The organism is uncultured Alsobacter sp., from assembly GCF_945952055.1.
GTDB lineage: Bacteria > Pseudomonadota > Alphaproteobacteria > Rhizobiales > Beijerinckiaceae > Alsobacter.
The window spans coordinates 1-54,234 of sequence record NZ_CAMFHB010000042.1; the positions used below are offsets into that span (position 1 = coordinate 1).

Below are 54,234 nucleotides of genomic sequence, written 5' to 3' on the forward strand. Positions count from 1 at the left end.
GCTCGGGCCTGGCGGCGGCAGGCGCCGCCTTGACGGGCGCCGGCGCCGGCTCGCGTGGTCCAGCGTCCGCCGGCGCGTCCTCGGCGGGTTCGGGGGCGGGTTCGGCGACAGGCGGCGGCGCGGGCTTGGCGGCGACGGCGCCCTCCCCGGCCTCGAGGCGGACGAGGACCGACCCCACGGCGAGCGTCTGGCCCACCTCCCCGTTCGTGAACACGACGCGCCCCGAATGCGGCGCGGGGATCTCCACCGTCGCCTTGTCGGTCATCACGGCCGCGAGGATGTCGTCCTCGCGCACCACGTCGCCCGCCTTCACGCGCCACTCGACGAGCTCGGCCTCGGCGACGCCTTCCCCCACGTCCGGAAGCTTGACGGTGATCTCGGCCATCACACAGCCTCCACCGCGGCGCGCAGCGCTTCGCCGACGCGCTTGGGTCCCGGGAAATAGGTCCATTCGAGCGCATGCGGATAGGGCGTGTCATAGCCCGCAACACGCACGACCGGCGCCTCGAGATGATAGAAGCAGTGCTCCTGGACCAGCGAGACGAGCTCGGCCCCGAAGCCCGACGTCAGCGTCGCCTCGTGCACGACCACGCAACGCCCCGTCTTCGACACGGAGCGCACGATGGCGTCGAGGTCGAGCGGGACCAGCGTGCGCAGGTCGATGACCTCCGCGTCGATCCCCGTCTCCTGCGCCGCGGCCTCGGCGACGTGTACCATGGTGCCGTAGGCCAGCACGGTGACCGCCGTCCCGGCGCGCCGGATGGCGGCCTGCCCCAGGGGGATCGGCGCATGGCCGGTCGGAACCTCACCCAGCTCATGCTTCGACCACGGCACGATCGGGCGATCCGGGTGGCCGTCGAACGGGCCGTTGTAGAGCCGCTTCGGCTCCAGGAAGATCACCGGATCGGGATCCTCGATGGCGGCGATCAGCAGGCCCTTGGCGTCGCGCGGGTTGGACGGGACCACCGTCTTCAGGCCCGCGACATGCGTGAAGAGGGCTTCCGGGCTCTGGCTGTGGGTCTGCCCGCCGAAAATGCCGCCGCCGGTGGGCATGCGGATGACCAGGGGGCAGGTGAAGTCGCCGGCCGAGCGGTGGCGCAGGCGCGCCGCCTCCGAGACGATCTGGTCGTAGGCAGGGTAGACATAGTCGGCGAACTGGATCTCGACGCAGGGCCGGAGCCCGTAGGCCGCCATGCCGATCGCCGTGCCGACGATCCCGGCCTCGCTGATCGGCGCGTCGAAGCAGCGGTCCTTGCCGTACTTCTTCTGCAGGCCCTGCGTGCAGCGGAAGACGCCGCCGAAATAGCCGACGTCCTCGCCGAACACGACCACATTGTCGTCGCGTCCCATCATCACGTCGAGGGCGTCGCGGATCGCCTCGATCATCGTCATGCGGGCCATGGGCTCACACTCCCAGCTGCTGGCGCTGGCGGCGCAGGTGGGGCGGCAGCTCGGCGTAGACGTCCTCGAACATGTCCCGGGCCGACGGCTTGTCGCCGGCATGCAGCGTGCCGTGCGATTCCGCCTCCTTCTGGGCGGTGACGACCTCGTGCATCACCTCCGCCTCGGCCTGGGTGTGGCGCTCCTGCGACCACGCGCCGAGGGCGATGAGGTGGGTCTTGAGCCGGGCGATCGGATCGCCGAGCGGCCACACCGCGGACTCGGCCTTGGGCCGGTACGCGGAAGGATCGTCCGAGGTGGAATGCGCCCCGACCCGGTAGGTGACGTGCTCGATGAGGGTGGGGCCCAGATTGCGCCGCGCCCGCTCCACCGCCCAGCGCGCGACGGAGAGGACCGCGAGGTAGTCGTTGCCGTCCACCCGCAGCGCCGGGATGCCGAAGCCGAGCCCTCGCGCCGCGAAGGTGGCCGAGCCGCCCCGCGCGAAGCCCTGGAAGGTCGAGATGGCCCACTGGTTGTTGACGACGTTGAGCACCACGGGAGCCCGGTAGGTCGAGGCGAAGACGAGCGCGGCATGGAAGTCGCTCTCCGCCGTGGAACCGTCGCCGATCCACGCCGCCGCGATGCGGGTGTCGCGCTTGATGGCGGAGGCCATGGCCCAGCCCACCGCCTGGACGAACTGCGTGGCGAGATTGCCCGAGATCGAGAAGAAACCGTGGCTCTTGCTCGAATACATGATCGGCAGCTGACGCCCCTTCAGCGGATCCTCCGCGTTTGAGTAGATCTGGTTCATCATGGAGACCATCGGATAGCCTCCCGCGATCAGGAGGCCGGCCTGCCGGTAGGTCGGGAAATTCATGTCGCCCGGGCCGAGCGCCAGCCGGAAGGCGCAGCTCACGGCCTCCTCGCCGGTGTGCTGCATGTAGAACGAGGTCTTGCCCTGCCGTTGCGCCGTCTGCATGCGCGCGTCGAAGGCCCGCAGCGTCATCATGTGGCGCAGGCCCCGCAGAAGCTCCTCGCTCGACAGGTCGGGCTTCCACTCGCCCTTGGCCTCCCCGGCATCGTCCAGCACGCGGATGATCGAGAAGGCGAGGTCACGGATGTCGTCGGCCTTGCAATCGACCGGCGGGCGCCGCACCGAGCCCGCTTCCGGGATCGCGAAGTCGGAGAAATCCGGGGCGTCGCCGGGCCGGCTGTGCGGCTCGGGAACGTGGAGCCTCAACGCGTCGTCGCTCATGGCGGCCGGTCTCCGGGCTTGCTGTCGACGTCTGTGATCGGGAGCCCGCACTGCGGGTCCCGGAGCAAGGTTCCCCGTGTTTGCGCTTCGACGCAAGGACGCCGGCGGCGTCAGTCGACGAAGCGCACGGCGATAGACCCGAGCGGCCCATAGTCGGCCGACACCCCGTCGCCGGGAAGAACGTCGATCGGCACCAGGCACGTGCCGGTGGTGATCACCTGCCCGCGCGCGAGGGTGATGCCGAGGCCGGAGAGCTCGTTGGCGAGCCAGGTGAGCCCGATCCGCGGGTCGCCCAGCACGTTCGAGCCCCGCCCGGTGAGGGTCGTCGGCTTGCCGGCGCGCTCGTGGCGCACGGCCACCTCGAATGCCGCGAGGTCGAGGTCGCGCCACGGTGCGGTGGCCGCCGGCCCCAGCACGAACAGATGCGCGCAGGCGTTGTCGGCGATGATCTGCGCTTCCCCGGCATGGACGAAATCGGCGTAGCGGGAATCCGGCACCTCGATGGCCGGATGCAGCGTCGCGACGGCGGCGAGCACCTCCTCCTGCGTGTAGGGCGCCGGCCGCGGCGCGAGGTCGCGGGCCATGGCGAAGGCGAACTCCACCTCGGCGACCCGCATCAGGTTGCCGCGCAGCGGGAAGGGCTGGCCGGCGGGCAGCACGCGCTCGCGCAGCAGACGGCCCGCCAACGGGCCGCTGACGCCGATGTGCTTCTGCCCGGCCACGCTCGTGGCGGCGATCTTCCAGCCGAACACGGGATGGGCGGAGCGGCGCTCCAGCAGGGCCTGGATGGCATAGCCCTCGGCACGGGTGGACGGCCGCGAGGCCTCGGGCAGCCGGTCGAGGCGCCCGCTCTCCATCCACGTCGCATGGAGGAGATCGGAGGCGGCCTGCATCGTCGTCGGGGTCAGCATGGCGCGATCTCCGCGGCAGGACCGTGTGGGGGACGCGGCACCATGGTCAGACGCCGTGCTTGATGGCGATGGTCTTCAGCGCCGCAAAGCCATAGAGGGCCTCGAACCCCTTCTCGCGTCCATGGCCCGAGCGCTTGACGCCACCGAACGGCAGCTCGATGCCGCCGCCCGCGCCGAAATTGTTCACGAAGACCTGGCCGGACCGGATCTTGCGGGACAGGCGCAGGGCACGGCCGAGGTCGGCCGTCCACACGCCCGCCGCCAGCCCGTAGGGCGTGCCGTTGGCGACGCGAAGCGCTTCCGCCTCGTCGCGCACCTTGATGGCGACGAGGACGGGGCCGAAGATCTCCTCCTGGGCTAGCGCGTGGTCGGGCGGAACGTTCCCGATCAGCGTGGGCTTCACGTAGAAGCCGCCCGGCGGCAGGTTGGTCCCGAACGAGCCCTCGGCCAGGATCTGCAGCCCGTCCCGTCGGGCCATCGCCAGGAAGCCCTCGATCCGCTCCTTCTGCTGCGCGTTGACGACGGGGCCGAGATCGAGGTCCTGCGCGGCGGAGCCGACCCGCTGGGCGGCGAAGCGCTGGGCGAGGTCGGCGGTGAACCGGTCGTAGATGCTCTCCTCGATCAGCACGCGCGAGCCCGCGCTGCAGGTCTGGCCGGCGTTCTGCACGATGCTGCGGGTGATCACCGTGCCGGCGTCGGCAAGGTCCGCGTCGGCGAAGACGATCTGCGGCGACTTGCCGCCGAGTTCGAGGGTCACCGGGATCGTGTTGCGGGCGGCGGCAGCCTGGACCAGCGTGCCGACCTCCGGCGAACCGGTGAAGCTGATGTGGCCGATGCCCGGATGGCTGGTGAGCGCGGCGCCGGCCTCCTCCCCCAGACCCGTGACGACGTTGAAGGACCCGGCCGGGAACCCCGCCTCGAGCGTGAGCTCGGCGATGGCGAGCGAACTCATCGAGGTGTCCTCGGCCGGCTTGAGCACGACCGCGTTGCCCATGGCCAGCGCGCCGCCCACCGAGCGGCCCATGATCTGAAGCGGATAGTTCCAGGGGATGATGTGGCCGGTGACCCCGTGCGGCTCGTAGAACGTCATGACGCTGACGCCGTTCTGCGACGGGATCGTCTCGCCGTGCACCTTGTCGGCGGCGCCGCCGTAGTACTCGAAATAGCGCGCGCACATGGTGACGTCGGTGCGGGCCTGCGACACCGGCTTGCCGACGTCCTCGCTTTCGATCCGCGCCAGCCGTTCCGCGTCGCGCTGGATGAGCGCGGCCAGCCGCATCAGCATCCGTCCGCGCTGCAGGGCCTCCACCCGGCCCCATTCACCGTCCAGCGCCGCCTCGCCGGCCCGCACCGCCGCGTCGATCTCGGCGGCGCCGCCCCGGGCGATCTGGGCCACGACGGTCCCGTCGGAAGGATTGACGACCGCGATGGTCTCCTTGCCGGGCACCGTGCGTCCGTCGATGAAATGGCCGTAGGTCTTCATGGGGTCACCACGCCTCTGTCGCAACGCGCGCGGCCCGGGAGCGGAACCGCCGCGGCGCGATCTTACCGCCTTCGGCCGATGCCGGCACCGGGCAAGATGAGGCGTGCGTGGTGCGAACGTCGCGCTCAGCGCCCCGTGATCGAGGAGACGTCGATCTCGTAGATCTGGCGCTCGCCCGTATGGGCCGAATCGATGCTCACCTTACGACCGTCGCGGCTCCAGCGCGGATGCAGGTCGCAGCGCAGTTCGCCCGCCAGTTGGGGCGGCGAGAAGAACACGCCGATGTCGATGCGGCGGCCGGTCGCCATCTCGTAGAGCATCAGCGTGCGGTTGCTCTGCGCGTCGGGATAGGTGTCCGTCATCATGAAGCGGCGGTCCGGCGAGAAGCTGCAATGGCCGTCCGAGGAGAACACGTCGGCGCCGAAGGTCTCGAAGCCCGGCCCGTGCAGGTCGTAGAGGGCGTACTCGTCGCGCTGCGTCCCCGGCGTGCGCGCATAGGCGACGATCCGGCCGTCGTCATGGTAGCCGAAATGCGAGAAATACGTGTTGTCGTGCACGAGCCTGATCTGCCGGCCGTCGGCGCTGGAGCAGAAGAAGCGATCGTTGAACCTCACCTTCGGATCGAACTGGCACCGGTTCAGGAACACGAAGTTCGCGCCGCTCGGCGAGATCGTCAGGTGGTTCACCCAGTGCGGCCCGAGGTGCATCCGGGGGATGGTCTGGTGCTCGAACAGCCGCTGCAGGGAGATGATCAGTTCGCTCTCCCCGGTGGCCAGGTCGATGCGGAAGACACCGTCGTGCTCGGGATGCGGATCGGGCAATGTGTTCTCGACGCCGTCCGGATAGCCGTAGCCCGGGCGGGTGTGGTGCAGGCGCGCATAGTTCAGGCCCACCGCATAGGTGTCGCCGACCGCGTAGAAGGACCGCGACAACCGGCGGCGCTCGCCGGTCGCCACGTTGTGGATCACGCCGAAGAAGCGGTCCTGCTCACGAACGTTGTAGATGATCGTGTTCTCGGGCTCCGAGGGCAGCCACTGCAGCATCGTGCCCTGCTGCCAGCTCCACGCCGTGGTTTCGGCGACGGGAACGAAGCGGTTGCCCTCGTGCGTGTCGATGAGGCCGATCACCGCCGGGTCGTCACGGGTCGGCTGGCGGTCGATGAACCCGACGCGCAGCGCCAGGTGATAGCGCCCGGACGCGTTCCAGGGAAACTTGTCGTAGTAGCCGAAGAAATGATGCCCCCCTTGCGTGAGCGCGGTGGCGGGCAGCAGGTGGCTTTCGATCATGGGGAGGCTCCGTCGGCCTGGGTCCTGGGCTCCGAAAGGTCGAGGGAGAGAACCGTCTCGCCGACCCGGATGGTGAGGTCCTGCGCGTGCGCCGGCGCGCGGCAGAAGACGCTTTCGATGGCGTTGCCCGTCGGCCACGGGGCGTGCGCCTCGGGCCAGGGCCGGTTCAGCCGATCGCGGGCCGCGGCGGCGAGCCCGTCGGCGATCTCGCCGACGGCGCAGGCCACGCGCACCGGCCCTTCCGCGAAAAGCCGCGTCTCCGGCCGCTCGGGATCGCGCCGCAACGGGACCGTGCTCGCCAGGGCGAAGCCGACGTCAGCGTGGCGCCCGGTGAGGAGCCCCGGCTCCAGGCGGACGTCCTCGAGCCCCCAGAGCGGCACCGTCACCGCGGCGTCCCCGTCGTGAAGGGCCTCGACCAGCGCGCCGTCGCGCCGGGTCCGCAGCGCACCCGTGCCGAGGATGCGCAGGTCGGACCCGAGCGCCGCCATCCAGGCCCCGCCGCGGGAGGCCACGGCGAGGGATCCCCGGCGCCACAGCGTCAAGCCGGTCGCATGCGAAGGGGCCAGGAACACCTCCTGCGCCGTGCCGTCGCGCGCGATGTCGGCGAGCACCGGCGGCGGCACGTAGCCCGACAGCGCGAGCGCCCGGACGACGGCTGCCCCGACGTCCGCGACGCCGCGGCCCCAGAGGAACCACGAGAGGGCGGCGTCCCGGTCGACGGCGGCCGTCTCGGCGGGCGGCCAGGCGACGGGAACGCCCTCGACGCTGCCGAGCGCGAGCGCGAAGGCGTGGGCGTCGACCAGCGCCGCCGCCCAATCGGCGATGTCGCCGGCCTGGGTGGCGGCCAGGGCCAGGAGCGCCACCAGGCGCGCATGCAGGTCCGGCGCCGTGACGTCGATCCCGCCGACCGTCGCGATGCCGGGCCACGCCTCGGCCAGTACGGCCTGGTCGGGCCGCATGTCCGCCTGCACGACCCGTCGGACGAGATCGAGGATCGCGCAGCCGCCGGCGGGGCTCGCGTCGCCGATGATGCTCAGCCAGGCCTCGCGGGAGCCGCCCGTATCGCCGTGAGCGCGGAGGGTCGCGGCGAGAGCGGCCGGGTCATCCTCGTCACGGGCCAGCCGCGGCGCGACCGTGAGGGCCATGCGGTGTTCGACCGGTACCGCGCTCCAGAACTGCTGCAGCGGTGGCGTCGCGACGACGTGGTAGAGGCCCGGCGCGAGATTGACCGTCGTGCCCAGGCCGACGGGCTCGCTGTCGGGGCCGAGCGTCACGGAACGCTCCGCATGCGTCATGCCGGCCGCGTCCACCAGCCGGAGCGTCACGTCGCACAGCGTGTCGAAGGGCTCGGAGCAGGACAAGGTGACGGCCCCCCGCGTGTAGAGCGCGCGGCCGAGCACGAGGCGCGGCAGCAAGCGGCGATACCTGGCCAGCCGGTCCGTCGCTTCGGCGCTCATGGATGGGCCAGTGCCGGCGAGGGCTCGGGCATGCTCATGCCGGACAGCCCGAGTTCCTCGGCGCGGTGGCAGCGCACCATGCGACCCGGGGCGATTTCCCGCAGGGCCGGCACCTCGCTGCGGCAACGCCGCTTGTCGTCGAAGCGGCAGCGGGCGTGGAACGCGCAACCGCGGGGCACCGAGTAGGGATCGGGGATGCTCCCGGGGATGGCGGCGAGCCGCTCCCCTTTCTGCCGCAGGCCGAAGCGGGGAATCGAGTGCAGGAGGGCGTGCGTGTAGGGATGCAGCGGCGCGGCGAAGATGTCGCCCACCGGGCCGGCCTCCACGACCTTGCCCAGATACATGACGACGACGCGCTCGGTCATCTGGGCCACCACGCCGAGATCGTGGGTCACGAAGAGGATGGCCATGCCCGCCTCGCGCTGCAGCCGGCGCATGAGCGCGAGGATCTGCGCCTGGGTCGTCACGTCGAGCGCGGTGGTCGGCTCGTCGGCCATCAGCAGGCGCGGATCGCACGACAGCGCCATGGCGATCATGGCACGCTGGCGCATGCCGCCCGACAGCTCGTGCGGGTATTGCCTGGCGATCATCTCCGGCCGCGGCATGGCCACGCGGGCCAGCGTTTCCACGGCCCGCACCCAGGCCTGCTCCGGCGTGGTGTTGCCGCGCAGCATGATGGCCTCGACGATCTGGTCGCCGATGGTGTGCACCGGCGACAGCGACGACATCGGCTCCTGGAAGATCATCGCGATCTCACCGCCGCGGATCATGCGGATCTCCCGCCCGTCGCCGGGCAGCGTCGCGAGATCCACCACGGTGTCGTCCTTTCGCCGCCAGCGGATCGCGCCGTCGACGACCTTGCCGGGGCGCGGCACGATCCTGAGGATCGAGCGCAGGAGCACCGACTTGCCGCATCCGCTCTCGCCGACGATGCCGACGGTCTCGCCCTGGGCCACGGACAGGCTGGCACCGTCGACGGAGCGCACGGTCCCCTGGGGCAGCGAGAACTGCGTGCGGAGGTCCTCGACCTCCAGGATGGGCCCCTTGTCCGCGATCATGGCCGCGCCTCCCGGGCCACATAGTCGGACGGCCCTGCCAAGGTGAGCTCCTCGGCCCGGTGGCACCGCACGAAATGTCCCGGCACGACCTCGCGCAGCGCCGGCCGCGTCGTCTTGCAGGCCTCGGTGCGGTAGCGGCACCGGGGATGGAAGGTGCAGCCGCTCGGCGGATTGGCCGCGTTGGCCAGTTCGCCCTCGAGCACCGCGGCCTCCCGGCGCGCCGCCGGGTCGGGAACCGGCACCGCCGCCATCAACGCCTCGGTGTAGGGATGGAGCGGGCGCGAGAAGAGGGCTTCATTGCTGGCCAGTTCCACGACCTGGCCGACATACATCACCGCCACGCGGTCGCAGATGTACTCGATGACGCCGAGGTCGTGGGCGATGAACAGGTAGGTGAGCTGGCGCGACGCCTGCAGGTCCTGCAGGAGGTTGAGGATCTGCGCCTGCACGGACACGTCGAGCGCCGACACCGGCTCGTCGCAGACGATGAACCGGGGCGACAGGCCCAGCGCCCGCGCGATGCCGATGCGCTGGCGCTGTCCGCCCGAGAAGGCGTGGGGATAGCGCGTCATGTGGTCGGCGCGCAGGCCCACCTGCTCGAGCAGGTCGGCCACCATGTCGCGCACGGCGCGGCCCTTGGCGATCCCGTTGATGACGATCGGTTCGCCGATGATGTCGAGCAGCGACATGCGCGGATTGAGCGACGTGATCGGGTCCTGGAAGATCATCTGCAGGTCGCGCCTGTAGGGCCGCATGCCCGACGGCGAGAGCGTCGCGAGGTCGACCGGCTCCTCGCCGTCCGCGCCACCCGGCCGCTTGTACAGAATCCGGCCGGAGGTGGGGTCCAGCGCCCGGGCGATGCAGCGGCCCAGCGTCGTCTTCCCGCAGCCGCTTTCCCCCACGAGGCCGAAGGTCTCGCCCGGCTGGATGGCGAAGTCGACGCCGTCGACGGCGCGGATCGGCGCCGCCGCGGCCTGGAACATCGAGCGCCGGGCGCCGTAGTGCTTGCACAAGCCTTCGACCCGGAGGATCGGTTCGGCGGGGGTCGTGTTCACCCGGCGCTCCTGCTCAGCGTGAGAACGGATCGGCCGCATCGCGCGCGCCGTCTCCGAGGAAGTTGAAGGCCAGCACGATCGACACCACGCACGCGGCCGGGCCGATCCACAGCCACGGATAGAACGTGATGGTCTGGATCTTCTGCGCCTCCTGCAACAGCACGCCCCAGCTGACCGTCGGCGGCTTCAGCCCGACGCCGAGGAAGCTCAGCGCCGTCTCGCCGATGATGATCCCGGGGATCGCCAGCGTGAGCGTCACGATCACGTAGCTCATCAGGTTGGGCACGAGATGGCGCGCGATGATGCGGAACCACCCGGCCCCGTAGACCCGCGCGGCCGTGACGAAGTCCTGCTCGCGCAGGGCCAGGAAGCGCCCGCGCGCCACCCGGGCCGTGCTCGTCCAAGACACGAGCGACAGCACGAGGAGGATCGCGAAGTACTGGTACACGGGCGGCCAGTCGCGCGGCACCGCCGCCGCCAGCCCGAGCCAGAGCGGGATCGTCGGGATGGCGATGATCGCCTCGATGATGCGCTGGATGACCGTGTCGATCCGGCCGCCGAACAGTCCGGACACCCCGCCGATGAGGAGGCCGAGCACGAGGCTGAGCAGCACGGAGATCATGCCGACCGACAGGGAGATCTGGGCGCCGTGCAGCAGCCTCGACAGCATGTCGCGGCCGAAGGCGTCGGTGCCGGCGAGGAACACGTAGCCGCCGGGCGCGCCGAAGAGGTGCAGGTCGGTCTCGAACAGCCCCAGGACCTCGTGCGTCTCGCCGCGAACGAAGAGCGCGAGCGGGAAGATCCGCGACGGATCGTCGGCGTAGACGAGGCGCATCGTCTTCGGGTCGCGGCTCATGCGGTAGCCGTAGACGAAGGGTCCGCGGAAGGTGCCGTCCTTGTCGAACAGGTGCACGGACTGCGGCGGAGCATAGAGGTAGCGCGAGCGCGTGGAGGGCGAGCTCGGTGACACGAAGCTGGCGAACAGCGTGACGAGATAGGCCGCGATCAGGAACACGAGGGATGCCACCGCGAGCCGGTGACGCCGGAATTTCCACCAGGTCAGCCGCGCGGGCGACACCACCTTGCCGACGGCGGCCGGGACGGCCACGGCGCCCTCGTCTCCGATCTCGGAGGTCGTCGCTTCGGCGGTCATAGCCGGATCCTCGGGTCGGCCCACACGAGCAGCAGGTCGGACAGGAAGGTGCCGATCACGGTCAGGACGCTCAGGATGAAGATGATCGAGGCGGCCAGGAACATGTCCTGGGATCGCACCGCGTTGAGCAGCAGCGGGCCCGTCGTCGGCAGGTTGAGCACCGTCGCGGTGATCTCCGTGCCCGAGACGAGGTGCGGCAGCGTGAAGCCGATCGTCGACAGCACCGGGGAGATCGCCACCCGCACCGGATATTTGAGGATCAGCTTCCACTCGGGAAGGCCCTTGGCCCGCGCGGTCTCGACATAGGCCTGGCTGAGTTCGTCCAGCAGCATTCCGCGCATCACGCGCATGGTCGCGGCCGTGCCGCCGAGCCCGATGATCAGGATCGCCAGCGACAGGTTCGACAGCATGTCGAGCACCCGCCCCACGGACCACGGCGCCAGCTCGTACTCCGGCGAAAACAGCCCGGCCACGTTGCCGCCGAAATAGGTCGAGTTCACGTAGATCAGCAGGATCGCCATCAGGAAGTTGGGGATGGCCAGGCCGATGAACCCGACGAAGGTGAAGGTGTAGTCGAGGACGGAATACTGCCGGACGGCGGAATAGATCCCGATCGGCACGGCCAGCGCATAGACGAAGAGCGCGGTGGGGATGGTGATCGCCAGGGTCAGCGGCAACCGTTCCTCCAGGAGGTCGAGAACGGTGCGCTGGTACTGGAAGGAGATGCCGAAATTCCCCATCAGGAGGTTGCTGATCCAGCGCCAGTACTGCACGAGGAGATTGTCATCCAGCCCGAACTGGGCACGAAGCGCCTCCACCGCGTCCTGGGTGATCTGGTCGCCCCCGGACAGGGTCGCCAGGTACGAGTTCACGAAGTCGCCCGGCGGCAGCTGGATGACCAGGAACGCGATGACGCTGATGATGAACACCGTTGCGACCATCTGGAGGGAGCGGTGCATCAGGTAGGCGAGCATGGGCGGACGTGGCCTCCTGGGCTGGCGAACGGGGCGGGCCGGCATGGCCCGCCCCCGCTGACTGCGGCTACTTGCGCTCGCCGGACCAGGCCCCGCCGGTGAAGTAGGTCTGCTCGACGTTGTAGTGGTGGTTGCCCAACCAGTCGAAGCTCGTGACGCCGTCCTCGGGATAGTTCACGTAGTTGGCGCCGAGGATGACGGGGATCGGCACTTCGCCGACATCGCCGATGTTCCACAGGTTGCGCGCGTTGAGCTGCATGATCTCCTTGCCGATGGCCAGACGCCTGGCTTCGTCCACGGTGATCTGCATCTCGTCGAACAGGTCCTGCACGCGCTTGACGTCTCCCGTCGGCGCCTCGCCGCGCTTGCCGCCGCTTTCGTACCACTGCGCGTAGGACATCCCCCACACGTTCCATCCGGTGGTGAGGTAGGGAACGTGCCACTCGGGCGAGTGCGGGAACATAGTGTCCGAGCACTTGTCGCCGATCCAGACGCCGAACTCCATGTCGTTGTTGTCGATCAGCGCCCGAACCTGCTCGCGTGCCACGGAGCGCACGTTCATGGTGATCCCGACCTCCCGCAAGAACTCGATCAGCAGTTCGCCGACGGCGACGCTGCCGGGATCGTCGACCGGGACGTCCAGGTTGAGCCGCAGCGGCTTGCCGTCCGGCCGCAGCCTGATCTTCTGGCTGTCGCGCTTGGTCAGGCCGATCTGGTCGAGCAACGCGTTGGCGCCCTTGGGATCGTACTGCGTATCCTGCTTCGCCAGCGTGTCGTCGCGCCAGCGCGACCCCGGGATCATCTGCAGCTGCGCGGGCTTTCCGTAGCCCAGGTAGATCGTGTCGATGATCATCTGCCGGTCGATGGCGATCGACAGCGCCTTCTTGAAGCGGATGTCGTTGAACAGCTTGCGCAGCTCGGGGTCCTTGGCCGTGTGGTTGAGCATGAAGGTGTGCTCGGCCGCGCGGCTGGTCTTCCACAACCTCGTCACGTAGTGACCCTTCGTCGCGTTCTCCTTGTAGAGCGGGAGGTTGGTGAAGGTCGTGTCGGTGTTGACCCAGTTCAATTCGCCCGCCGCGATCGCCGCATCGCGGATCTCGGCGCTTTCGAAGTTGGTCAGGATGATGTCGTCGATGTAGGGCAGCTGGCGCCCGTCCGGATCGACCTTCCAGTAGTAGGGGTTCCGGTCGGCGACCAGCAGGTTCTGCCGCATCGGCTGCGCGAGGCGGAACGGCAGCAGCGTCGGCATGTCGGTGTTGAGGAAGGGCATCAGCCACTGCACGTTCGTGCGGTTGTTGATGAGGTCCACCCACGACGTGAAGCCGGCATCCGCCACGCGCTTCTTCAGCGCCGCCTCGTCCGTGAACGCCGGATGGAACTGCTCGAGGTAATGGCGCGGCAGCCAGCGCGGGATCGTGGCGCCCACGCCGTGGGCGAGCAGCGCCGGCAGGTTGGCGTGCGGCTCGGGAAAGGTCCACTCGACGGTGTGGTCGTCCACCAGCCGGAACGTCGGCACCGTGCCCTTGATGATGAACTGCGCCATGGGCGCCGGGCTGATCTGCTTGTTCAGGTTGATGTGGTTCCACCAGAACTCGAAGCCGCGGGCATCGAAGGGCGCGCCGTCCGACCAGCGGATGCCCTTGCGCAGCACCAGCGTGAAGGTGCGTCCGTTGTTCGAATAGGACCAGCTTTCCGCGAGGTTGGGCTGGATGGTGCCGCCATCGCGCGCGATGCGCAGGATGGGCTCCGGTCCCCAGGCGGAGCGCGCCTGGAAGCCTCGGTTCTGGATGATGCCGGTCCGGATGTGGCCGCCATAGGTGCCCGTCGACGTCATCGGTTCGACGACCACCGGCGTCGGCGGCAGGCGCTTCTCGACCGGCGGCAGCTTGCCGTCGGCGACCAGCTTGGCGAGCGCCGGCGCTTCCTTGTACTTCGACTGTGCGGCGGCCTGGCGCACGGGCAGTCCCAGGGCCGCGACGGCGGCGCCGGCGCCCCCGAGTTGCAGGAACCGGCGGCGGGTCGACGTGGTGTGATCGATCATGGCGTTTCCCTCCTTGCAGCGTGTTGCGCGTTCGACGTCACCGGGGTCCTGTCCCTTGTCGGGATCTGCCGTGGCCCCGTCCTGCTTCCCTGCCCCGCCGCTCGCTGCGGCGAGGCCCGAACCCGAGCCCTCAGGCGCCTGCCCGCACCGAGCCGACGTTTCCGTGCCAATGCTGCGGAACCGCCTCGCGCTCGGCCTCGAGCAGTTCCTCGATCAGCGCCTCCGTGTCGGCGATCGAGTTGGTCAGCGGATCGACCAGCAAAGCGCGCCGCAGGAGGTCCTTGTCGCCGGTGACGACGGCCTCGGCGGTCAGCTCGTGCGTATCGAGGACGATGTCCTGAAGCGCCCGGAGGCCGCGCGGCATGTCGCCGACCGGACGGGGCCTCGGCCCATCCATGTCGATGTCGCAAAGCAGCTCGAGAAACGCGTCGGCCGGAAGGTTGGGGACGGCCGTGCCGTTCGTCGTGTTGACGTAGAAGGGCTTGCCCAAGCCTCCCACCATGTTCTCAATGATGTCGGTGGCGTGGTCGGGCCCGAAGTCCGTCATGTACCTTGTGATCGGCCACTCACCGGAGATGTACCGGTCGATGCCGTCCCACATCTCGCGATGACGCTCGTACCGCGCTTCCGTCTCCCACAGCGACAGTTCCGGAATGGCGTCCGGGACCACGCCATGGCCCTGCCAGAAGCGGAGATACTCCTTGGTGTGCGCCACGCAGGCCGGCACCTTGCCGAACAGGCGGTAGAGTTCGTAGCCGATCGCGTCGTTGTGGATGGCCTTGGCGCCCGTGTCGCCGCCGTCGGTTTCGGTCGCCGCCTTGCGGCGGATGGCCTCGGCGATGTCCGGCAGGACGTCGCGGCCGTCATAGGTGGCCGAGAGGACCCAGGTGAAGTGGTTGACGCCGGCGATGCGCAGGTCGAAGCGCGCGTCCCGCTCCCGATCGAGCGGCTCGTCGATGCCGACGATGCCGGCGCGCTCGGCATAGAGACGCTTCACGTGGGGCATGTGCAGGCTGTCGCACAACGCGAAGCTCTTCAGCTCCGGCGCGTAGCGACGCAGCGCCATGCCGTTCACGGTCGACGGGTTGATGTAGTTGATGACCCAGGCGTCCGGGCACAGCTCCTGGATGTCGCGGGCGCAATCGAGAATCACCGGCAGTTCGCGCAGGGCCCTGAACACGCCGCCCGGGCCGATGGTGTCCCCCGAGCACATGCGGATGCCGTACTTGGCCGAGATCTGCGTGTCGAGGCCGCGATAGCGGACGGTGTCCTTGGCGAAACTCAGCACGACGAAGTCGCTGGACGCCAGGACGTCGCGGCGCTCGAGGCTGGCCTCCACCCGCAGCTTGACGCCGTTGGCCTCGACGACCATCCGCGCCAGCTTCTCCAGCCGGGCGAGCCGCTTGGGGTCGGTGTCGACAAGCGCCAGCGTGCCGTTGTTGAGATGGGGTGAATGGACCATCTGCCAGATCGCCTGCCTGCCGAAGAACAGGCTGCCGGCACCGATGATGGTGACCTTGGGACCGACCATGGCCATCGTGCGTCCTCCCTTGGTGCGGCTGTCCACCCTTGACCGGGGCGCCGCTTGAAATCGAACGTGCCGTCAAAATAATCGCATTCCACACGGCTGGCGTTTCGTTTCGGGAGGTGAGAAAGTCGAACATGGAGATCTTCGAGCTGCACCGCCAGCCCGACGTCGTGCTGCCCGAACTGCAGAGCCTGGGCTGGTGCCACACGCTGCGGCCGCTGTTCGGCGGGCCGCGGACCGACGGCCGAATCGCCTTCGAGGTGGGCTATCTGGCCAGCGGCAGCATCGAGTGGCTGACGCCCGCCGGGCTGGAGGAAGCCGGCCCGGGCTCCGTGCTCATCGACAAGCCCGGCGACTGGCAGGGCGGCGTCAGCGCCATCGTCCATCCCTGCGAGCGCTACTGGATCCGCTTCAACTTTCCGCCCGTGGCCGCGCTGCCGGGATTGAAGGAGACCACGGTGACGCGGCTGGCGGCCATGTTCGCGGACATGACGGTCCGGCACTTCCCAGCCTCGCAGGAGTTGCGGAGCCACTTCGACCGCCTGCTGCACGAGCAGCGCACCCCGGGCCAGTTCGCCGAGGAGATTGCCAGGGCCTGTTTCCACCAGATCCTGTACTGCGTGGCGCTCGACTACGAGCGCGGCCGCTCCGTGCAGTACAGCGATCCGGTGCAGCGCTCGATCCGCTTCATGGGGCGCCGGTTGGACCGCGACTGCGCGGTCGACGAGGCGGCGCGCGCCGTCGGCCTCAGCGTTGGCTATTTCCACGACCTGTTTCTCAAGGAAGTCGGCGTGACGCCGGCGCGATTTCACACGCGGGCCCGCGTCGCGCTCGCCAAGCGCAAGCTCATCGACAGCGACGAGACCGTGACCGACATCGCGATCGGCCTGGGCTATTCGTCCAGCCAGTACTTCGCCACCACGTTCAAGCGAATAGTCGGCCTCACGCCCAGCGACTACCGCCGCCTGCGCGACGAGCATCTGGGGCCACGCCCGGCGCGATGAGGGGGACAGGCCGACGAACCCTCGGCCCCACCGCGTCGCCGCCTCCCGCGACACGTCAACCGAGGGTGGCGAGTTTGCGCAGCGTGTCGGGCGATGCGACCGGGAGCCCGAAGAATTCCAGGTAGGCCGGGATCTGCTCGAAGAGCATGTCGGTGCCGACCTGATATTGGCAGCCGCGGGCGCGGGCTGCAGCCAGGAAGGGCGTGATCTGCGCCTTGAGCACCACCTCTCCCACGAAGCTGGAGGCGGCGATGCGGGTCACGTCGAGGGGAAGCGGGTCGCCGTCGTTCATGCCCAGCGGGCTGGCGTTGACGACGATGTCGCGACCAGCCGGATCGCGGTCGCCGACGACGACGGCGAGCGTCGGATAGTGGCGCGTCAGCCGGGCGGCCAGGACGTCCATGGCCGACTGGTCCGGATCGTAGAGGGCGATGGATCCGACGCCCGCCGCGGCCAGGGAGGCGGCGATCGCCGACCCGACGCCGCCCGCGCCGACCACGAGCGCATGCGCTCCCCGGATCGTCCGGTTCTTGGACGTCACGCCGCGCACGAAGCCCTCGCCGTCGAACTGCTCACCCGTGGTGGTGCCGTCGGCCTCGAAGCGGATGGCGTTGCAGGCGCCCGCGATCTGGGCCGCGACCGAGACATGGTCGACGAGGTCCACCGCGGCGCGCTTGTGCGGCATCGTGATCAGGGCGCCGCGAATGTTGCGCAGCCGCTTCAGCGCCGCCAGCACCGGCTCGAAATCGTCCTGCTGCACCGCCATCGGGACCACGACCGCGTTGCATCCGACGCTGGCGAACCAGGGATTGTAGATCCCCGGCGATTTGAAGGTCGTCGTCGGATAGCCGACATGGGCGATCAGGAGCGTGTTGCCGTCGATCATTGGGTACGCCTTGTCGGGCGCGGAGCGTCGCGCCGCGCTCGGGGGGCGAGCCGCACCCCGGGGATGTCTCACACGTCCGTCATCGCCGCTTTCCGCGATGCGCGCCGCCGGGGCACGTCGGCCGCCGGCTGGCCGGCGGCCTTCGCCGCGCCAACACGCCCCTGACCCGCGGCCCAGCTCGGCACGGTGCCATCCAGCGCCATGTCCAGGCAGCTGTTGATGTGCACCTCGAGGATGGCGGAAGCCCGCGCCGCGTCGCGCGACAGCGCGCAGTCGAGAAGCTTGGCGTGCTCCTTCACCGACACGTCACCCCTGAACGTCACGGCGATGGTCAGGTAGCGCAGGTAGCGATCGTGCACCTGGCCATAGGTCTCCATCAGCACGCGGGAGCCGCAGGCCGAGATCATGGCCCGGTGGAAGTCGCTGTCGCATTGCCGCAGCAGCGCGAGATCGACGTCCGTGCCTTTCAGCATACGGTGCTCGAGCACCGAGAGCTTGTGGTGGGCGGCCACGACGCGGGCCTCCCAGTCGAGGTCGCCGGCGGAGAAAGACAGGGACATGGCATGGCTCTCGAGCAGGAGCCGCAACGCCGCCACCTCCCGAAACTCAGTGGGCGAGGCCGGCGCCACCTCGAAGCCGCGCTGGCCCTCGGCGACGACCAGTCCCTCGGACGACAGCCGGTTCAGGAGCTCACGGATCGTCCCGACGCTGGCGCCGTAGCGCCGGCTCGCGTTGTCGAGGCGCAAGCGCTCACCCGGCGCGAGCTCGCCGAACAGGATGTCGTTCCGAATGCGGTTGTAGACGACCTCGCCGACGGTCTCTCCCGGACCGCGGTCGTGATCGTTGTGATGATCCGTCATGATTCCATTTCACCATCATCCAGCGCACAAGGCAATGCACGCCATATTGCAAAACGTTGGATGATCGCCTATTCGTCCAATGGTCGACGCTAAGTACGACACTCTCCGACAAGTCGGCTCCCGAGGAAACGCTTGAACTACACGCTCGATTTCGGACCGGTGATCAGCGGGCTGCCCGACCTCCTGAAGGGGTGCGCGGGAACGCTGTTCCTCGCGGTCACGGGCATGACGCTCGCGCTGGCGATCGGAATCGGCGGGGTCGTCCTGCGCGACTCCAATGTCAAGGCGCTGCGGATCCTCGTGATCTCGTTCGTCGAGCTGATCCGGAACACGCCCTTCCTGGTTCAGATCTACTTCGTGTTCTTCGCCCTGCCGCTGGTAGGGATCCGCCTCAGCCCGACGCCCACCGCCATCGTCGCCCTTGGCCTGAACGGCGGCGCCTACGCGATCGAGATCATCCGCGGCGGCGTCCAGTCGATCCACAAGGGCCAGATAGAGGCGGGGCTGGCGCTCGGCCTGCACAAGACGGACGTGTTCAGATTCATCGTGCTGCGGCCGGCACTGCGCGCGGTGTACCCCTCGCTGACCGGCCAGTTCATCATGCTGACGCTCACGACGAGCATCGCGTCCGCGATCGCGGCCTACGAACTCACCTCCGTGGCCAAGCTGATCGAGAACGAGTCGTTTCGCAGCTTCGAGGTCTACGGAACGATCACGCTGCTCTACCTGGCGATGTCGTGGATCATCATGAAGGCCTTCGCCGTCCTCTCCATGCGCTACTTCAGCTACCCGGTGAAGTAGGAGCGGACGAATGGGAGCCCCCGAATTCCTCTTCCTTCTCCAGGGCCTCAAGTGGACGGTCCTGCTCTCCGCCATCGGCTTCGTCGGCGGCGGGATCGTCGGCCTGCTGGTGGCGCTGGCCCGCACGTCCGGCCAGCCCCTGCTGGAGCGCGGCACGGCGGCCTACATCGCGCTCTTCCAGGGCACGCCGCTGCTGATGCAGCTTTTCGTGGTGTATTACGGCCTGGCTCTGGTGGGCCTGGAACTGGAGTCCTGGCAGGCCGTCGCCATCGGCTTCACGGCCAACTCCAGCGCCTTCCTCGGCGACATCTGGCGCGGGTCGATCGAGGCCGTGCCGAAGGGCCAGACGGAAGCGGCCAAGGCGCTGAGCCTGAGCTACGTCTCCCGCATGCGTGACGTGATCCTGCCGCAGGCGATCCAGATTTCGCTGCCGGCCACCGTCGGCTTCCTCGTGCAGCTGATCAAGGGCACGTCGCTGGCGTCCATCGTCGGCTTCACCGAGCTCGCGCGCGCCGGCAACATCGTCTCCAACCAGACCTTCAAGCCCCTTCTCGTCTACGCCGTGATCGGGGTGATGTACTTCGCACTGTGTTGGCCGTTGTCCCTTCTGGGCTCCTGGCTCGAACGTCGGATTGCCGCGCCGACCCGTTGAACCGCGGCATGAAAAGACCGAACTGGAGGATGCGTCGATGAAGAAGACACTGGACTTGAGCCGCCGCGCCGTCATGGCCGGAGCCGCAGCGACCCTCGCCCTGCCGGCGCTGATGACGTCCCGGGCGTTCGCCATCACGCCGGACGAGATCAAGAAGCGCGGCAAGGTGATCATCGGCATCCAGGGCGACAATCCGCCGTGGGGCTTCGTCAACAGCTCGGGCAAGCAGGAAGGCATCGACGCCGACATCGGCGAACTGTTCGCCAAGGAGCTGGGCGTGCAGGTCCAGTTCGTGCCGCTCGAGGTCGCCAACCGGATCCCCGCCCTGACGTCGGGCCGCGTCGACATCCTCTTCGCGACGATGGCCATGTTCCCCGACCGCGCCAAGGCGGTGCAGTTCAGCAAGCCTTATGTGGCCAACCAGATCGTGCTGCTGGCGCCCAAGACCGTCGAGATCAAGACCAACGCCGACATGGGCAAGGTGTCGATCTCCGTCGCGCGCGGCGCGGCGCAGGACACCGAGGTGACCAAGAACGCGCCGGCGGGCACGAACATCCTGCGCTTCGACGGCGATGCCGCCTCGATCCAGGCCGCCGTCTCCGGCCAGGCTCAGGCGCTGGGCGGCAACATCTTCTACATCCGCCGGCTCGAGGAAGCGAAGCCGGGCGTGTTCGAGCAGAAGCTGGTGTTCTCCAACATCTACAATGGAGCCTGCACCCGCCTCGGCGAGAAGGAGATGAACGCCCTCGCCAATACCTTCATCGACAAGATCAAGGCCAGCGGCGAGCTCAAGGCCATCACCGACAAGTGGATGAAGGCCGAGCAGCCTCCGATGCCGACGAGCATGGAAGGCGTTCCCTTCACCGCCAGCTGATCGCAGCCAGACGAGGGCTTCACCGTGCCAGCACAACCCGAACGCGCCGACCCGCTCATCACAATGGAGGGCGTGGACAAGTGGTACGGTGAATTCCATGCCCTGCGCGGCGTCAACATCGAGGTCCGCCGGGGCGAGAAGATCGTCCTGTGCGGGCCTTCGGGATCGGGCAAGTCGACCCTGATCCGGTGCATCAACCACCTCGAGGCCGTCCAGAAGGGCCGCATCGTGGTGGACGGCATCTCGCTCGACGACAGCGCCCGGGCCGTGGATGCGGTCAGGCGCGAAGTCGGCATGGTGTTCCAGAGTTTCAATCTCTTCCCGCACATGACGGTGCTGCAGAACTGCACGCTGGCGCCGATGCGCGTGCGCGGGCTCAACCAGGCCGAAGCCGAGGCGACGGCCCGCAAGTATCTCGAACGGGTGCGCATCGGCGAGCAGGCCGCCAAGTATCCCGCCCAGCTCTCCGGTGGTCAGCAGCAGCGCGTCGCGATCGCGCGGGCGCTGTGCATGGAGCCCAAGGTCATGCTCTTCGACGAGCCGACCTCGGCCCTCGATCCCGAGATGGTCAAGGAGGTCCTGGACACCATGATCGGGCTCGCGCGCGACGGCATGACCATGGTCTGCGTCACTCACGAGATGGGTTTCGCCCGCCAGGTGGCGGACCGGGTCATCTTCATGGCCGACGGGGAGATCCTGGAAGAGGCCGCCCCCGAGACGTTCTTCAAGAACCCGCAGCATCCGCGCGCGCGGACGTTCCTGGGCGAAATTCTCGCCCATCATTGAGCGATGGAGCCTCCGATGGCGCACCCGAAACTCATGGTCCTCAACGGACCCAACCTGAACCTGCTGGGAGAACGGGAGCCTCAGATCTACGGCACCACGACGCTCGCCCAGATCGAAGATCTTTGCAGGGCGCAGTGCGAAAACTGCGGCTTCGAGCTCGACTTCCGCCAGACCAACTTCGAGGGCGTGCTGATCGAGAGCATCCACGAGGCGAGAAAGACGGCCGCCGGCATCATCATCAACCCGGCGGGGCTGTCCTTCACCTCGGTGGCCTTGCTCGACGCCCTCAAGATGTTCGACAACCCGAAGATCGAGCTGCACATTTCCAACATCCACCGGCGGGAAGAGATCTATCACCGCTCGCTGGTGTCGAAGACGGCCACGGCGGTCATCGCCGGCCTGGGCCCGGCCGGCTACGGCCTGGCCGTGCAGGCCATGCGCCTCCTCGTCGACGAAGGCCGGGTCTGACCAGGTCGCGGCCGCAAAGGGCCGCGCCGGATCTGCCTTTTCGCGGAGAGGCTGCGCGCTGTCCGTTCAGCCGGCCGCGAACCGATCGTACTGCGCCGCGTAGTCCGCCTGCTCGGCGGGGGTGCAGGTGACCATGGGCGGGAGAGGCACGGCGTAGGCAGGGTCCTTGTGGATGTGGGCCAGCGTGGCCTTCACGCCCGAGATCAGCACCTTGCCGTCGAACATCTTGCGGATGGACACCGCCGTGGCGAGCGCGGCGTCGTCCCCCTGGTGGAAGCCCCTGGCGCACCAGGCCGAATTGAGGTTGGCGGTGGCCGAGATGCAGCCCGCGAAGAGGCCCGACCGCGCCTCGGCCAGCGTCGCCTCGTTGGACGGGAACACGGCGAAGCCCGGATGGGCCCGCGCCACGGTGCGCGCATACTCCATGTCGCCCGAGGAATCCTTGAGCCCGGCGATGATCGGGCCGAAGGCGCCGATCAGCTCGGCCACCAGCGAGGGCGCGTAGGGCACGCCCGACAAGGCCGGGAAGTGGTAGAGGTAGAGCGGAATGGGCTGGGCGGCCGTGGCGCTCACGAGGCGCTCGAAGAAGCGCATCATGCCGGCATTGGAGATGCCCTTGTAGTAGAAGGGCGGGATGATCAGGGCCCCGGCGAAGCCGAGCTTGGCCGCGTGCCGGGTGAGGTCCTCGGCGTCCGAGATCGAGGCCGCGCCCGTGCCGACCATCAGGCGGCCCATCGGCAGGCCGGCCTCCTTGAGGGCGGTCATCACGCGCTGGCGCTGGGCCAGGCTGAAGGAGGTCGCCTCCCCGGTCGTGCCCAGGATGTTGAGCGCATCGCAGCCATTGTCCAGGAGATGCCGCGCCAGCTTGAGATAGCGCGGCAGATCCGGTTCGCCCGCGGCATCCACGGGAGTGGCGATTGCAGCAATGACGCCCTTGAGCGGTGTGGCCACCTTGATCTCCGACATTCGACGTTCAACGGACGCGGCAGGTCCGGGCGGCCAAGTCTGTCCCGCCGCCCGGACCGACGCAAGATGGCACGCGGCGACCGCCTTCACCGCATGGGGCTACTCGCGGACCGGCGCGCGGAGCCGCTCGACGAAAACGGCATACTGCACGGCGGCGGTGGTCCGGCTCCGGGTCCGCAGCTTGCGCAGGATGTGCGTCACGTGGCTCTTGATCGTCGACTGCGCCGCTCCGCAGCGATAGGCGATCTGCTTGTTCATCAGGCCATGCGCCATCAGGGACAGGATCACGAGCTCGGTCTGGGTGAGGCAGGCCAGACGCTGCTCGAACTCGCCCGGGGCGACCATGAGATCGTCGCGCTCGGCGATCTCCCGCCAGATCGGCAGCCGGTGCGCGGCGGCTTGCGCGGCCGCCGTCGAGGCGTGGTCGAGCCGTTGCACTGCGGGATCGTCCATCCGTCTCGTCCCCGGCCGCTACTCGGCCTTCTCCACGCGACCGGTGATCGGGCTGTAGATCCACACCATCCGCTCGGGGGAGAGCGCGGGCGACAGGGGCATGGCCGGCGTGCCGCTGGCGGCCTTCAGCGCCGTCAGGGTGGTCTGGACGTCGTCGATGTCGATCTCGTAGACCGCGAGATACTTCCAGTCGAACGGGGGCGCACGGTGCTGCTTGTCGCTCAGCACGAAGCGCTGCGCCGCCACGACGCCCGGAAGCTTGAGCACGTCGGCCAGATGGACGTTCGTGTACCAGTCGTTGAACGCGTCCTCCTGGCCCTCGATCGGATTGGTCAGTGCGAGCAGATTGTACTTCGGCATGAGGCAGGCGCTCCTTCCCGAGGTGCCCGGGCGCGCGCTGGGAGGCGGCCCGGGTTTCGAGAAATCTAACCACCGTTCAAAAACACCACAAGCCCCATCGCGCGGCTTTCCCGTTGCCGCTTGCCAGCCCGCCCCGTTTCCTGTGTCATCGGTTTCGAACGACCGTTCGGTTATCTTGTCGAACGCCACCTGGGGACGGGAGACGCCCGATGACGCAAGCAGCCGGATCGATCGCAGGACGCGCCTATCTCGTGACGGGCGGCGCATCGGGAATCGGCGAGGCCTGCGCCAAGGCGCTGGCCGCGGCCGGCGCCTCGGTGGGCATCGGTGACCTCGACCCGGAGGCGGCCGCCAGGGTCGCGCGCGAGATTGCGGCGGCGAACGGCCGGGCGGTCCCCCTGCCCTTCGACGTGCGCGACGCGGCGGCGACGGCCGCGGCCGTCGAGACGCTAGAGCAGGCCTTCGGCAGGATCGACGGTCTCGTGACCGCCGCCGGCCTGTCCCGCCCGCGCCCCGCCGAAAGCATGGATGAGGCGACGTGGGATCTCGTCGTCGACACCAACCTCAAGGGAATGTTCCTGTCCTGCCAGGCGGTCGGCCGGCGCCTGCTCGCCGGCCAGGGCGGCGCCATCGTCAACATCGGATCGGTCAACTCCCTGGGCGGCTTCGCCGGACGGGCGAACTACTGCTCCGCTAAATACGGCGTGGACGGGCTGACCAGCGTGCTCGCCATCGAATGGGGCCGGCGGGGCATCCGCGTCAACGCGGTGGCGCCCAACGGCGTGGACACGCCGCTGGTGCGCAAGGGCATCCCGCCCGGCTTCGTCTCGAATGTGCTGGAGAACCGGACGCCGCTCGGCCGCATGGGGCGCCCGGAGGAGATCGCCGCGGTGGTGTTCTTCCTGCTGTCGGACGCCGCATCCTACGTGACCGGCGCCACCATTCCGGTCGACGGCGGCCTCACGGCAGGCTTCTACACCAACGCGCAGGGCGCCGACCTCGCCTCGTCGTCCCTGCTGGCCTCGGGCGTCTACGCCGAACCCACCTGAATCGAGGCCCCGAACGCACGCGGGCGATTGACGCCCCCCAAAATCGAACGTACGTTCAAAAACAACAAAAAAGACCACCAGCCATAGACAGGGAGGACACCATGTCCACGACCTTCACGAGACGGCACTTCACCGGTCTTCTTGCTGCGAGCGGCGCGGGTGCGCTGTCCCTCTCCTCCAAAGGCGCGCGAGCCCAGAGCGGTCCCATCCGCCTCGGCCTGATCTCGCCCCTCAGCGGGTCGCAGGAGATCATCGGCCGCTACCAGCTGGCCGGCGCGACCATCGCCGTGAACCAGATCAACCAGGCCGGCGGCGTCCTCGGGCGCAAGCTCGAACTCGTGCCGCGCGACGACAAGGCCGCTCCGGCGGCGGGCGTCGCCGCCTCCAAGGACCTCGTCGGCGCCGGCGTGAACCTCATGTTCGGCGTCCTGTCCAGCGGCGTGGCGCTCGCCATCGCGCCGACGCTGCAGGGCGACAACGCCGTCCTCGTGCTGTCGGCGGCCTCGGCCAACGAACTCACCCACGACCAGTTCAGCCCCAACCTCTTCCGGATCTCGGACCAGGCCTTCATGCGCCAGAGGGCGCTGGCCAGGCTCGTGGCCGCGGACTACCCGGCGATCACCACCTGGACCGCCATCAACCCGCAGACCGCCATCGGGACGTCCAACTGGGATTCCTTCGTGGACGGCCTCATGCAGTTCTATCCGGAACTGACGAAGAAGCAGGTCGAGGTCGCGGAGGCGATCTGGGCCAAGTTCGGCGCGACCGACTACAAGAACGACCTCACGCAGCTGATGCGCCGTTCGTCCGAAGGGCTGTATTGCGGCGTGTACGGCGGCGACGCCGTGACCATGTTCGGCCAGGCCGCGTCCTATGGCCTGACGAAGAAGTTCAAGGTCATCGTCGATCCGGGCAGCGAGTTCATCATCGCCCAGGCGATGGGCAAGAACACCCCGCCCGGCCTGTGGTCTGGCTTCCACTGGTATTTCGGCGCGTACAAGGGCCGCAAGATCAACGACGAGCTCTACGACGCCTACGTCAAGCAGACCGGCGACAAGTTCCCGGCCGGCTACGTGGGCGAGGCTCATGCGGCCGTCCTGGCCTACGCCGCCGCCATCCAGAAGGCGGGCGGCACCGAGACGGCGCAGGTCATCCGCGCGCTCGAGGGCCTGACCTTCGATACCTGCAAGGGCGAGCGCACGATCCGCAAGGAAGACCACCAGGCCATCTGCGACCTGAACTTCGTGCAGTTCGGCCCCGACTCGAGCGACCAGGGCTGGACGGTGACGGGACACAAGGTGATCAAGGGCGCCGACGCCATCGAGCCCCCGACCCCGGGGCAGCCGCTGAAGTTCCAGTACAACAAGAAATGACGCCGTTCCGCCGGGGTCCATGACCCCGGCGGATTCCGTTCGCCCTGATCCCTCGAGGCTGCCGTGTTGTCGAGCATCGCCGGCCCGCTGTTCAACGGGCTCTTCGCGGCCATGGTGGTCTTCCTGTTCGCCAGCGGGCTGACCCTGGTGTTCGGGATCCTGCGCGTCCTCAATTTCGCGCATGGCGGCCTGTTCATGATCGGCGCCTACCTCGCCTTCACGCTGAGCGGCGTGACGGGCGGGTCGGAGATGGGCGTCCTGCGCTACGTGCTCCTGTGCGCGCTGGCGGGCGTCGGCCTGGGCATCCTCGGCTGGCTGGTCGAGCGCAGCATCTTCCGGCCGCTGCAGAAGGTGGACGAGGCCTATTCGCTCATCGCCACCTACGCCCTGCTGCTGATCTGCGAAGGCGCTGTGAAGGCGATCTGGGGCGTGAACTTCCGCAGTGTTCCCACGCCGCCCCTGCTGGCGGACGCATGGATCGCAGGCGACGTGGTGATGCCGGTCTACGCGGTCTTCGTCATCGCCGTCGGCGTGGCGTTCTACGCCGCGCTGGAATGGATGCTGCACCACACCCAGACGGGCAAGCTGATGAAGTCGGTCGCGTCCGACCCCTGGATGGCCGGCAAGCTCGGCGTCAACGTTCCGCGCCTCTACGCCTGGATCGTCATCGCGGGCTTCTTCCTGGCCGGCGTGGTCGGGGGCCTGCTGCTGCCCAACCAGACCCTTTCGCCCAATCTCGCCAACGCCTTCGTCGTGCAGGCCTTCGGGGCGCTGATCGTTGGGGGAATGGGCAACGTGCGCGGCACCTTCCTCGCCGCCATTCTCCTCAGCGTCATCGACAGCTTCGGATCCCTCTACTTCCCCGAAATCCCCGGCCTGTTCTTCTACGTGGCGATGGCCATCATGCTCGTGGTGCGCCCGCAGGGCCTCATGGCCGGAGGCAGCCTGTGATGGAGCCCTCGCCCGCCCAGGCCTCCCCGCTCATGCGCTTCGGCCTCGCGATGCTGTGCATGGCGGCCTTCCTCGCCCTGCCCGGCATCGCCGACAAGGGAATCGTGTTCCTGGCAGGCACGGTGGCGCTGCAGATGGTGTTCGGCCTGACCTGGAACCTGATGTTCGGCCAGACCGGGCTCGTCAGCTTCGGGCACGCGTCCTTCTTCGCCGTCGGCGGCTATGCCTATGCCTATGCGGCGCGAGCGTTGCCCCAGGTTCATCCCCTCCTCACCTTCGCCGGCGCCGGCCTCCTGTGCGCGGCGATCGCCGCCCTGGTGGGGCTCATCGCGCTACGCCGCTCGCAGGGGGTCTATTTCGCCATCCTGACACTGGCGCTGAGCCAGATCGTCTACCTGGTGATCTCGTCGTCGGCGGCACTCGGCCGCGAGGACGGCTTCACCGGCATCCGGCGCCCCAAGTTGCCGCTCGGCTGGACGACGATCGATCTGGCCGCGGGCAATGCCTATTACTACTTCATCGTGGTGGTCTCCGCGCTGCTGGCCGGGATCGTCTGGTGGGTGACGCACAGTCGCGTCGGCCGCGTCTTCCGGGCCATCCAGCAGGACCCCGAGCGCGCCGCCTTCCTCGGCATCCCCGTGCAGCGCTACCGGCTCATGTCCTATGCCATCGCCTCGGGCGTGGCCGGCGTCACCGGAGCCCTGTTCGGTCCCTGGTTGCAGATCCTGACGCCCGAGGTGGCCCACTGGACGGCGTCGGCCAGGCCCATCCTCTACACGCTGCTGGGCGGCGTTCACTTTTTCTGGGGTCCCGCCGTCGGGGCGCTGGGCTTCGCGGTTCTCGAATACGGCACCCGCACCCTGCACGGTATTTCCGAGATCGTGACGGGAGCCATCCTGCTGGCGGTCGTCCTCGCCGCGCCGGGCGGCATCCTCGGGGCCGTGGCGCGGCTGCGCCAGCGCATAACCGGCAAGGAGCGGCGGCCATGAGCACCCCGTTGCTGGAGGCGACCGGCCTCTTCAAGTCCTACCCCGCCGTCAAGGTGCTCAAGAACGTCAACCTGACCGTGGCGGGCGGGGACACCTTCGCCATCATCGGCCCCAACGGCGCCGGCAAGACGACCCTGTTCAAGGTGCTGAGCGGGGAGTTGTTTCCCGACAGCGGACAGGTGGCCCACGAGGGGCGCGACGTCACCACCGTGCCCGCGTGGCAACGCGTGCGGCTGGGCTTCGGGCGTTCGTTCCAGGTGGCCCGGGTGTTTTCCGACCTGACCACCGAGGACAACGTCGTCGTCTCGGTGGAGGCCCACCGGCGCAATGCCGGGCTGGGGCAGCGCCGGCCCCTGGCCTGGGCTCCCACGGCCGAGGTCCGCGAGGGCGTGATGGAGACGCTGCGGGAGGTGGGGCTCGTCGACAAGCGCCGGGTCGTGGCGCGCCTCCTGTCCCACGGCGACAAGAAGCGCCTCGAACTCGCGATGTGCCTGGCCCTGCAGCCGAAGATCCTCATGCTCGACGAGCCCACCGCGGGCATGTCCCCCGCCGACCGGAAGTCGGCGACAGAGCTCCTCGCGATGGTCAAGGAGCGCCACGGGATGACGATCGTCCTGACGGAACACGACATGGACGTGGTCTTCGGGCTGGCGACCAAGGTGGCGGTCCTCCATTACGGGGAGATCGTGGCCCAGGGTGCGCCGGACGCCGTGCGCAAGGATCCCCTGGTGCGCGACATCTATCTGGGCCACGGCGGCGCGGGAGCCGGTCATGCTTGAGGTCGGGCCGCTCGACGCCTTCTACGGCGACAGCTACGTCGTGCAGGGCGTGCGCCTGACGGTCGGAGAAGGCGAAGGCGTCGCCATCCTCGGACGCAACGGCGCCGGCAAGAGCACGACCATGAAGGCGATCATGGCCGGCGGGCCCCGCGCCGTGGGCCCTGTGCTCCACCGCGGCACGTCGATCGCCGACCTCGCGGACCATGAGCGCGCCCGCCGCGGGCTCGCCCTGGTGCCGGAGGACCGGCGGATCTATCCGCACCTGACCGTGGCGGAGAACATCGCCATGGGCCGGCATGCGGCGCGCCCCGGCGCGACGCCGTACACCGTCGAGGAGATCTTCGCCTTCTTCCCGGTCCTGCGCGACCTGGCGCAGAGGCTCGGCTTCGAGCTGAGTGGAGGCCAGCAGCAATTGCTCGCCGTGGCCCGGGCCGTCGTGGCGCGTCCCGATTGCCTGTTGCTGGACGAGCCGACCGAGGGGCTCGCGCCCGTCCTCGTCGAGGCGCTGGCGCGCCAGATCGAGCACATCCGATCCGCCGACGGCATGGCGCTCCTCCTCACCGAGCAGAACGTCTGGTTCGCGCGCAAGAGCACGACGAGGCTCTACCTTCTCGATAGCGGCCGCGTGGTTTTCGAGGGATCCTGGGATGCGTTCGACGCGAGGCCCGATCTGCAATCGCGCTATCTCGCCCTGTGAGCGCGCGACCCGGGACGCCGACCAAGGAGAGACCGCAAGACCATGCCGAACCGTTCACAGGACTTCGCCGACCAGGTGGTCGTGGTCACCGGCGCGGCCCGCGGCATCGGCCGCGCCGTAGCCAACGCCTTCGCGCGTGATGGCGCCATCGTGCACGCCTCCGACATCGGCCCCATCGACGACGCCTCCGCCTTCGCCCACGTCCATCAGTGCGACGTCACCGACCGCGCCAGCGTCGCGCGGATGGCGGATGCCATCCTGAGGACGTCCGGCCGGGTGGACGTGCTTGTCAACAATGCCGCCGCCGTGACGCCGGCCGCTCCCATCACCGAGCTCGATCCGCAGCAGTGGGACCACGCGATGGCGGTCAACGTGACCGGCGTCTTCAACGTCACCCGCGCGGTCCTGCCGGCCATGAGCCGCGGCGCGCGCATCATCAACATCGCATCCACCTTCGCCCATGTCGGGGCGCCGGCGCGGGTCGCCTACTCCGCGACCAAGGGCGCCGTGCTGGCCTTCACCCGCAGCCTGGCGCTCGATCTGGCTCAGCAGGGCATCCGCGTGGCCTCGGTCTCGCCGGGCGCGATCGCCACCGACCGCATGGTGACCCAGTTCGGCTCGGTCGAGCAGGCCACCGCGACGATGGGGCCGCTCCATCCGGTCGGGCGACTGGGCCAGCCGGACGAGGTCGCCGACGCGATCTCGTTCCTGGCCTCGCCGCGCGCGTCGTTCATCACCGGCGCGGACCTGCTCGTGGACGGCGGGTACACGGCGCGCTGACCGCCCGCGCGGCGGGCAACGGCATGGGCTCGAGCGGACACGCCCGGGCGGACGGGACGGGGTTTTCGAGATGGACGGCATGACGACGGGTGCCCTGGCGGGCGTGAAGGTGCTGGACCTCACCCAGATGCTGGCGGGTCCCTACTGCACCATGTTGCTGGCCGACCAGGGCGCCGACGTCGTCAAGATCGAGCCGGTCGGCGGCGATCCGACCCGCCTGTTCGGACCGTTCCGGGCCGACGACACCGCCCGGCACTTCGGCGGCTACTTCCAGAGCACCAACCGCAACAAGCGCAGCCTGGCCCTCGACCTGAAGGCGCCCGAAGGCGTCGCGCTGTTCCGCCGCCTCGCCGCGGACGCCGACATCGTCGTGGAGAACTTCCGGGCCGGGGTGATGGACAAGCTGGGGCTCGGCTACGAAACCCTGGCCGCCGCCAATCCGCGCCTCGTCTACGCCGCGATCCGCGGCTTCGGCGACCCGCGCACGGGCCGCAGCCCCTACGCCGACAGACCCGCCTTCGACGTGGTGGCCCAGGCGATGGGCGGAGCGATGGGCATCACGGGTCCCGACGCGCGGACGCCCCTGAAGATCGGACCGGGCATCGGCGACATCTTCCCCGCCGTGCTCGCGGCCTTCGGCATTCTCGCCGCCTTGACCCACGCCCGCAGTTCCGGCCGTGGCCAGTTCCTCGACGTGGCGATGTACGACGGCATCGTCGCGCTCTGCGAACGGCTCGTCTACCAGTTCTCCTACACGAACAAGGCGCCGGTGCCCGAGGGCAACCACCACCCGATTCTCTGCCCCTTCGGCGTGTTTTCCGCCCGTGACGGCGCGGTCACCATCGGCTGCCCGCGCGACACGTTCTGGCTCGAGCTGGTGGACGCGATGGGCCGGCCGGAGTTGCGCGGCGATCCCCGCTTCGCCAGCAACAACGACCGGCTGGCGCACGCCGCCGAGACCAACCGCATCGTCGAGGAGTGGACGAGCCGGCGGACGAAGGCCGAGATCGCGCAGGCCCTCGACGGCCGCGTGCCGTTCGGCCCCGTGAACACGGCGGAGGACATCTTCGCCGACCCGCACATGCAGGCGCGCCAGATGCTGGTGGAGGTCGAGCACCCGGGGTCGGCCACGCCGGTGACGATCGCCTCGACGCCCATCCGCATGACCCGGACGCCGGGCGGGGTGCGCCAACGCGCGCCGCTGGTGGGCGAGCACTCCGCGCAGGTGCTGGCCGACGCCGGCATCGACCCGCGCGAGGTCGCCGACCTGATGGCCCGCGGGATCGTCGCCGGCGCTTAGCCCGCGGGCCGGCGACGGCTCACGGCATCGGGGAGAAATGCGTGGGCTTGAGGATGACGTTTTCCATCGTCTGGATGAGCGGCAGCGTCTTGGGTCCGAAGGCGATCCATTCGGGATCCGCGTAGAGCCTGGCGCGCAGCTCCTCGCGCTCCGCCATGCTCTCGTAGGCCCACATCGTGACGATCTGGTTCTGCGGCCCGATGTCGGAGGTGAAGTAGCCCAGCATGCGAAGATACTTGCGATGCAGGGCCAGCCCTTCCGCCTCGTAGAGCCGGAGGAACTCGGCCGTCTTGCCGGGGTGCAACGTGTAAGTGCGCTTCTCGACGATCATGGACTTCCTCCCTGGGATGGCGCCAATCTGGGCGCTTGGAGCGAAGCCTAGTCCGACTTGCCGAACGTTTCAAACAGATGTTAGAAAACGCGGGCACAGGCGGGCTTGAGTGCCGTGCCGCCCGGACCGCGTTCCGGGCCGTCAGACAATCCAGGGAGAACGCCATGGTCGAGCGCACGCTGTTCGGAGAGGAACACGAGATCTTCCGCCAGGCGGTGCGCCGGTTCATGGAGCGCGACCTGGCGCCGCACCACGAGGCGTGGGAGGAGGCCGGCGAGGTGCCGCGCTGGGCCTGGAAGCGGGCCGGCGAGCAGGGCTATCTGTGCGCCGCGATCCCGGCCGAATACGGCGGCGCCGGCGCCGACAGGCGCTACTCGATCATCCTGATGGAGGAGCAGGCCCGGCTCAATCTCACCGGTCTCGGCTTCGCGCTGCATTCCGACATCGTGGCGCCCTACATCCACCACTACGGGTCGGAGGCCCAGAAGCAGGCCTGGCTGCCGGGCATGGGCAGCGGCGACCTGATCGCGGCCATCGCCATGACGGAGCCCGGTGGCGGCTCCGACCTGCAGGCCATCCGCACCAGCGCGGTGCGGGACGGCGACCACTACGTCATCTCCGGCCAGAAGACGTTCATCACCAACGGCCAGACGGCCGACCTGATCCTGGTGGCCTGCAAGACGGACCGCAGCGAAGGGGCCCGAGGCATCAGCCTGATCATGGTGGAAGCCAGCCGGGCGGGCTTCGAGCGGGGCCGGCGCCTGAAGAAGATGGGCACCAAGGCGCAGGACACCTCGGAGCTGTTCTTCAACGAGGTCAGGGTTCCCGTGTCCAACCTCATCGGCGAGGAGGGCAAGGGCTTCGTCTACATGATGCAGGAACTGCCCTGGGAGCGCATGCACGTGGGCATCCAGGCGGTCAGCTGCTGCGAGGCGGCCCTGGAGTGGACCATCGACTACACCCGGAACCGGAAGGCCTTCGGCAAGCCGGTGCTCGATTTCCAGAACACGCGCTTCACGCTGGCCGACTGCAAGACGCAGGTGCAGGTGGGTCGCATCTTCCTCGACCGCTGCCTGGAGCTCGTCCTCGAGGGCAAGCTCGACACCACCACCGCCGCGATGGTGAAGCTCTGGACCAGCGACATGCAGGGCAAGGTGCTCGACGAGCTGCTGCAGCTGCACGGCGGCTACGGGTTCATGTGGGAATACCCCATCACCCGCGCCTTCGCCGACGCCCGCGTCCAGCGCATCTACGCCGGCACGAACGAGATCATGAAGGAGCTGATCGGCCGCACGCTATGACGCGCGCGGCAGTTCGGAAAGCCGCGCCGCGGCGAACGCCCGCCAGGTCGTCGCCGGGCGACCGGTGACCTCCTCGACGGTGGGAAACACGGCGTCGGCCAGCGGCAGGTCCCCGGTCTCGGCCAGAACGAGGCCTTCGGCGAGGCTCTTGGCGTAGACCGGCTCCATGCCCTGCCGCTGCAGGATGGCGAAGAGCTCGGCCGCGGGCCGCGGGCGATACTCCACCGCCCGGCCGGTCACCTCGGACAGGACGGAGGCGACCTGCGCGAAGGTCGCGCGCTCGCTGGCGAGCGGATAGGCCTTGCCGGCGTGGGCCGCGGGATCGGCGAGGGCCACGGCCGCCACGGCGGCGATGTCGTCGCTGGCGATCCAGCTCACCGGGCGATCCGCCACGAAGTGGACGATGCGATCGGGCCTCGCCCGCACGCCGGCCCACGCGGTGTCGATGAAGAAGTTCGGCCGCAGGTGCGTCCACGAAAACCCCATGGCCTCGATGGCGCGCTCGATGAGCTGATGCCAGGCGAAATGCGCCAGCGGCGTGTCGTCGGCCGCCAGCGCGCCCAGGTGCACCACGTGCCTCACGCCCGCCGCCTTGGCGGCGTCCAGGGCGCGCTTGGACTGCACCAGCATGTCGACCGTGTAGCCGGTCGCCAGGAACAGGGCATCGACCCCGTCCATCGCGGGTCGCAGCGTCGCGGGAGCATCGTAGTCGAGGCGCACGGCGGCGTGTCCCGCCGCGGCGATCGCCGCATCACCCGCTGCACTGCGCGAGGCGCCCAGCACCTGCACGTCGTCGTCCGCCGTGGCGGCCAGGGCCTTCAGCACGGCGCCGCCGACGGTGCCCGTCGCCCCGGTGACGAGGATGCGTCGCATGGTGACCTCCCACGATGCCGGCCGCTTGACCGGGCCAAATTTCTAACATCTGTTTGTTTTTGTAGCGGGGAACGAATGCCCATGTCCAGCGGCCGGAGCCAGGCGGGCCAGACCAGACCGGGCCAACTCAGCCCGGGGTCCGCGAGGCCGGGTCTCGTCGAGTTCGCCCTGCTGGGCGGCATCAGCCTCGCCTGGGGCTCGTCCTACATGTTCACGAAGATCGCCGTGACCGCCCTGCCGCCGGTGAGCCTCGTGGCCGGGCGAACGGTGCTCGCCGCGGCGGTGATGGCGGCCGTGGCGCTCGCCAAGGGCGGGGTCCGCCTGCCCTGGCGCGAGCTGCCGGTCTTCGCGGTGGTCGGGATCGCCAGCGGCGCCCTGCCCCTGATCCTGATCGCCACCTCCGTGAGCTACGTCAATTCCTCCGTCACCGCGACGGCCATGGCGCTGGTGCCGCTGTGGGCCGGCGTGCTCGCCGCGGCACTCGGGCAGCGACCGACCCCGCGCAGCCTCGTCGGCCTCGCCCTCGGTTTCGCGGGGATCCTGGTCCTCTTCGGTCCCCAGGCGCTGGCCGCCCTGGGCGACTCGGCCCGCGGCGCATTGGCCGCGCTCGCCGCGTCCCTGGTGTTTTCCAGCTCGCTGTTCCTCTCCAGGCGCGTGCGCCATCGCGACATCCTCACCGTGGCGACGGTGACGCAGGTCATGTCCGCCCTCTTTGCCGTCGCCGTCGCGCTCGTCGTCGACGGCCTGCCGACCGTGATTCCCTCCGCGTCGGTCCTGGGCGCCGTCGCCGTGCTGGGCATCGCCAACACGGCCCTGGCCAACCTGCTGCTGTTCATTCTGCTGGCGCGGGCCGGTGCGGGCTTCACGTCGCTCAACAACTATCTCGTGCCCACGGTGGCGGTGGCCTGCGGCGCGCTGTTCCTCGGCGAACGGCTCACCGCGGCCTCCGTGTCGGGCGCGGGCCTGATCCTGCTCGGCGTCGCCGTGGCGACGCTTCCCGCTCTGCCGTGGCTCGGCGCCCGCAAGGACGGAGCGTCCTGAGCGCTCGCGCGCGATCGGGGCACGAGGCGCTTGTCATGGTTTCGAACGAGTGTTAGGTTTTGATCGTCCCGGCGGTTTGGAACGGCCGGAACCAATCGATGAAGCCGCCCGCGTCCGCGCCGCCGGACAGGCCGGGTGGCCAGGGAAGGATCGCGCCGATGCAACGGTTGCAGGGCAGGCTCGCCGTCGTCACGGGAGCCGCGAACGGAATCGGGCGGGCCTCGGCTCTCCGCTTCGCCTCGGAAGGCGCCAACCTCGCCTTGATCGACCTGGAGAAGGACGGTCTCGACCGCGTCGCCGGGGAAGCCCGCCGCCACGGCGCGAAGGTGCACACCATCGCCGGCGACTGCACCGACGAGGCCACCATCGTGAAGGCCTTCGACGAGATCCGGCAGACCTGCGGCTTCGTCGACGTGCTGATGAACAATGTCGGCCAGAGCGCCCGCGAGAGGGCGTCCGAGTTCTACAAGTCCGAGCCGGAGGTGTGGCGCTTCGTTCTCGACGTCTGCCTCATGGCGACGCTGCTGGCCTCGCGCCAGGTCGTGCCGGCCATGCGCGAGGCGCGCAAGGGCAAGATCGTCAACGTCGCGTCGAACGCGGGCATGGCCGGCGAGGTCGGGATCAGCGAATACGCGGCCGCCAAGATGGGCGTGATCGGGTTCACCCGGTCGCTGGCACGTGAGCTCGCTCCCTTCCACGTCAACGTCAACGCGGTGTGCCCGGGCGTCACCAAGACCCGGGTCATCGAGCGGATCTCGCCCGAGATCGTGGCCAAGATCGAAGCCTCGATTCCGCTCGGCTTCTTCGCGGAACCGGAGGACATCGCCGCCGTGGCCGCGTTCCTGGCCAGCGACGACGCCCGCTACATGACCGGCCAGTCCGTCGTCGTCGACGGCGGGCGCTGGATGGTCTGAGGACAACCCGCCGGGCCCACGGGCCCGCCCCCACACTCACGCACGGGAAAGGCCCGATCGATGGCTGGACTTCTCGAAGGAAAGGTGGCGCTCGTCACGGGCGCCGGCAGAGGCATCGGCCGCGAGATCGCGATGATGATGGCGGCCCACGGCGCCAGCGTCGTCGTCAACGATCCGGGCGTGTCCCTCGACGGTCAGGACGACGAGACGGACGGGCCGGCGAAGGCCGTCGTCCGCGAGATCACGGCGGCCGGCGGCAAGGCCGTCGCCGATTTCGGCTCGGTGGCCGAAGCCCCGCAGGCCCGCGCCATGGTGAGCCGCGCCGTCGACGAGTTCGGCAAGATCGACATCGTCGTGAACAACGCCGGCATCCTGCGCGACGTCATCTTCCACAAGATGACGGACGAAGACTGGGACGCGGTGATCAAGGTCCATCTCTACGGCAGCTTCAACGTCAGCCGGGCCGCCGCGGATTTCTTCCGGGCCCAGGCGTCCGGCACCTTCGTCCACATGACGTCCACGTCCGGACTCGTCGGCAATCCCGGCCAGGCGAACTACTCCGCCGCCAAGATGGGCATCGTCGGCCTGTCGAAGTCGCTGGCGCTGGACATGAGCCGCTTCAACGTGCGCTCGAACTGCATCTCGCCCTTCGCCTGGAGCCGCATGGTGGGGTCGATCCCCAACACTCCCGACCAGGAAGAGCGCCTCGCCGGCCTGCGCAAGCTCACCCCGGACAAGATCGCGCCCGTGGCGGTGTTCCTCGCCAGCGATGCCGCGGCCCAGGTCAACGGCCAGATCTTCGCCGTGCGCGGCAACGAGATCTTCCTCATGAGCCAGCCGCGGCCGCTGCGCTCCGCCCATCGCTCCGAGGGCTGGACGCCCGAGACGCTGCGCGACCACATGCTGCCGGCGTTGCGCACCAGCTTCGTCCCGGTGGAGATGTCGCGCGAGGTCTTCTCCTGGACGCCGGTGTGACGATGCAGCGGTACCGGCGCTTCGACGAGGTGGAGGTCGGCGAGGTCTTCCCGGCCGCGCCCCTGACCTTCACCGCCGACGGCGAGAAGGTCGCAGCCTTCCTGGCGGCGACCGGAAACGACGGTCGCCTCTACCGGGACGGCGAAGCGCTGGCACGGGTGCCGTCCATGATCGCCTGCGTCTATCTCATCGACCTGCTGACGGCGCGCCGCAGCCCTCCCGGCGGCATCCACGCCAAGCAGACGCTCGCCTTCCACCGCCCCCTGCGACTGGGAGAGACGCTCTCCATCCAGGGCCGCGTGACCGAGAAATACGTGCGCAAGGAGCGGCCCTACGTGGTGTCGACGTTCGAGGCGCATGGCGAGGACGGGAGCCTGGTGTCGAGCGGACAGGTCACGTCCATCTGGGGGCGCGACCCATGAGCGTGGCACCCCTGTCGACGACCGCTCCGGTGCCGCGCGCCGGCGAGACGCTGCCGCAGGTGGCGCGCACGGTGGACCAGGCGACGATCGACGCCTACGCCCGCGCCTCGGGCGACTTCAACCCCATCCATGTCGATCCCGCCTTCGCCGCGACCGGCCCCTTCGGCCGCACGATCGCGCACGGGCTGATGACCCTGGCCTACGTCGCCGAGATGCTGAACGGCTGGAGCCGGGGCGCCTTCGACGCGGCCGGCACGCTGGACATCGCCTTCGTGGGGCCCGTCTTCGCCGGAGACCGGGTCGAGGTGAACGGCACCGTCGACGACGTCGGCGAGCAGGACGGCCGGGCCGTCGCGAGCATCACGCTGGAAGCCAAGGCCGGCGAACGGACGATCCTGGCCGGACGGGCGAGGATCCCGCTGGCGACACAATCGGGGACGATGGCATGAGCCGGGAAGCTGTAATCGTGGGGGTGGGCGACATCCCCCTGAAGGACGGACGCGCGGTCGGCGGCGGCTCGGTGCTGCAGGTCCAGGCCCGCGCCGCCAAGGCGGCCATCGACGATGCCGGCCTCGCCATGAAGGACGTCGACGGCCTGCTGGTCGCCGGCCTGTGGGGGCAGCCGGGTCCCGGCATGCTCGCGTCCGTGACGCTGGGCGAATATCTCGGCGTGTTCCCGCGCTTCGCCGACACCACCAACATCGGCGGGTCGGCCTTCGAGGCCCACGTGGCCCACGCCGCGATGGCCATCGAGCGCGGCTACTGCGACGTGGCGCTGATCGTCTACGGCTCGGTCCAGAAGAGCGAGCGCAGCCGCACGCTGGGGGGCCGCCCTCCGGTCCTGACCATGCAGTTCGAGAACGTCTGGGGCATCCCCCAGCCCGTCGGCGGCTACGCGCTGGCGGCCCGCCGCCACATGCACGAGTTCGGCACCCGCGAGGAGCAGCTCGCCGAGATCGCGGTGGCGACCCGGGCCTGGGCGGCGCTCAACCCCGCCGCCACCATGCGCGATCCGCTCACCATCGACGACGTGATGCGCAGCACCCCGATCAGCGACCCGCTCAAGCTGCTCGACTGCTGCCTGGTGACCGACGGTGCCGGCGCGATCGTCATGACCACGGCCGAGAACGCGCGGGCCCACGGCAGCCGCATGATCCACGTCCGGGGCTACGGCGAGGCGCACACGCACTGGTCCATCGGCGCCATGCCGGACCTCGCGCGCCTCACCGCGGCGGAAATGTCGGGCCGCCGCGCCTTCGAGATGGCGGGGATCCGCCACGACGCCATCGACATCGTCGAGTGCTACGACAGCTTCACCATCACCGTGCTGATGACGCTGGAGGCGCTGGGCTTCTGCAAGCCCGGCGAAGGCGGCGCCTTCGTCTCCGGCCAGCGGACCGCGCCCGGAGGAGCCTTCCCGCTCAACACCAATGGCGGGGGCCTCTCCTACTGCCATCCGGGCATGTACGGCATCTTCCTGCTGATCGAGGCCGTTCGGCAGCTCAGGGGAGAGGCCGACGCACGGCAGGTCCCGGGCGTCCGCACCGCCCTCGTCCACGGCACCGGCGGGACGCTGTCCTCCGGCGGCACCGTGATCCTCGCCAACCATTGAGGCCGAGATGTCGACGCCAGCCGAGAGCACCTACGACAAGCCGCAGCCCGTCATCGATCCCGGCACGAAGCCGTTCTGGGACGCGGCACGGGCTCACCGCCTGTCCATTCCCCGCTGCCGGGCCTGCGGCCAGCACCACTTCTACCCGCGCGAGCTCTGCCCGCACTGCCACTCGGACCAGCTCGACTGGACCGACGTGTCGGGCAAGGGCGAGATCTACAGCTACACCATCGCTCGCAAGCCGGCCGGACCGGTGTTCGCCGCCGACGTGCCCTACGTGATCGCCATGGTCACCCTGGACGAAGGCCCGCGGATGCTCACCAACATCGTGACGCCCGACGTCGAGCAGGTCCGGATCGGCGACCGCGTGACGGTCCGCTTCGAGGACGTGACGCCCGAGCTCACCTTGCCGAAGTTCACCCTCGACAAGGACCCGTCGTGATCCCCGCCCAGGTTCCGCAGGACATCGTCCAGGTCGGTGAGAGCCTCATCCGCTTCGTCGAGCGCGAGGTGGTGCCGCTGGAACAGGAGAACCGGGCGCTGCTGGCCAGCGACCGCACGATCTTCGACGAGCACGGCCGCTTCACGGACGCGGTGCAGGCGCTGCGCAAGACGGTGCGCGAACGCTCGGCCCGCGAGGGCTTCTATACGATGTTCGGCCCCGAGGAGCTGGGCGGCGGCGGGCTGGGCCCGATGGCGGCGGTGTACCTTAACGGCCTCCTGTCGTCGCATTGCGGCCCGGGCCGCGTGCTGATCCACCCCGTGGTGATCCCCTCCCCGTTCACGAACGGTCTCTCGCCCCTGCTCACGAGCCTTCGGGCGGACGTGCGGGCGCGCTACCTGCCTGCCCTGGCCAGCGGCGAGAAGACCCTGTGCTTCGGCCTCAGCGAGCCCAACGCCGGATCCGACGTGTTCGGCATGGCGACGCGCGCGGTCCGCGACGGCGACCACTGGATCCTCAACGGCTCCAAGCAGTGGATCACCAACGGCCCCTACGCCGACTACGCGATGATCTTCGCCGTCACCGACACGGAGAAGGCCGCGAAGCGCTCCGGCGGTGTCACCGGCTTCTTCGTCGACACCCGCAGCCCGGGCTTCTCGGTGGTCTCCACCATCCCGATCATGGGGCAGCTCGGCGCGGAGATCGGCATCCTCTCCTTCGACGGGCTGCGCGTGCCCGACGACCACCGCCTCGGCGAGGTCGACAAGGGCCTCGCGGTGGCGATGCACGGCGTCAACATCGGGCGCCTGGGGCTTTCGGCGACCTGCATCGGCATGGCCCGCTGGGCGCTGGCCCAGGCCGTCGACTACGCCAAGATCCGCAAGACCTTCGGCCAGCCCATCGGCGACCATCAGGCCGTGCAGATCCTGCTGGCCGACAGCGCGGCCGACATCTACGGCGCCGAGACGATGCTGCTCGACTGCGCGGCGAAGCTGGAGCGCGGCGAGCGCGCCCTCGCCGAGCTCTCGATGGTCAAGCTGCGCTGCACCGAGGCCGCCAACACCGTGTTCGACCGCTGCATGCAGGTCCACGGCGGCATGGGCCTCACCAACGAGCTCCGGCTCGAGGCGGGCTACCGCTTCACCCGGTCCATGCGCATTCCCGACGGCACCAGCGAAATCCAGCGGCGCACCATCGCGCGCGAAATGCTGAGCCGCGGCATCACCTTTTGAGGACACCCATGGCCCACGCCGATCCTGCCCGGCTCGACGCCCTCTTCCGCCCGCGGTCGGTCGCCATCCTCGGTGCCTCCGACGATGCGACCCGCATCTCCGGGCGGCCGGTGCGCTATCTCATCGAGGGCGGGTTCAAGGGCGGCATCTATCCGGTCAACCCGAACCGCGAGACGGTGCAGGGACTGAAGGCCTACAAGTCGCTCGCCGACTGCCCCGAGGCCCCGGACGTGGCGATCATCGCCGTGCCGCTGGCGCTGACCGAGGGCGCCGTGCGCGACTGCGTGGCGCGCGGCGTGCGCGGGGCCGTGATCTTCTCGGCGGGCTATGCGGAGGCGGGCGAGGAAGGCCTGGCGATCCAGAGCCGCATCACGGACATCGCCCGGGCCGGCGGCCTGCGGCTGTTGGGCCCCAACTGCCTCGGCATCTTCAATCCGCGCATCGGCTTCTTCGGCACCTTCACCCAGTCGCTCGACCGCGAGATGCCCAAGCCCGGCGAACTCGGCATCGTCAGCCAGAGCGGCGCCTACGGCTCGCACATCGCCTACCTGGCGCGGCGCCGCGGCATCGGCATCGGCTACTGGATCACCACCGGCAACGAAGCCGACGTGGACGTGTCGGAAGCCATCGAGTGGATGGCCGGGCAGGACGACGTCAAGGTCATCATGGCCTATGTCGAGGGAGTGCGGAACGGTCCGCGCTTCCGCGCCGCCCTGGAGCGCGCGAGGGCCAACCGCAAGCCCGTCGTCATGATCAAGGTCGGCAGGTCCGAGACCGGCGCCAAGGCCGCCTCGTCCCACACCGCCTCCCTCGCCGGCTCCGACGCGGTCTACGACGCGCTGTTCCAGCAGACCGGCGTCTACCGGGCGACCACCACCGAGGAGCAGATCGACGTCGCCTATGCCTGCATGCGCGGCATCTTCCCGGCGAGCAACCGGCTGGGCGTGGTGACGCTGTCGGGCGGCGCCGGCGTCCTCATCTGCGACGCCGCCGAGCGTCACGGGCTCGACGTCGCGCCGATGCCGGACGACGCGCAGCGCAAGCTCAAGGAGCTGCTGCCCTTCGCCTCCGTGACGAACCCGGTCGATACGACCGCGCAGGCCCTCAACGACATGTCGCTGCTCGCCCGCAACATCGAGGTCATCCTCGAGGAAGGCGGCTACGACGCGCTGATCGGCTTCTTCACCACCGTCCCCAACACGCGGACGCTGTCGGCACCGCTGCGCAAGGCGATCATGGATGGCTGCGCGCGCTTCTCCGACCGGCTGATCGTGATGGCCATGATCGGCGATCCCGAGGTGGTGCGCGACTACGAGGCCGCCGGCTTCCTCGTCTACGAGGACGCGGACCGCGCCGTCGTCGCCATCGCCGCGCTCGCGCGTTTCGCCCAGGCGTTCGCACGGCCCGCCGCGCCCGCGCAGGTGGCCGCGACCGGCCAAGGATCCCTGCCGAAGGGTCCCGTTTCGGAACCGGACGCCAAGCGCATCCTGTCGGGCGCGGGCGTGCCCTTCCTCGACGAGCGCCTCGCGACCGACGCCGCGGCGGCCGGAGCCGCCGCCGACGCGATCGGCTATCCCGTGGTGCTCAAGATCGTCTCGGCGGCCATCGAGCACAAGACCGAGATCGGCGGGGTCATGGTCGGCGTGGCCGACCGCGCCGCGGTCGAGGCCGGCTTCGCCGAACTGCTGCGCCGGGCGGCCCTGCACCGCCCCGACGCGGCCATCGACGGGGTGCTGGTCGCCCCCATGGCGCGTGGCGGCGTCGAGGTGATCGCGGGTGTCGCGCGCGACCCGGTGTTCGGCCCCGTGGTCATGTTCGGCCTCGGCGGCGTGCACGTGGAGGTGTTGCGCGACGTGTGCTTCCGCCTCGCACCCTTCGGCCGCGACGAGGCCATGGCCATGATCTCGGGCATCCGCGGCCACGCGCTGCTGGAAGGCGTGAGAGGCGCCGCTCCCAGCGACGTCGAGGCGCTGGCGGACCTGCTGGTGTCGCTCTCGCGCTTCGCCGCCGCCCATGGGGACGATCTCGAGTCGATTGATCTCAATCCAGTCCTGGTGCGCCCGCGCGGCGAAGGCGTTGTCGCCCTCGACGCTTTGCTGGTAACCCGCTGAACTGTTCCGACTATCCCGCCGGCCCGTGCCGGCATTGACCTGACATCCGGGAGGACGCGATGGGCGTCGACTACTCAGGCTACAAGTACATCGCCTTCTCGCGCACGGACCGCGTGATGACGGTGACGTTCAACCGGCCGGAAGCCCTCAACGCCATGACGGCCGCCATGCACGAGGAGGCCTCGCGCCTCTTCTACGACCTGGGCCGCGACCACGACATCGACGTCGTCGTGCTGACGGGCGCCGGCAAGGCCTTCAGCGCGGGCGGCGACATCGCCGGCATGCGCGAGATGTACGACGACCCCGAGAAGTTCGACCTCGGCATCATGGAAGCCAAGAAGGTCGTCTTCGGCATCCTCGACTGCGAGAAGATCATCGTGTGCAAGATGAACGGCGACGCGGTGGGCCTCGGCGCCACCATCGCGCTGTTCTGCGACATCATCTTCGCGGCCGACCACGCCCGCATCGGCGACCCCCACGTGCGGGTCGGCCTCGCCGCGGGCGACGGTGGCGCCGTGATCTGGCCGCAGGCGATCGGCTATGCCCGCGCCAAGGAGTACCTGCTGACCGGAGACCTCATCAAGGCGCCGGACGCGGCGGCCATGGGCCTCATCAACTACGCGGTGCCGGCGGCCGAACTCGACGCCCGCGTGGACGCCTTCGTGGCCCGCCTCGCGGCTGGCGCCATGACCTCGATGCGCTACACCAAGACCGCCATCAACATCGGCCTGAAGCAGCTCGCCCATTCGATGATGGACACCTGCATGGCCTACGAGGCGCTGACCAACCGCACAGCCGATCACCTGGAGGCGATCAACGCCTTCAGCGAGAAGCGCAAGCCCCGCTTCACCGGCCGCTGAGGCCCGCGCGACCGCGCCAGGGAGAACCGCGATGGACTTCGGCGAACCGGAACACGTCGGGATGCTGCGCACGAGCATCCGCCGGATGCTCGAGAAGCATGCACCCCGCGAGCTGATGGCTCGCTGGGACGAGGAGGACGCGGTCCCCCGCGCCCTCATGGGCCCCATCGCGGACCTCGGCGTCTGCGGCATGACCATCCCGGAGGAGTACGGCGGAACGGGCCGGGACATCCTCGCGACGATGGTCACCGTGGAGGAGCTGTCGCGCCGCTCGATGGTGATCGGCACGCTATACCTCATGAATGCCTGCTACGGCAGCATGAACATCCTGGCGTCCGGCAGCGAGGAGCAGAAGCAGCGGCTGCTGCCGCGCCTGGCGGCGGGCGAGATCCTGTTCGCCTACGGCCTGTCCGAGCCCGACGTGGGGTCCGACCTGGCGAGCGTGAAGACCAGGGCCGAGCGCCACGGCGACACCGTCGTCATCAACGGCATGAAGCGCTGGTGCTCCGGCGCCGAGAAGGCCGACTACATCTACGCGCTGGTGCGCTCCGGCGAGCCCGACGCGCGCTACAAGAACCTCTCGCTGGTGCTCATTCCCCCCACCGCGAAGGGTGTCACCCTCACCCACATCCCGGCCATGGGCGCGCGCGGCCTGAACACCAACGACGTCGCGCTCGACAACGTGGAGATCCCCATCGCCGACGTCATCGGCGGGGAAGAGGGCTGGAACCAGGGCTGGCCCAAGCTGGTGGGCCCGGCGCTAGAGGTCGAGAAGCTCGAGGTCGCGGCCATGGCGCTCGGCATCGCGGCGCAGGCCGTGGACGACGCCTGGGCGTATTCGCAGCAGCGCAGCCAGTTCGGCCAGCGCATCTGCTCGCACCAGTCGATCCGCCACATGCTGGCGGACGTGCAGACCAAGCTCGCGGCCGCGCGCCTGATGCTCTACCGGGGCTGCTGGCTCGCCGACAACGACCTGCCCTGCTCGGTCGAGACGTCGATGGCAAAGATGTATGTCTGCGAGACGGGCCTCGACATCGTGCTGACCTGCCAGAAGGTGATGGGCGCCTACGGCTACGCGCGCGGCTTCGACATGGAGCGGCACGTGCGCGACATGCTGCTCATGCCGATCATCGGCGGCTCGACGGCGATCCAGAAGAACAACATCGCGAACCGCTTGGGCCTGCCCAAGCGCTGAGACGGTCGGGACGGGGGAGGACACGCATGATCGAGACGCTTGGCGACCTGCTGCGCAACAACGCGCACAAGTTTCCGGACGAGACGGCCTTCGTCTATGCGGACCGGCGGATCTCGTTCCGGCAGCACTTCGACCGTGCCAACCGGCTCGCCTCGGCGATCTGGAAGCGCGGCCTGCGCCGCCAGGACCGGGTCTCGATCCTGTCGCAGAACACGATCGAGTTCATGGAGACCTACGCGGCCTGCGAGCTCGCCGGCTTCATCGCCGCGACGGTGAACTGGCGCCTCGCCCCGCCCGAGATCGAGTACATCCTGAACGACTCGACGCCCCGCCTGCTGGTGTTCGAAGCCCAGTATGCCGGTGTGGTGGACCAGATCCGCCACAAGCTGCCCCACATAGAGGGGTTCGCCTGCTTCGGCGGCCCGGCGCCGGACTGGGCCATGTCCTACGAGGACCTGCTCGCCGGCGGCGACGGCGAGGGCGCGCCCAGCCGTCCCCTGCCCGACGAGATCATGCATCTCATCTACACCAGCGGCACCACCGGCCGGCCCAAGGGCGTGATGCGCTCGCACCGAGGCGAGATCGCGGTGGCGCAGCTGATGGCCACCGAACTGGGGCTGATCGTCTCCGACCGCCTGCAGCTCATGATGCCGGTGTTCCACGTCGGCTCGCGCTTCCTCCAGCTCGGCGCCCACCTGCGCGGCGCCACGGTGATCCTCCACCACGACTTCAAGCCCGCCGACATCGTGGCCACCATCGTGCGCGAGAGGGTCACCATGACCCACATGGCGCCGACCATGGTGCAGGCGGTGCTCGGCGTGCCGGGCATCGAGGAGGCCGATCTCACCTCGCTGCACACCATCTGCTATTCGGCGGCCCCCATGCCGGTGCCGCTGCTGCGCCGCGGCCTGAAACTGCTCGGGCCGGTTTTCCTGCAGCTCTACGGGATGACCGAGGGCGGCGGCACCACGCTGCACAAGCGCCAGCACAAGCCCGACGGCACGCCGGAGGACGTCCGGCGCCTGGGCTCGATCGGCCAGGCCGCGCCGACGGTGGACATCAAGATCGTCGACGACGAGGGGCGCGAGCTGCCCGTCGGCCAGACCGGCGAGATCCTGACGCGCACGCCGAGCCACATGGTGGGCTACTGGAACAACTCCGCCGCCACGATCGCCGCCTTGCGGGGCGGCTGGTACCACACCGGCGACCTCGGCATGCTCGACGAGCAGGGGTTCCTGTATCTCGTGGACCGCAAGAAGGACATGATCATCTCGGGCGGGGAGAACATCTACTCGCGCGAGGTCGAGGAGGCCCTGGCCACCCATCCCTCCGTCCAGGACGTCGCGGTGATCGGCGTCAAGGACGAGTACTGGGGCGAGGTGGTGCGCGCCATCGTGGTGCTCGCGCCGGGCGGCCAGGCCGCCGAAGCGGAGCTCATCGAGCACTGCAAGACGCAGATCGCCAGCTACAAGAAGCCCAAGTCCGTCATCTTCACCAGCGAGCTGCCCCGGCTTCCCAGCGGCAAGATCAACAAGGTCGTGCTGCGGCAGGTCCACGGCAGCGCCGCGCCCGCCGGCGGCGCGGCAAACGAGACGAGGAGCAAGCCATGAGCGAACGCGAGACCGCCTTCGTCACGGGCGCCGCCAAGGGCATCGGCAAGGCCATCGTCGAACGGCTGGCCGGCGAAGGTTACCGCGTCGTCGCGGTCGACCGGCTGGAGGCCGTGCACGACGTAGCCCGCGCGCTCGCCGGGGCGGGACACGCGGTCGAGGCGCAGGTGCTCGACATCCGCGACAGGGCGGCGATCGGCGCCACCCTGGACCGCCTCGCGCCACTCGACGTCCTCGTCAACAACGCCGCCGTCACCAGCACCTTCCCGTTCGACGAACTCACGGAAGATCATTTCCGCGAGATGTTCGAGATCAACACGCTGGGCACCTTCGCCGTGGCGCAGGAAGGCGCGCGGCGCATGCGCAACGGCGGGCGCATCGTCAACATCGCCTCGCGCTCCTTCGCCGGCGCGCCCCAGATGGCCCATTATGCCGCGTCGAAGACCGCGGTCGTCGGCCTGACGCGGGCCATGGCCATCGACCTCTCCCCGCGCGACATCCGCGTCAACGCGGTCGCCCCGGGCGTCGTCGACACCGACATGCTCCACTACATGACGCCCGAGCGGCAGAAGGTGATGCTGAGCCTCCAGCTCCTGGGGCGGATCGGCAAGCCCGAGGACATCGCCCGCGCGGTGTCGTTCCTCGCCTCCCGCGAGAACCACTACATGACCGGCCATGTCCTCGTGGTGGACGGAGGCCGATCGCTCGGCCAGGGCCAGCTGCCGCCGGAGGAGGACCCGCATGCCTGAGCTCAACGAGGAACGGTGGCTCATCCGCGACAGCGCCCGCACCTTCACCCGCGAGAAGGTGCGCCCGGTCGCCGACCGGCTCGACCCGGTCAAGGGATCGATCCCGGACGACCTGATCCGGGACATGGCCGAGATGGGCTATTTCGGGATCCTCATCCCGGAGGAGCACGGCGGCCTGGGCCTGGGCGCCTTCGAGTATTGCCTCGTGGCGGAGGAGCTGGCGCAAGGCTGGATGAGCGTCGCCTCGCTCATCGCCCGCGGCAACGGCCTCATCGGCTCGCTCAAGGCGATGACGCCCGAGCAGAAGGCGACCTACCTGCCGCGCATGGCCGCCGGCGACTTCCTCGGCGCCTTCTCCCTGTCCGAGCCCGACGCGGGCTCGGACGTGGCCGCCATTTCATGCCGCGCCCGGCGCACCGACGACGCGTGGGAGATCACCGGCAACAAGTACTGGTGCACCTTCGCGGACGGGGCGGACTTCATCCTCGTCTTCGCCAGGACGCAGCCCGAGGTCGACAACGCCGCGCGCCACAGGGGCATCTCGGCCTTCATGGTCGAGAAGCCGCGCGGGCAGCTTCCGCAGGGCGTGTCGGGCGCTCCGATCCCCAAGATCGGCTACCACGGCTGGACCACCTGGGAGCTCGCCTTCGACCGCTGCCGCGTGCCGCTCGGCAACCTGATCGGCGAGGAAGGCCGCGGCTTCTACCTGGCCACGGCGGGTCTCGAGACGGCACGGGCGCACACCGCCGCCCGGTCGATCGGACTGGCGCAGGCGGCGCTCGACGACGCGGTCGCCTATGCCGGCCAGCGGCGCCAGTTCGGCGCGCCGATCGGGTCCTTCCAGGCGATCCGCTTCAAGATCGCCGACATGGCCACCCAGATCGAGGCCGCGCGCTCGCTGCTCTACGACGTCTGCACGCGCATCGACCAGGGCGTGCGGTGCGACAAGGAAGCCTCGATGGTGAAGCTCTTCGCATCCGAGATGTCGGAGAGGGTGACGAGCGAGGCCCTGCAGATCCTGGGCGGCGGCGGCTACACCACGCTGAACCAGGTCGAGCGTCACTGGCGCGACGCGCGCCTCACGAAGATCTTCGAGGGCACCTCGGAGATCCAGATGCGGATCATCTCCGACCACATCCTCGGCCGCTGAGGACCGACACGAACCCGCCGGTCAGCGCGATCCGCGCGCGCTTCGCGCCGCGCGCGGACGAACCGGCGCCGCGGCCTCGACCGCCAGCGTCGGGACGGTCTGCTTGCGCAGGCCGCTGGTGATCAGGCCGGCGAACTCATGGGCCACCTGGTCGATCGAGCGGCCGCCCGGCTTGTACCACTCCACCGTCCAGTTGAGTGCGCCCAGGATGAACAGGCGCGCCAGGGTGAGGCTCGCATCGTTGCGCAGCTCGCCGTTGCGCTGGGCCCCTTCCAGGATCTGCTGCCACATGGCGGCGTAGCTGTCGCGCAGCTTGAGGTTCTTGGCGCGGATCGCCTCGGGCACCTGGCCGAACACGCGGCGTGTCGCCAGCGTGTAGTCGCCGAACTCGATGATGGCCGTGAGATGGGCGCGGACCGCGGTCTCGATCCTGGTGAACCCGTCCGCGTCGTCGGGCAGGCTCGCCATCGCCTGGCGGACGGAGTCGGTCACGGCAGTGATGCCGATGTCGAGCACGGCCCCGATCAGATCGTCCTTCGACTTGTAGTGATAGTAGATGCTGCCCGCCTGCAGGTCTGCTTCCTCGGCGATGGCGCGCATCGTGGTCCCGGCATAGCCGTAGTCACGAAAGATCTTGGCGGCCGCGTCCAGCACGCGTTGCTGGGAGTGGGCCGACTTCGGAAGTTTCTTGGCCATGGGGTCTCTCAGGTGTCCGCGCGACAATACAATCCTTTGCCCGACGGAGGAAACGACCCGGCGCACCGGCGAGCATAAAAAATTCTAACTAGTGTTAGGTTTTGCCATGGTGTAGCGTTCGCCAAACGCGCGTCCGGGCTCCGCAGAGGGGCCGAGGAGCCGCGCATGGGGAGGTCCGATGGCTCTCGTCACCGTCGAGCGACACGCCCGAGGCATCGTCCGGGTCGTGATGAATCACGTGGAGGCGCGCAACGCGATGGGCGAAGCCCTGCGGGGCGAACTGCTGGAGCTTCTCCAGCCGCTGCTCGGCGAATCGTCGACCCGCGTCCTCGTCTTCGCGTCGGCGCTTCCGAACTTCTCGGTGGGCGGCGACCTCAGCCGCATGGACACCCTCTCCGACCCCAAGGAAGGGCGCAAGCGCATCCAGTCGGCCCATCGGCTCCTGCGCCTGCTGCTGGCCACAGGCATCCCCATGATCGCGGAGGTCCGCGGCCACGCCGTCGGGGCCGGCGCGGGGCTGGCACTGCTCTGCGACACCCTCGTCATGGCCGAGGGCGCCAGCATCGGCTTCCCCTTCCCCAAGGTCGGCCTCGCCCCGGACTTCGGCGTCGCCTACACCCTGCAGCGTCGCATCGGCCCCGCCGCGGCGCGCCAGGCTCTCCTCTACGCGCGCAGCTACGGGGCGGCGGACGCGCTCGCCATCGGCCTGGCCGACGAGGTCGTTCCCGACGCCGACCTTCAGGCCCGTGCCCTGCAGCGCGCCGAGGAGCTCGCCGCCCTGCCCTCGCTCGCCCTGCAGCTGACCAAGCGGATGCTGGAGGCGTCCACGGACGCCGAGGCGGTGCTGAACGCCGAGGCCCTGAGCCAGCCGCTGTGCTTCGCCAGCGACGATTTCCGCGAGGGGCTCGAGGCCTTTCGCCAGAAGCGCAAACCCCACTTCGACCCCGGCGTCGCCTAGGAGCCCGCGATGAGAGTGCCGGAAACCCTCGCCGACATGCTGGACAACAATGCGTGGAAGTATCCCGACCAGACGGCCTTCGTCTGGGGGGATACACGGGTCACCCATGCCCAGTTCCATGCCAGGGCCCGGCAGCTCGCCAGCGCCCTCCAGCGCCTCGGCCTGCGCCGCCAGGACCGCGTCGGCATCCTCAGCCAGAACAGCCTCGCCTTCCAGGAGGTCTACGGCGCCTGCGAGCTCAGCGGCCTGATCTGCGCCACCGTGAACTGGCGGCTCGCGCCGCCCGAGATGATCTACATCATCAACGACGGTGGTCCCCGCGTCCTCATCTTCGAGGAGGCCTATGCGGCCACGATCGACGCGATGCGCCCGTCGCTGCGCGACGTGGAGCACTTCGTCTGCATCGGCGATCCGCCTCCCTTCGCCATCGGCTTCGAGGACCTCCTGGCGAGCGGCGACGCGGCCGGACCGAGCCTTCGGCCCAAGCCCGACGACATCGCATTCCTGATCTACACGAGCGGCACCACCGGCCGGCCCAAGGGCGTGATGCTCTCCCAGAAGGGCGAGGTGGCGGCGGCCGAGATCCTCGGGTCGGACATGCTGAACGGGCCGTCCGACCGGCTGCTGATCATGATGCCGCTGTTCCACATCGGCGCGAAGATCATCCAGCTCGCCCAGCACTGGCGCGCCGGCACGGTCGTGGTGCAGCGGGGCTTCGATCCGGTGGCCGTCCTCGACGGTCTCGAACGCGAGCGGATCACGGTGACCCACATGGCGCCGACCATGATCCAGACCCTGCTCGCGACGCCCGGCATCGAGCAGCGCGACCTGAAGGCGCTACGCATGATCGTCTACGCGGCGGCCCCCATGCCGCTGCCCGTGCTGAAGAAGGGCCTCCGGCTGCTTGGGCCGATCTTCCAGCAGCAGTTCGGCCAGACCGAGGGCATCGGCACGACGCTGCTGGCGCACGACCACCGCCCCGACGGAACCGAGCGGGACCGGGAAATCCTCACCTCGGTCGGCCGGGCCTCCCCGCGCGTCAACGTCCGCATCGTCGACGATGCCGGCGAGGACGTGCCCGTGGGCGAGGTCGGCGAGGTGCTTCTGACCAGCCCCGCCGTGATGATGGGCTACTGGAACAACACGGCCGCGACCCTGGCCACGCTCCGGGACGGCTGGGTCCACACCGGCGATGTCGGGCGCCTCGACGCCGAGGGCTTCCTCTACCTCGTCGACCGCAAGAAGGACATGATCATCACCGGCGGCGAGAACGTCTACTCCCGCGAGGTCGAGGAGGCGGTCGTCACGCATCCCGACGTGTCGGAGGTCGCCGTCATCGGCGTGCCGGACGAGACCTGGGGGGAAGCGGTGATGGCGGTGGTGGTGGCGCAACCGGGCGCCCGTCCCACAGCCCAGTCCATCGTCGATCACTGCCGCACGCTGATCGCCAGCTACAAGAAGCCGCGCCACGTGGTTTTCGTCGACGAGATCGTGAAGCTTCCGAGCGGCAAGATCGACAAGGTGATGCTGCGCAAGATCCATGGCGCCCCCAAGGGCGCCTGAGAACCAAACGGGCCGGCGCGCCGGAAGGCGTCCGGCCGGAAACGGCCCCGTCAGGGGCGGACGGCGGACCGGGGAAGAGCGATGCTCGAAATGTTTTCGCTGCAGGGGAAGGTGGCCCTCGTCACCGGGGCCAGCCGGGGGCTCGGCCGCGTCATGGCCGACGGGCTCGCCAGGGCCGGAGCCCACGTGGTGCTGGTGGCCCGCGACCGGGCGCGCCTCGAGGACACGGCGCGCGACATCGCCGCCGCCGGCGGGACGGCGAGCGTGCTGGCGCTGGACCTCGCCGACGAGCAGGCGGTGCGCGAAGGGATCCGCGGCATCGGGGAGCAACTCGGCCGCATCGACGTCTGCGTCAACAACGCCGGCATCATCAACTGGCAGGCCCTCCTGGACAGCGACCTCGAGGATTTCGAGCGGATCATGGCCACCAATGTGAGGGCCACCTTCGTCGTCGCGCAGGAGTGCGCCGCCCTGATGCGCGCAGGCGAGCGGCGGGGCGGGCGCATCATCAACGTCAGCTCGATCCTGGGCCTGCTGGGCCGCGCCAAGCTGCACGCCTACTGCACCTCCAAGGCCGCGATCATCGGCCTGACGCGCTCGCTGGCGGCCGAGCTGGGCAGCGACGGCATCACCGCCAACGTCATCGCGCCGGGCTATTTCGAGACCGACATCAACGCCAGCCTGACCTCGCGGCCCGGCTACGTGGAGGCCGTGAGCGGCGTCACCCCGATGCACCGCTGGGGCCGTCCCGAGGAACTCGTCGGCACGGTCCTCTACCTGGCTTCGGCGGCGTCGGGATACGTCACCGGGCAGGTCATCCACGTGGATGGCGGCATGTCCGCCAGCTTCACCTTCGAACTCGCGGCCTGAGGACGATCCATGACCGCACGCTTCTCCCTCGAGGGACAGGTCGCCGTCGTCACCGGCGCCTCGCGCGGCCTGGGCTTCGACATGGCCCGCGCCATCGCCGAGTCCGGTGCCAGGGTGTACATGACCGCCCGCGGCGTGGCCCAGCTCGAAGAGGCCGCCGCAAGGCTCCGCGCGGACGGCCTCGACGTGCGCGCCTGCCCGTTCGACCTTTCCGACAAGGACGCCTGCGTCGCCGCGCTGGCCGCCGTCGGCAAGGACGAGGGGCGTCTCGACATCCTGGTCAACAACGCGGGCATCAATGCCTGGGAGCCGCTGGCGCAGGCCACGACGGCGACCTGGGACAAGGTGATGGCCACCAACGTCACCGCCACCTACCTGCTGGCCCGCGAGGCGGCGCGGCTGATGGTGCCGCGGGGATACGGGCGCATCGTCAACGTGGGCTCGGCGCTGGCCGTGAAGGGACGCGAGAACATCGCGGCCTACGTGTCGAGCAAGCACGGGCTCGCCGGGATGACCCGCGCCCTGGCGGCCGAGCTCGGTCCGCACGGCATTACCTGCAACATGCTGGCGCCGGGCTACTTCGTCACCGAGATCAACACCACCATCCTGGCGCGGCCGGGCTACGAACAGGGCGTGTCTCGCCGCATTCCGCTGCGCCGCTGGGGCCAGCCGGAGGAGATCGGCGGGGTCGCCGCGTTCATGGTCTCGCGCGCCTCCAGCTACATGAACGGCCACATCCTGATGGTGGACGGTGGCCTGACAGAAACCCTGGTCCTGCCTGTCGACACCGTGGGAGAACGCCAATGACCGACACGCGCGAAGTGGCGCTCGTGACCGGCGCGGCGCGGGGCATCGGCCTCGCGACCGTCCGCCGCCTGCTGGAGGACGGCTTCCACGTCGTCATGGTGGACCAGAATGCGCAGGCGCTCGAGGCCAGCGCCGCGACCCTGCGGGACACCAGCAACCTGGTCGAGCACCATGCCCTGTCCATCACCGACCGTGCCGCGGTCTCGGCCCTGATCGGGTCCCTCCCCCGCCTCGACGTGCTGGTCAACAACGCCGCCATCTTCTGGGACGGCAAGTTCGATACGGCGACCGACGACGACTACCGGCGCATGTACGAGGTGAACGTCGTCGGCACCTTCATCGTCGCCCAGGAAGCCGCCCGGGTGATGCAGCGGGGTGGGCGCATCATCAACATCGCCTCGCGCGCCTACCTGGCGGGCTATGCCCACTCCGCCTACATCACCTCCAAGGCCGGCGTGCTCGGCCTGACGCGCAGCATGGCCATGGACCTCGCCGAGCGCGGGATCCTCGTCAACGCCATCGCGCCGGGGCTGATCGAAACCGAGATGTTCCGCTCGCTGACGCCCGAGCGCCAGCAGGAGCTCATCGCCAAGCAGCCCACCAAGACGGTCGGGCAGCCCGAGGACATCGCCAACGGCATCGCGTTCTTCGCGAGCCCGCGCACCCGCAACGTCACGGGCCAGATCCTCACCCTCGACGGAGGGCGCTCGATGGGGATCGCGGTCTACTGAGAGCTCGTGAATCGTTCTTCCGCGCCGTTTTGCATCCAACTCTCAGTACGCGCCCACCCCGCCGCCGTCCTGCCCGGGCTCGGGCCTACTGGATTCCCACATCTCCGCACGGCCGGATTGAGCGCGTTCTCCCTCCCCTGCAGGGGAGGGTGGCAGCCGCGAAGCGGCTGACGGGTGGGGAC

At 69.3% G+C, this 54,234-nt stretch carries 55 protein-coding genes; 34 read left to right on the top strand and 21 right to left on the bottom strand.

The features are described 5' to 3' along the window. The 13 genes from Q0Q47_RS23925 to Q0Q47_RS23985 all read right to left on the bottom strand — a co-directional run. The coding region (locus Q0Q47_RS23925) for a biotin/lipoyl-containing protein (RefSeq protein WP_293865916.1) at positions 1-385 on the bottom strand (385 nt) is incomplete at its 3' end. Beyond that, positions 385-1,401 carry an alpha-ketoacid dehydrogenase subunit beta gene (locus Q0Q47_RS23930; RefSeq protein ID WP_293865919.1) on the bottom strand — a complete coding sequence of 339 codons (1,017 nt, stop codon included), beginning with the start codon at positions 1,399-1,401 and terminating at the stop codon, positions 385-387. The genes Q0Q47_RS23930 and Q0Q47_RS23925, both read right to left, overlap by 1 nt. Before the next feature lie 4 nt (positions 1,402-1,405). Next, positions 1,406-2,635 (bottom strand): 3-methyl-2-oxobutanoate dehydrogenase (2-methylpropanoyl-transferring) subunit alpha, encoded by a 1,230-nt coding sequence (locus Q0Q47_RS23935; protein ID WP_293865922.1) that lies wholly within the window; start codon positions 2,633-2,635, stop codon positions 1,406-1,408. A gap of 110 nt (positions 2,636-2,745) precedes the next feature. Continuing rightward, positions 2,746-3,546 (bottom strand): fumarylacetoacetate hydrolase family protein, encoded by an 801-nt coding sequence (locus Q0Q47_RS23940; RefSeq protein WP_293865925.1) that lies wholly within the window; start codon positions 3,544-3,546, stop codon positions 2,746-2,748. A 46-nt stretch (positions 3,547-3,592) separates the two neighbouring features. Next, a complete protein-coding gene (locus Q0Q47_RS23945; RefSeq protein WP_293865928.1) occupies positions 3,593-5,029 on the bottom strand; it encodes an aldehyde dehydrogenase family protein in 1,437 nt (478 codons plus the stop codon). 125 nt (positions 5,030-5,154) lie between these two features. Beyond that, positions 5,155-6,315: a hypothetical protein gene (locus tag Q0Q47_RS23950; protein ID WP_293865931.1), complete on the bottom strand. Its 1,161-nt coding sequence runs from the start codon at positions 6,313-6,315 to the stop codon at positions 5,155-5,157. Beyond that, positions 6,312-7,772: a hypothetical protein gene (locus tag Q0Q47_RS23955; protein WP_293865934.1), complete on the bottom strand. Its 1,461-nt coding sequence runs from the start codon at positions 7,770-7,772 to the stop codon at positions 6,312-6,314. The genes Q0Q47_RS23950 and Q0Q47_RS23955 overlap by 4 nt, the downstream gene beginning before the upstream one ends. Continuing rightward, entirely contained in the window at positions 7,769-8,830 is a 1,062-nt protein-coding gene (locus Q0Q47_RS23960; RefSeq protein ID WP_293865937.1) for an ABC transporter ATP-binding protein, read from the bottom strand. Before Q0Q47_RS23960 ends, Q0Q47_RS23955 begins: the two co-directional genes overlap by 4 nt. Continuing rightward, on the bottom strand, positions 8,827-9,885 hold the full coding sequence (locus Q0Q47_RS23965) for an ABC transporter ATP-binding protein (protein ID WP_367278302.1): 1,059 nt from the start codon (positions 9,883-9,885) through the stop codon (positions 8,827-8,829). The genes Q0Q47_RS23960 and Q0Q47_RS23965 overlap by 4 nt, the downstream gene beginning before the upstream one ends. A 13-nt stretch (positions 9,886-9,898) precedes the next feature. Then, positions 9,899-11,038, bottom strand: a complete 1,140-nt coding sequence (locus Q0Q47_RS23970) for an ABC transporter permease (protein WP_293865940.1) — start codon at positions 11,036-11,038, stop codon at positions 9,899-9,901. Next, positions 11,035-12,012, bottom strand: a complete 978-nt coding sequence (locus tag Q0Q47_RS23975) for an ABC transporter permease (protein WP_293865943.1) — start codon at positions 12,010-12,012, stop codon at positions 11,035-11,037. Before Q0Q47_RS23975 ends, Q0Q47_RS23970 begins: the two co-directional genes overlap by 4 nt. 67 nt (positions 12,013-12,079) lie before the next feature. Further along, positions 12,080-14,053 (bottom strand): ABC transporter substrate-binding protein, encoded by a 1,974-nt coding sequence (locus Q0Q47_RS23980; protein ID WP_293865946.1) that lies wholly within the window; start codon positions 14,051-14,053, stop codon positions 12,080-12,082. Positions 14,054-14,183: 130 nt separating this feature from the next. Next, on the bottom strand, positions 14,184-15,590 hold the full coding sequence (locus Q0Q47_RS23985; protein WP_293865949.1) for a hypothetical protein: 1,407 nt from the start codon (positions 15,588-15,590) through the stop codon (positions 14,184-14,186). 125 nt (positions 15,591-15,715) lie between these two features. Between Q0Q47_RS23985 and Q0Q47_RS23990 the strand changes: the two genes are divergently transcribed. Continuing rightward, positions 15,716-16,585: an AraC family transcriptional regulator gene (locus Q0Q47_RS23990; protein WP_293865952.1), complete on the top strand. Its 870-nt coding sequence runs from the start codon at positions 15,716-15,718 to the stop codon at positions 16,583-16,585. 55 nt (positions 16,586-16,640) lie between these two features. On the opposite strand, the gene Q0Q47_RS23995 is transcribed toward Q0Q47_RS23990, so the two are convergent. Next, entirely contained in the window at positions 16,641-17,471 is an 831-nt protein-coding gene (locus Q0Q47_RS23995; RefSeq protein ID WP_293865955.1) for a shikimate dehydrogenase, read from the bottom strand. Between the two features lie 68 nt (positions 17,472-17,539). Beyond that, complete coding sequence (locus tag Q0Q47_RS24000) at positions 17,540-18,331, bottom strand: GntR family transcriptional regulator (RefSeq protein ID WP_293865958.1); 792 nt, start codon at positions 18,329-18,331, stop codon at positions 17,540-17,542. 132 nt (positions 18,332-18,463) lie between these two features. Between Q0Q47_RS24000 and Q0Q47_RS24005 the strand changes: the two genes are divergently transcribed. From Q0Q47_RS24005 to Q0Q47_RS24025, 5 genes are all read left to right on the top strand, one after another. After that, the gene (locus Q0Q47_RS24005; protein WP_293865961.1) at positions 18,464-19,132 is read left to right on the top strand and encodes an amino acid ABC transporter permease; all 669 of its coding nucleotides are present in this window, start codon (positions 18,464-18,466) and stop codon (positions 19,130-19,132) included. Between the two features lie 10 nt (positions 19,133-19,142). Next, a complete protein-coding gene (locus Q0Q47_RS24010) occupies positions 19,143-19,784 on the top strand; it encodes an amino acid ABC transporter permease (protein ID WP_293865964.1) in 642 nt (213 codons plus the stop codon). 37 nt (positions 19,785-19,821) lie between these two features. Beyond that, positions 19,822-20,658, top strand: coding sequence for a transporter substrate-binding domain-containing protein (locus Q0Q47_RS24015; protein ID WP_293865967.1), 837 nt, complete (start codon positions 19,822-19,824; stop codon positions 20,656-20,658). Positions 20,659-20,721: 63 nt separating this feature from the next. Next, complete coding sequence (locus Q0Q47_RS24020; protein WP_293866076.1) at positions 20,722-21,444, top strand: amino acid ABC transporter ATP-binding protein; 723 nt, start codon at positions 20,722-20,724, stop codon at positions 21,442-21,444. A 15-nt stretch (positions 21,445-21,459) separates the two neighbouring features. Further along, positions 21,460-21,912, top strand: coding sequence for a type II 3-dehydroquinate dehydratase (locus Q0Q47_RS24025; protein WP_293865970.1), 453 nt, complete (start codon positions 21,460-21,462; stop codon positions 21,910-21,912). Between the two features lie 66 nt (positions 21,913-21,978). Here Q0Q47_RS24025 and Q0Q47_RS24030 read toward each other — a convergent pair whose 3' ends face one another. From Q0Q47_RS24030 to Q0Q47_RS24040, 3 genes are all read right to left on the bottom strand, one after another. Beyond that, entirely contained in the window at positions 21,979-22,863 is an 885-nt protein-coding gene (locus Q0Q47_RS24030) for a dihydrodipicolinate synthase family protein (protein ID WP_293865973.1), read from the bottom strand. A 114-nt stretch (positions 22,864-22,977) separates the two neighbouring features. Further along, positions 22,978-23,331, bottom strand: a complete 354-nt coding sequence (locus Q0Q47_RS24035) for a helix-turn-helix transcriptional regulator (protein WP_293865976.1) — start codon at positions 23,329-23,331, stop codon at positions 22,978-22,980. Between the two features lie 18 nt (positions 23,332-23,349). Further along, on the bottom strand, positions 23,350-23,691 hold the full coding sequence (locus Q0Q47_RS24040; protein ID WP_293865979.1) for a DUF4286 family protein: 342 nt from the start codon (positions 23,689-23,691) through the stop codon (positions 23,350-23,352). A 209-nt stretch (positions 23,692-23,900) separates the two neighbouring features. Here Q0Q47_RS24040 and Q0Q47_RS24045 point away from each other — a divergent pair, with 209 nt between their 5' ends. From Q0Q47_RS24045 to Q0Q47_RS24080, 8 genes are all read left to right on the top strand, one after another. Continuing rightward, on the top strand, positions 23,901-24,740 hold the full coding sequence (locus Q0Q47_RS24045; RefSeq protein ID WP_293865982.1) for an SDR family NAD(P)-dependent oxidoreductase: 840 nt from the start codon (positions 23,901-23,903) through the stop codon (positions 24,738-24,740). Between the two features lie 101 nt (positions 24,741-24,841). Continuing rightward, entirely contained in the window at positions 24,842-26,113 is a 1,272-nt protein-coding gene (locus tag Q0Q47_RS24050; protein WP_293865985.1) for an ABC transporter substrate-binding protein, read from the top strand. Between the two features lie 63 nt (positions 26,114-26,176). Then, entirely contained in the window at positions 26,177-27,064 is an 888-nt protein-coding gene (locus Q0Q47_RS24055) for a branched-chain amino acid ABC transporter permease (protein WP_293865988.1), read from the top strand. Further along, a complete protein-coding gene (locus Q0Q47_RS24060) occupies positions 27,064-28,053 on the top strand; it encodes a branched-chain amino acid ABC transporter permease (protein WP_293865991.1) in 990 nt (329 codons plus the stop codon). Before Q0Q47_RS24055 ends, Q0Q47_RS24060 begins: the two co-directional genes overlap by 1 nt. Beyond that, positions 28,050-28,832, top strand: coding sequence for an ABC transporter ATP-binding protein (locus Q0Q47_RS24065; protein ID WP_293865994.1), 783 nt, complete (start codon positions 28,050-28,052; stop codon positions 28,830-28,832). The genes Q0Q47_RS24060 and Q0Q47_RS24065 overlap by 4 nt, the downstream gene beginning before the upstream one ends. After that, on the top strand, positions 28,825-29,529 hold the full coding sequence (locus Q0Q47_RS24070; protein WP_293865997.1) for an ABC transporter ATP-binding protein: 705 nt from the start codon (positions 28,825-28,827) through the stop codon (positions 29,527-29,529). The genes Q0Q47_RS24065 and Q0Q47_RS24070 overlap by 8 nt, the downstream gene beginning before the upstream one ends. 42 nt (positions 29,530-29,571) lie before the next feature. Next, positions 29,572-30,309, top strand: a complete 738-nt coding sequence (locus Q0Q47_RS24075) for an SDR family oxidoreductase (RefSeq protein ID WP_293866000.1) — start codon at positions 29,572-29,574, stop codon at positions 30,307-30,309. A 79-nt stretch (positions 30,310-30,388) separates the two neighbouring features. Then, positions 30,389-31,609 carry a CaiB/BaiF CoA-transferase family protein gene (locus tag Q0Q47_RS24080; RefSeq protein WP_293866003.1) on the top strand — a complete coding sequence of 407 codons (1,221 nt, stop codon included), beginning with the start codon at positions 30,389-30,391 and terminating at the stop codon, positions 31,607-31,609. Between the two features lie 19 nt (positions 31,610-31,628). On the opposite strand, the gene Q0Q47_RS24085 is transcribed toward Q0Q47_RS24080, so the two are convergent. After that, complete coding sequence (locus Q0Q47_RS24085) at positions 31,629-31,940, bottom strand: NIPSNAP family protein (protein ID WP_293866005.1); 312 nt, start codon at positions 31,938-31,940, stop codon at positions 31,629-31,631. 164 nt (positions 31,941-32,104) lie between these two features. On the opposite strand from Q0Q47_RS24085, the gene Q0Q47_RS24090 reads away from it, so the two are divergent. Next, positions 32,105-33,241: an acyl-CoA dehydrogenase family protein gene (locus Q0Q47_RS24090; protein ID WP_293866008.1), complete on the top strand. Its 1,137-nt coding sequence runs from the start codon at positions 32,105-32,107 to the stop codon at positions 33,239-33,241. Here the strand turns inward: Q0Q47_RS24090 and Q0Q47_RS24095 are convergent. Beyond that, positions 33,236-34,114, bottom strand: a complete 879-nt coding sequence (locus Q0Q47_RS24095; protein ID WP_293866011.1) for an NmrA family NAD(P)-binding protein — start codon at positions 34,112-34,114, stop codon at positions 33,236-33,238. The two genes, Q0Q47_RS24090 and Q0Q47_RS24095, sit on opposite strands and share 6 nt — an antisense overlap. Before the next feature lie 81 nt (positions 34,115-34,195). Here Q0Q47_RS24095 and Q0Q47_RS24100 point away from each other — a divergent pair, with 81 nt between their 5' ends. From Q0Q47_RS24100 to Q0Q47_RS24165, 14 genes are all read left to right on the top strand, one after another. Further along, positions 34,196-35,155, top strand: a complete 960-nt coding sequence (locus Q0Q47_RS24100; protein ID WP_293866014.1) for an EamA family transporter — start codon at positions 34,196-34,198, stop codon at positions 35,153-35,155. 158 nt (positions 35,156-35,313) lie between these two features. Next, the gene (locus Q0Q47_RS24105) at positions 35,314-36,069 is read left to right on the top strand and encodes an SDR family NAD(P)-dependent oxidoreductase (RefSeq protein ID WP_293866017.1); all 756 of its coding nucleotides are present in this window, start codon (positions 35,314-35,316) and stop codon (positions 36,067-36,069) included. A 60-nt stretch (positions 36,070-36,129) separates the two neighbouring features. Then, a complete protein-coding gene (locus Q0Q47_RS24110; RefSeq protein WP_293866020.1) occupies positions 36,130-37,044 on the top strand; it encodes an SDR family NAD(P)-dependent oxidoreductase in 915 nt (304 codons plus the stop codon). A gap of 2 nt (positions 37,045-37,046) precedes the next feature. Then, complete coding sequence (locus Q0Q47_RS24115; RefSeq protein WP_367278304.1) at positions 37,047-37,466, top strand: MaoC family dehydratase; 420 nt, start codon at positions 37,047-37,049, stop codon at positions 37,464-37,466. Continuing rightward, positions 37,463-37,915 (top strand): MaoC family dehydratase, encoded by a 453-nt coding sequence (locus Q0Q47_RS24120; RefSeq protein ID WP_293866026.1) that lies wholly within the window; start codon positions 37,463-37,465, stop codon positions 37,913-37,915. The genes Q0Q47_RS24115 and Q0Q47_RS24120 overlap by 4 nt, the downstream gene beginning before the upstream one ends. Further along, complete coding sequence (locus tag Q0Q47_RS24125) at positions 37,912-39,078, top strand: acetyl-CoA acetyltransferase (RefSeq protein ID WP_293866029.1); 1,167 nt, start codon at positions 37,912-37,914, stop codon at positions 39,076-39,078. Before Q0Q47_RS24120 ends, Q0Q47_RS24125 begins: the two co-directional genes overlap by 4 nt. Positions 39,079-39,085: 7 nt before the next feature. Then, positions 39,086-39,520, top strand: a complete 435-nt coding sequence (locus Q0Q47_RS24130) for a Zn-ribbon domain-containing OB-fold protein (RefSeq protein WP_293866032.1) — start codon at positions 39,086-39,088, stop codon at positions 39,518-39,520. Next, positions 39,517-40,752 carry an acyl-CoA dehydrogenase gene (locus tag Q0Q47_RS24135; protein ID WP_293866035.1) on the top strand — a complete coding sequence of 412 codons (1,236 nt, stop codon included), beginning with the start codon at positions 39,517-39,519 and terminating at the stop codon, positions 40,750-40,752. The genes Q0Q47_RS24130 and Q0Q47_RS24135 overlap by 4 nt, the downstream gene beginning before the upstream one ends. A gap of 8 nt (positions 40,753-40,760) precedes the next feature. Continuing rightward, the gene (locus tag Q0Q47_RS24140) at positions 40,761-42,863 is read left to right on the top strand and encodes an acetate--CoA ligase family protein (protein WP_293866038.1); all 2,103 of its coding nucleotides are present in this window, start codon (positions 40,761-40,763) and stop codon (positions 42,861-42,863) included. 59 nt (positions 42,864-42,922) lie between these two features. Further along, positions 42,923-43,723: an enoyl-CoA hydratase-related protein gene (locus Q0Q47_RS24145; protein ID WP_293866040.1), complete on the top strand. Its 801-nt coding sequence runs from the start codon at positions 42,923-42,925 to the stop codon at positions 43,721-43,723. Between the two features lie 31 nt (positions 43,724-43,754). Next, positions 43,755-44,918, top strand: a complete 1,164-nt coding sequence (locus Q0Q47_RS24150; protein ID WP_293866043.1) for an acyl-CoA dehydrogenase family protein — start codon at positions 43,755-43,757, stop codon at positions 44,916-44,918. Positions 44,919-44,944: 26 nt separating this feature from the next. Then, the gene (locus Q0Q47_RS24155; RefSeq protein WP_293866046.1) at positions 44,945-46,528 is read left to right on the top strand and encodes a class I adenylate-forming enzyme family protein; all 1,584 of its coding nucleotides are present in this window, start codon (positions 44,945-44,947) and stop codon (positions 46,526-46,528) included. Continuing rightward, a complete protein-coding gene (locus tag Q0Q47_RS24160; protein WP_293866049.1) occupies positions 46,525-47,277 on the top strand; it encodes an SDR family NAD(P)-dependent oxidoreductase in 753 nt (250 codons plus the stop codon). The genes Q0Q47_RS24155 and Q0Q47_RS24160 overlap by 4 nt, the downstream gene beginning before the upstream one ends. Next, positions 47,270-48,427 (top strand): acyl-CoA dehydrogenase family protein, encoded by a 1,158-nt coding sequence (locus tag Q0Q47_RS24165; protein ID WP_293866052.1) that lies wholly within the window; start codon positions 47,270-47,272, stop codon positions 48,425-48,427. The genes Q0Q47_RS24160 and Q0Q47_RS24165 overlap by 8 nt, the downstream gene beginning before the upstream one ends. A gap of 21 nt (positions 48,428-48,448) precedes the next feature. On the opposite strand, the gene Q0Q47_RS24170 is transcribed toward Q0Q47_RS24165, so the two are convergent. Continuing rightward, complete coding sequence (locus Q0Q47_RS24170; RefSeq protein ID WP_293866055.1) at positions 48,449-49,123, bottom strand: TetR/AcrR family transcriptional regulator; 675 nt, start codon at positions 49,121-49,123, stop codon at positions 48,449-48,451. 178 nt (positions 49,124-49,301) lie between these two features. Between Q0Q47_RS24170 and Q0Q47_RS24175 the strand changes: the two genes are divergently transcribed. The 5 genes from Q0Q47_RS24175 to Q0Q47_RS24195 all read left to right on the top strand — a co-directional run bounded on the left by Q0Q47_RS24175 (position 49,302) and on the right by Q0Q47_RS24195 (position 54,052). Beyond that, positions 49,302-50,081 carry an enoyl-CoA hydratase-related protein gene (locus Q0Q47_RS24175; RefSeq protein ID WP_293866058.1) on the top strand — a complete coding sequence of 260 codons (780 nt, stop codon included), beginning with the start codon at positions 49,302-49,304 and terminating at the stop codon, positions 50,079-50,081. 9 nt (positions 50,082-50,090) lie between these two features. Beyond that, positions 50,091-51,644, top strand: coding sequence for a long-chain-fatty-acid--CoA ligase (locus Q0Q47_RS24180; RefSeq protein ID WP_293866061.1), 1,554 nt, complete (start codon positions 50,091-50,093; stop codon positions 51,642-51,644). 81 nt (positions 51,645-51,725) lie between these two features. Further along, positions 51,726-52,514 carry an SDR family NAD(P)-dependent oxidoreductase gene (locus Q0Q47_RS24185; RefSeq protein ID WP_293866064.1) on the top strand — a complete coding sequence of 263 codons (789 nt, stop codon included), beginning with the start codon at positions 51,726-51,728 and terminating at the stop codon, positions 52,512-52,514. A gap of 9 nt (positions 52,515-52,523) precedes the next feature. Beyond that, on the top strand, positions 52,524-53,321 hold the full coding sequence (locus tag Q0Q47_RS24190) for an SDR family oxidoreductase (protein ID WP_293866067.1): 798 nt from the start codon (positions 52,524-52,526) through the stop codon (positions 53,319-53,321). Continuing rightward, entirely contained in the window at positions 53,318-54,052 is a 735-nt protein-coding gene (locus Q0Q47_RS24195) for an SDR family NAD(P)-dependent oxidoreductase (RefSeq protein ID WP_293866070.1), read from the top strand. Before Q0Q47_RS24190 ends, Q0Q47_RS24195 begins: the two co-directional genes overlap by 4 nt. The last annotated feature ends 182 nt before the right edge of the window (positions 54,053-54,234 follow it).

What these genes read in the sequence shown, in the direction of transcription:
- Q0Q47_RS23930 (WP_293865919.1), bottom strand. Translation starts at nt 1,401, where the DNA reads ATGGCCCGCATGACGATGATCGAGGCGATCCGCGACGCCCTCGACGTG.
- Q0Q47_RS23935 (WP_293865922.1), bottom strand. Translation starts at nt 2,635, where the DNA reads ATGAGCGACGACGCGTTGAGGCTCCACGTTCCCGAGCCGCACAGCCGG.
- Q0Q47_RS23940 (WP_293865925.1), bottom strand. Translation starts at nt 3,546, where the DNA reads ATGCTGACCCCGACGACGATGCAGGCCGCCTCCGATCTCCTCCATGCG.
- Q0Q47_RS23945 (WP_293865928.1), bottom strand. Translation starts at nt 5,029, where the DNA reads ATGAAGACCTACGGCCATTTCATCGACGGACGCACGGTGCCCGGCAAG.
- Q0Q47_RS23950 (WP_293865931.1), bottom strand. Translation starts at nt 6,315, where the DNA reads ATGATCGAAAGCCACCTGCTGCCCGCCACCGCGCTCACGCAAGGGGGG.
- Q0Q47_RS23955 (WP_293865934.1), bottom strand. Translation starts at nt 7,772, where the DNA reads ATGAGCGCCGAAGCGACGGACCGGCTGGCCAGGTATCGCCGCTTGCTG.
- Q0Q47_RS23960 (WP_293865937.1), bottom strand. Translation starts at nt 8,830, where the DNA reads ATGATCGCGGACAAGGGGCCCATCCTGGAGGTCGAGGACCTCCGCACG.
- Q0Q47_RS23970 (WP_293865940.1), bottom strand. Translation starts at nt 11,038, where the DNA reads ATGACCGCCGAAGCGACGACCTCCGAGATCGGAGACGAGGGCGCCGTG.
- Q0Q47_RS23975 (WP_293865943.1), bottom strand. Translation starts at nt 12,012, where the DNA reads ATGCTCGCCTACCTGATGCACCGCTCCCTCCAGATGGTCGCAACGGTG.
- Q0Q47_RS23980 (WP_293865946.1), bottom strand. Translation starts at nt 14,053, where the DNA reads ATGATCGATCACACCACGTCGACCCGCCGCCGGTTCCTGCAACTCGGG.
- Q0Q47_RS23985 (WP_293865949.1), bottom strand. Translation starts at nt 15,590, where the DNA reads ATGGCCATGGTCGGTCCCAAGGTCACCATCATCGGTGCCGGCAGCCTG.
- Q0Q47_RS23990 (WP_293865952.1), top strand. Translation starts at nt 15,716, where the DNA reads ATGGAGATCTTCGAGCTGCACCGCCAGCCCGACGTCGTGCTGCCCGAA.
- Q0Q47_RS23995 (WP_293865955.1), bottom strand. Translation starts at nt 17,471, where the DNA reads ATGATCGACGGCAACACGCTCCTGATCGCCCATGTCGGCTATCCGACG.
- Q0Q47_RS24000 (WP_293865958.1), bottom strand. Translation starts at nt 18,331, where the DNA reads ATGACGGATCATCACAACGATCACGACCGCGGTCCGGGAGAGACCGTC.
- Q0Q47_RS24010 (WP_293865964.1), top strand. Translation starts at nt 19,143, where the DNA reads ATGGGAGCCCCCGAATTCCTCTTCCTTCTCCAGGGCCTCAAGTGGACG.
- Q0Q47_RS24015 (WP_293865967.1), top strand. Translation starts at nt 19,822, where the DNA reads ATGAAGAAGACACTGGACTTGAGCCGCCGCGCCGTCATGGCCGGAGCC.
- Q0Q47_RS24020 (WP_293866076.1), top strand. Translation starts at nt 20,722, where the DNA reads ATGGAGGGCGTGGACAAGTGGTACGGTGAATTCCATGCCCTGCGCGGC.
- Q0Q47_RS24025 (WP_293865970.1), top strand. Translation starts at nt 21,460, where the DNA reads ATGGCGCACCCGAAACTCATGGTCCTCAACGGACCCAACCTGAACCTG.
- Q0Q47_RS24035 (WP_293865976.1), bottom strand. Translation starts at nt 23,331, where the DNA reads ATGGACGATCCCGCAGTGCAACGGCTCGACCACGCCTCGACGGCGGCC.
- Q0Q47_RS24040 (WP_293865979.1), bottom strand. Translation starts at nt 23,691, where the DNA reads ATGCCGAAGTACAATCTGCTCGCACTGACCAATCCGATCGAGGGCCAG.
- Q0Q47_RS24045 (WP_293865982.1), top strand. Translation starts at nt 23,901, where the DNA reads ATGACGCAAGCAGCCGGATCGATCGCAGGACGCGCCTATCTCGTGACG.
- Q0Q47_RS24050 (WP_293865985.1), top strand. Translation starts at nt 24,842, where the DNA reads ATGTCCACGACCTTCACGAGACGGCACTTCACCGGTCTTCTTGCTGCG.
- Q0Q47_RS24060 (WP_293865991.1), top strand. Translation starts at nt 27,064, where the DNA reads ATGGAGCCCTCGCCCGCCCAGGCCTCCCCGCTCATGCGCTTCGGCCTC.
- Q0Q47_RS24065 (WP_293865994.1), top strand. Translation starts at nt 28,050, where the DNA reads ATGAGCACCCCGTTGCTGGAGGCGACCGGCCTCTTCAAGTCCTACCCC.
- Q0Q47_RS24070 (WP_293865997.1), top strand. Translation starts at nt 28,825, where the DNA reads ATGCTTGAGGTCGGGCCGCTCGACGCCTTCTACGGCGACAGCTACGTC.
- Q0Q47_RS24075 (WP_293866000.1), top strand. Translation starts at nt 29,572, where the DNA reads ATGCCGAACCGTTCACAGGACTTCGCCGACCAGGTGGTCGTGGTCACC.
- Q0Q47_RS24080 (WP_293866003.1), top strand. Translation starts at nt 30,389, where the DNA reads ATGACGACGGGTGCCCTGGCGGGCGTGAAGGTGCTGGACCTCACCCAG.
- Q0Q47_RS24085 (WP_293866005.1), bottom strand. Translation starts at nt 31,940, where the DNA reads ATGATCGTCGAGAAGCGCACTTACACGTTGCACCCCGGCAAGACGGCC.
- Q0Q47_RS24090 (WP_293866008.1), top strand. Translation starts at nt 32,105, where the DNA reads ATGGTCGAGCGCACGCTGTTCGGAGAGGAACACGAGATCTTCCGCCAG.
- Q0Q47_RS24095 (WP_293866011.1), bottom strand. Translation starts at nt 34,114, where the DNA reads ATGCGACGCATCCTCGTCACCGGGGCGACGGGCACCGTCGGCGGCGCC.
- Q0Q47_RS24100 (WP_293866014.1), top strand. Translation starts at nt 34,196, where the DNA reads ATGTCCAGCGGCCGGAGCCAGGCGGGCCAGACCAGACCGGGCCAACTC.
- Q0Q47_RS24105 (WP_293866017.1), top strand. Translation starts at nt 35,314, where the DNA reads ATGCAACGGTTGCAGGGCAGGCTCGCCGTCGTCACGGGAGCCGCGAAC.
- Q0Q47_RS24110 (WP_293866020.1), top strand. Translation starts at nt 36,130, where the DNA reads ATGGCTGGACTTCTCGAAGGAAAGGTGGCGCTCGTCACGGGCGCCGGC.
- Q0Q47_RS24115 (WP_367278304.1), top strand. Translation starts at nt 37,047, where the DNA reads ATGCAGCGGTACCGGCGCTTCGACGAGGTGGAGGTCGGCGAGGTCTTC.
- Q0Q47_RS24120 (WP_293866026.1), top strand. Translation starts at nt 37,463, where the DNA reads ATGAGCGTGGCACCCCTGTCGACGACCGCTCCGGTGCCGCGCGCCGGC.
- Q0Q47_RS24125 (WP_293866029.1), top strand. Translation starts at nt 37,912, where the DNA reads ATGAGCCGGGAAGCTGTAATCGTGGGGGTGGGCGACATCCCCCTGAAG.
- Q0Q47_RS24130 (WP_293866032.1), top strand. Translation starts at nt 39,086, where the DNA reads ATGTCGACGCCAGCCGAGAGCACCTACGACAAGCCGCAGCCCGTCATC.
- Q0Q47_RS24140 (WP_293866038.1), top strand. Translation starts at nt 40,761, where the DNA reads ATGGCCCACGCCGATCCTGCCCGGCTCGACGCCCTCTTCCGCCCGCGG.
- Q0Q47_RS24145 (WP_293866040.1), top strand. Translation starts at nt 42,923, where the DNA reads ATGGGCGTCGACTACTCAGGCTACAAGTACATCGCCTTCTCGCGCACG.
- Q0Q47_RS24150 (WP_293866043.1), top strand. Translation starts at nt 43,755, where the DNA reads ATGGACTTCGGCGAACCGGAACACGTCGGGATGCTGCGCACGAGCATC.
- Q0Q47_RS24155 (WP_293866046.1), top strand. Translation starts at nt 44,945, where the DNA reads ATGATCGAGACGCTTGGCGACCTGCTGCGCAACAACGCGCACAAGTTT.
- Q0Q47_RS24160 (WP_293866049.1), top strand. Translation starts at nt 46,525, where the DNA reads ATGAGCGAACGCGAGACCGCCTTCGTCACGGGCGCCGCCAAGGGCATC.
- Q0Q47_RS24165 (WP_293866052.1), top strand. Translation starts at nt 47,270, where the DNA reads ATGCCTGAGCTCAACGAGGAACGGTGGCTCATCCGCGACAGCGCCCGC.
- Q0Q47_RS24170 (WP_293866055.1), bottom strand. Translation starts at nt 49,123, where the DNA reads ATGGCCAAGAAACTTCCGAAGTCGGCCCACTCCCAGCAACGCGTGCTG.
- Q0Q47_RS24175 (WP_293866058.1), top strand. Translation starts at nt 49,302, where the DNA reads ATGGCTCTCGTCACCGTCGAGCGACACGCCCGAGGCATCGTCCGGGTC.
- Q0Q47_RS24180 (WP_293866061.1), top strand. Translation starts at nt 50,091, where the DNA reads ATGAGAGTGCCGGAAACCCTCGCCGACATGCTGGACAACAATGCGTGG.
- Q0Q47_RS24185 (WP_293866064.1), top strand. Translation starts at nt 51,726, where the DNA reads ATGCTCGAAATGTTTTCGCTGCAGGGGAAGGTGGCCCTCGTCACCGGG.
- Q0Q47_RS24190 (WP_293866067.1), top strand. Translation starts at nt 52,524, where the DNA reads ATGACCGCACGCTTCTCCCTCGAGGGACAGGTCGCCGTCGTCACCGGC.
- Q0Q47_RS24195 (WP_293866070.1), top strand. Translation starts at nt 53,318, where the DNA reads ATGACCGACACGCGCGAAGTGGCGCTCGTGACCGGCGCGGCGCGGGGC.